Here is a 56,721-nt window from a genome sequence, read left to right as displayed (position 1 = left end):
GCCGGATTGAAGATTCTGGCTACGATGGGTGGACTGCACTTCGATAGCACCGCCAAAAAGTTTCATGTATTCCATCACCAAAGCGGTTCCCATACCGGAACCCTGCTCATGAGCCGTACCCGAGCGCGAAAAAAGGTGTGTCCCTTTGAAAAGATGGTTTAATTCTTCCTCGTGGATGCCGACACCTTCATCCTGCACCGTTAACACAAGGGCTCCTTGCCTTTCGGACATTGTCAGCGAAATACAGCCTCCTGATTCGCTGAACTTGATGCAGTTGGAAAGCAGATTGGAAAGAACCTGATTGATCAACGCCGCCCGATCTGCTCGCACATAAGCACCCGTCGGAACATCGACATGAACTGAAAGTTTCTTTTCCTCCATCTGCCAGGAGTAATGATTCAAAGCCTCCAAGCAGGCCGGACTCAGTTCCACAGTTTGTAGATTCAAATGAGCTCGATTCGTCTGAAAAATTTCTTCCTGACGGACTGAACGCAGAATGCCGTTCAGTTTTTGGATGGAGTTGGTGATACGACTTAAATGCTGCTGTTCCGCCTCACCGGCGCAGTATTCCTGCAGCATTTCCGAATGATACATCAATCCTGAGACGGTATTGGCGACATCATGGGATAGCACCCTCACCAGACGATGATAGCGTTCTTTGTCTTCGGCCGCCTGCTGAGCCCGCATCTTTTCTTCATTTAAAACTTTGATCTTATAGGCCAACCCCAAAGACAGGATCAGCATTTCCCCCAGATTTGCGAATAACAATGAATACTGTGTCCAGGCGTTATTGCGCACCAACCCGTGAAAAGAGGCCAGCCACACCGAGGTCCCCAGCAAAACCACCAGCCAACTGAACAAAAAGAATCGCGCCAAACGGTTGCCCTGGCGATACAGTGAATAAAAGCCGCAGTAGACAAAAAACACAATCCCCGTCGCAATGGATAGATCAATCCAATATCCGAAGAAGAACAAACCTCGCTGTTGAGGGGCAAAAAAACTTGCCACCATTGTCACTGCTGACAGGGCCTGGAACAGGCGAACACCCCAGTACCCCACAGCAAAGTCTTTTTTGATGTTCAAAAAACGCCCCACAAAAAGACTTGCGGCAAACAATGTTAATGACGAGAAGAACATCAGATAATTGGAAAAAATAAAGGGCGCCTCGGGCCAGATATAGGTATCCACCACCCCGTGCAAAACCAGTGCGGTGGCTCCGAAGCTGGCGGCAAAAAGTGAATAACTTAGATGATCCTTCTGGTGGGTCACCAAACCCATCAAAAGGTTATAAACCACCAAGGCAAAAATACCGCCCAGATAGAAATAGAAAATCATCTAGGCCTGCACTTCGTCGCGGGCTGCTTCCTGCGGATCTTTTAGAAAAACACGGGTATTCAGGGCATGGTGAGCGTCCCGCTGCACATAAAGTCGAACTTCCTGTTCAGGCTCAAGCTTTAGCAGATAGGCGCCCAAACGAAAGGGATAGTGTCGCTGGGACAAGGAATACCCAGGACCGGACAGAAGCGGAGATTCGTGCAACTGGCCTTCTTTGTACAATCGCAGTTTCCCGACCAACGGAGAATCAAAAAGCAGAAGCTTTTCCACGGCCTGACTTTCATCATTGCGCAGATTTATCTGCATCCACTGGTTCAGTGGAGTATAACCACGATTGATTTCACTCTGTCCGGATTGAACGTAATTGACCTGCAGAGGGTCCGTCATCGAAGAGGGCGCTTCTCCCCAAAGAACTTGCGAGGTGATGTCCGTAGCACTGGCATCATGCGAGAAAAACAGCAGACAGGCACTAATCAGAACATGCAAAAGGGCGCCAAGTTTTGTCATGCATCTAATTATCCGGTGGCCCACAAGCAACAGTCAAGATATGATCCAGACGAAGCCTGAGTCCACCTTCGTCACTTAGGAAGACGCATGCCTGTAAGTGCGATAGATCGGATACCAGTAGTTCTTCTCAATCGCACTCAGAAGCTCTTCATCCGTCGTTTTTAATGCCACATCATCGGATTGGGCCGCTTTACCAACCCTGAAGGCGATCAAGCGGGACACTTTCTCGATATCACCTAAGTCCGGCAACAAGGCACCCACCCCGTTCTGCGCCAGTGGAGAGCAATCCGCCAAGGCCGCACTGGCAGCCATCAGCATGGAATCCGTCACACGGCGAGCCCCCGAAGCTAAAACCCCCAGGCCAATTCCCGGGAAGATATAGGAGTTGTTACATTGAGCAATGGGGTACACTTTGTCACCATGCTGAACCGGAACAAAGGGACTGCCCGTGGCCACCAGGGCCGCCCCATCAGTCCATCTGAGGATGTCAGCTGGAACCGCCTCCACACGAGAGGTCGGATTTGAAAGCGGCATAATGATCGGATGCGGACAGTGCTGATGCATCGTACGAATGATTTCTTCAGTAAACAGTCCGGGCTGAGCCGAAACCCCGATCAGAACTGTGGGACGAGCATTGCGCACAGTTTCGAGCAAAGAAATCTCATCCCCTTGAGTTTCCCAATGGGCAATATCCTGATGTTTCTGTACCAGGGCCGACTGGAAATCCAAAAGGTTTGGCATTTTGTCAGTCAAAAGACCGTAGCGGTCCACCATGTAAATTCGCGCGCGGGCTTCGCTATCACTGAGTCCTTCCTGCTTCATCTGCAAGACAATTTGTTCCGCAATGCCACAGCCCGCAGACCCCGCACCGAGGAAGACCACACGTTGATCCCGCAGCTTACCACCCGCCGCACGACTGGCTGCAATCAGACTTCCCAACGTCACCGCAGCGGTTCCCTGGATATCATCATTGAAACAGCAGATTTCATCACGGTACTTGCGCAGAAGCGGCGACGCATTTTTCTGGGCAAAATCCTCAAACTGCAAAAGCACGTTCGGCCAACGACGCTTCACCGCCTGCACAAAGGCATCCACAAAATCCTCGTACTCTTGTCCTGTGATGCGTGGATGGCGCCAGCCCATGTACAACGGATCATTCAGCAACTGCTGATTGTTCGTGCCTACATCGAGCACCAAAGGCAAGGTGTAGGCCGGGCTGATACCACCACAAGCCGTGTACAAGGAGAGTTTCCCGATCGGGATACCCATGCCGCCAATCCCCTGATCCCCCAGACCCAAAATGCGCTCGCCATCGGTGACAACAATCACTTTGACCTTTTGTTTGGTCACGTTTCTGAGCATTTCATCAATGCGGTCTTTGTTTGGATAGGAAATAAATAGCCCACGGGACGCGCGGTAGATTTCAGAAAAATGCTCACAGGCCTCACCCACCACTGGCGTGTAGATGATGGGCATCATCTCGTTGAGGTGATTCACGACCAGATGATAAAACAGGGTTTCATTGGTGTCCTGAAGGTTGCGCAGATAAATATGCTTGTCGATATCAGCTTTCAGCAGACGGTACTGAGAATAAACGCGCTCAGCCTGCTCTTCTATAGTTTCAATCGTTTGTGGAACCAAGCCATGCAAATTCAGATGACTGCGCTCTTCATCAGAGAAAGCCGTTCCTTTATTTAAAAGTGACATCTCTAACAACACCGTTCCGGAGTAAGGAATATAGACCGGGCGATTGTATTTATTATCAGTTTCCACAAGACTTCCTTTGGGATGATGGCCTGAACCTACTCCTAGCTTTCATCTTAAGCAAGACAGAGCCCAGGGCGTCTTAGTTCTTGCCAAAGCGCAGGCCCAGGTCTATTGAAGTGGGGCATGAAAAAGTGTCTTTTTATCCTCATTTCAGCTCTGCTTTTCTCTGCTAATGGCTTTGCCGCCGTTTTGCACTTTTACAGCAACCCGAATGTTCCTCAGCCTCTGTTCCACGTCATCCTGGAATACAAAGGTTATGCTTACGAGGCCGATACACGTGCCGGTGGACGTCGCCTGCCCATCGCCCACCTTGGGGGCAACCTGGGGCATATCCAGATTGAAATTCCTGATTCCCTGGTCAATGAAGACGCGTTGATGTCACAGATGGGTCTGCCTTTTGATTATAAATTTGTCTGGAACAACAACAAAACCTACTGCTCAAAACTTGTCGGCATTGCCCTGAATATGGAGCCTCAGCCCATGACTTTTGCGGGCACGCACTATGTACAGTACTATCCGGATTGGATTTATCGCAATGATCCTGGCCTGTCTCCAGACCAGGTGTATGAGTTCGGCATGCAACACGCCATCCGTGTGATTCGCAAAAACCACTAAAATTTAATCTCGGTAAAACACGACTCCGCCAAACAGGGGTCGTGCTGTGCGGAAGAAACTTCCCCCCACTGCTTCCCACTGCCCGTCTTTCTCCTCGACTCTCGCACTGAGTGTCAGGACCCCCGAAGGCATTGAAATACGAATTTCATCTGAGTCCGTTGTGGCAAGATCCGCCACCAATGTGCCAGGAATTCGCGCCGCAACAGCGGCACATAAAGACACCGTCAACGGCAGTGCCTTGTGAGGCTGTCCCCCCGCAATCACCCGCATATTGAAGCTGGCAGTGCCATCCAGGGAAGGACTGACCAATCCCACATAGGGAACCGAGACCAAGTCTTTTGCTGCTTCCAGGTCCGAAGCAAGTCCCATAGCCACGGCCGCCTGCCGCCGAAGTTCATCAAGTCCGGCCAGAACCGATTTATGAGAGGCCAGTTCTTCCGGAGATTCAAAACCGGAAACACCGACGTCTGCCGCTCTGACAAAGACCACAGGATTGGCAGCATCCACCATAGAGGTCTCAACCTGTTGCCCCAGATAGGACAAGGGCTCTGACTTGTTCCCCGTCGGGAACAGCCGTCCGGTGGTGGCTCCTCCAGGGCGTTGAAACTCCAGGCGTATGGGGGCGCCACTTCCTGAAACACCGGGAATCTGCAGCTCCCCTTCATAAACCGGCTGCTTGTCTTTTACAGGAAAATAAGAATGAATGATTTTTTGGGTGTTGGCATTAAAGATGCGCACACACGCCTCTTCGCCGGAGGCCTGGCACCAGCCCTGGGAAAGAGCAAATGGCCCCACCACGGAACTGATATTGCCGCAGTTGCCTTTGTAATCCACTTTGCTTTCGTGCACAGACACCTGCGCGAAAGTATAATCGACATCGGCTTCGGGGCGCTGTGAAGGTGAAAGGATGCACACTTTGGACAAAGAGGAAATGCCCCCACCCATGCCATCAAGTTGTCGTCCGTAGGCATCCGGACTTCCCAGAGCGGACAAAAAAATCCCATCCCAAAGAGCTGGATCTGGCGGCAGGTCTTCTTTTTTAAAGACCAGAGCCCGACTGGTGCCGCCCCTCATATAGACGGCAGGCAAGGACTTAAGAGCCATGAGAGGGTCTCGTTTCAGACAAAGGCTTTAGCAGACGTCCAGCTTCCTCTGGATGTTTCTCAAACCAGCGATGCACATAAGGACAAGTCGGGATCACCTTCACACCTTCATCTTGGGCAAACTTCAAAGCTTCCAACACAAGTTTTTCAGCAATGTTCTGACCGCGAGCTTCCACCGGCACCTGAGTGGAGTACAAATCCAATGAGTTTTCAGGCCCACGACGATACAATAGGCGGGCCTCCCCTCCGGTCACTTGCACGGTGAATTTTTGATTAAGAATATTCTCGATTTTCATAGTTCCTCCGATGCCCTGATCGTAGCTTGAGTCAGTACATTTGATTAGTGCCATTATTGCAACAATATATTGCATTAATGTGCCCTTACGCAACAATCAAGAAAGTGACATCATAGACCCATAAACAACCACTTCCCAAGGAGGAATTTTATGGCTCAAACCACTTTCACTATCGATGCGGCTCACTCCAGCGTGAACTTTTCCATCAAACACATGATGATCGCCAAAGTCCATGGCGGGTTCGAAAAACTTTCTGGCACATTGCTACTGGACACCGCCGATGTGACCAAGTCATCCATCGAAGCTGTCATTGATGCCGCCAGCATCAACACCCGCGAAGCCCAACGCGACACACACTTAAAAAGTGCTGACTTCTTCAATGTCGAAAAATATCCGACCCTGAACTTTAAATCGACTCGCGTTGAAAAAGATGGTGAGGACCTGAAGGTCACCGGAGACTTGACCATTCATGGTGTCACCAAAGAAGTCGTACTGGCAGTGGAAGGCCCCTCTGCGGAAATGAAAGACCCCTATGGCAACATCAAAATTGGTTTTTCAGCGACGACAAAAATCAAACGCAAAGATTTCGGTTTAAGCTGGAATGCGGCCCTGGAAGCGGGAGGCGTGTTGGTCGGCGATGACGTCGCTATTTCATTGGATTTGCAGTTTGCTAAGAAAGTTTAACAGACAGGAACTGGCGGCGGAAAACCTTCGGGTGTTCCGCCGTCTTTCGCCTTAGGCCAAATTTCGCTTCAAAGCCCAGACGCTGATTTCAACGGCATTGGAAAGATTCAACTTTCTCATCACGTTGGTCTTGTGGGTCTTGATAGTGTGTTCAGAGCATCCCAAAACCAAAGCCACTTCTTTGTTGGTTTTCCCCTGAGCGATCATGCGGATGACTTCAATCTCTCTTGGCGTCAGCACCGAGGTCAGGCGTGGCTCTTCCAAAAGTTTTCTCATCGCCGGGCAGATATAAATGCGCTCGTTAAGCAGGCTTTGAATCGCCTCCTTTAAAACTTCACTGGCAGAGGTCTTTGCCATCATGACTCGCACACCCAGCTTCTGATACTGAGCCAGCACGCCCGCATCATCACATTGAGTTAACAAAGCAAAACGCACATGTGGCGCCTTCTGACGAAGCTCTGTCACCAAATCCAAGCCGGACTTCCCCGGCAAGGCGTGATCCAGAACCACTATGTCGGCACTGCCCGCTTCAAAAAATTTCAGAGCCTCTTCAGTGCTACCCGCTTCACCTCGACAAATCATTTCATCTGACATTGACTCCAGAGAAACGCGCAATCCATGCCGAGTAACAGGATGATCATCTACGATATAAAAGGAAACTTTCGTTTTTTCTGACATAAATAGAACATAACTCCCATTTAACTATTTCGTTCTGCGAGGTTACGGTCAAACAAATAAAGGAAACTTGACCGAAACACGAGTTCCCGCGGGAAGATGATTCTTCAACTCCATAATACCACCCATTTGGGCTACGAAATCCGTCGTAAATCGAAGTCCCAGACCAAAGCCCTCTCCCTGAGCGGTGATGGAGGCGGTCGGGTCCGACAACTGGCGCATCAACTCTTCTGAAATCCCCGGTCCCTGATCTTGAATGATCAGCTCCACATGGCGATCCATTTGCTCCCATTGAATGTCGATCTGCCCCCCCCACCGGACTGAACTTCACCGCATTAGACAGAATATTTCGAATAATGGCTTCGACCACTTTCCCCGATCCCGTCAATGCCACATCCTGCTCTGGCAAATCGATGTTCAAGGTGATATTTTTTTGCAGGACTTGCGGTGAAAGCTGAGCCACGGCGGTGTGAACTCTCTCTTTCAGCCCTACCTTGTGGAAGTTTTCTTCCTCGTAACTCCAGGCCAGCAGATTCTGCAATAACGCTAGCGAAGACTTATTGGCTTCACTGGCCCGGTTCAAAGCCTGCAGCATGTTTATGTTTTCCGTGCCCTGCATTTTCTGGATCACGCCGTTTAAAAGAATCTGCACCCCGGAAAGTGCACCACTGAGATCATGTGCCAGCACCGTCTGGACTTTTTTATTGAAGCGGGTCATTTGCAAGATGGCACCATTCAGGTCCCGCAGGGTCTTATTGCTTTCTTCAAGCTCACTCACATCATTGAGTACGAAAATCTGTGCCTGACTTTCGCCTCCGTGAAAATCCAGTGTGTGACGAATCACCTGATAACTACGATCCGCTATTTTATATTTTCCAACCGTATTTGCGATCGCATCCAGCACAGGAATCTTAGCGGCGGACCTGCCCCGCCAATCTTCCTGCAGCTTCAAAGATCTTTTCGCGGCAAGATTGGCATCCCAATATTCCCCCCGCGTATTCAGTGTCACCACGGGGCTGGGCAGATGTTCCAAGACCTTCTGCTGCGCCAAAGAGACAATCTCCAGCAAATCCACCCGGCTGGCCGCAAAGTGCATTCCCCATACGCAGGGCCACAAACCCAGCACCGTCAACTGAGCCCAAGGGATCGTCTCCGAAGGAACCATTCGAGCCCACGCCTCTAGAAAAGTCGGCCAGGTGCCCGCCAGCATCAGCACCAGCGCATACAGCCTGCGACGCCCCTGCAAAGTCACAAAGGCATAGAATGAAATTCCAAAAGCCGCAGCCACACAGAGTGTGTTGTAGGCAAAGGAAGTCTTTAGCAGAAGCCCTCGTTTGAAGTCGACCAAGCCACTCAAGCCCGGCACAAGTTGGAAGTCATAGAAAATCCACTTCTCAGCAAACGAAAACCCCAGCATCGCCAGAACATTCCCGGCAATCACGATCACTGGCAGCAGAAAAATCCAGTGCAGATGCCGTCGCATGCGATTTGAGAAGTCCGGAAAGAACAAAGCGAGAGTCAGCAGCGTCCAGGCAGGACAGATCAAAGGCAGCATCAACTGACGAGCATGAGTCATGAAGACCTTAAATGACATGGTCTCAATAGCAAACACGCTGATCAGCGAAAACGCCCACATGGCATAGGTGGCCTCGATCAAGAAAATCAACCCGTGAGAATAAGAGCGACGATAGGACCAAGAGCGAGTGGCATAGACCGTGCAAACAAGAAAGCTCAATGCTGTGGACAAGTAAATCAGGACCAAAGTCATTAGGAGATGATAGCTGTCCATACAAAGAGTGCAATTTCTTTCTGCTCAAATCTTCCTCCCGGGGTTCCGGCTCGACTTGGTCATGTTTGGGGAGCAAAGCGCCGATAAGATTCATCATGATTAAAGTCTTTTTTATCTTTGTCTTGTTTAGTTCTTTGAGCGCCCGCGCAGCTGATGATCTAAAGTCCTTTGCCACCAGCCTGGACTCCACCTTGCGCCACCTGAACGCGCAACAGTCAGTTCAGTGTGATTCTTCGAAACTGACTCAAATCCAATCTCGCACCACCAAACTGGAAAGCGATAATGTGTCTGTCCTGACGGAAAAAGAAGCACAGAAACTTTTTCAGGAACTTAAATCCAACGGCGATATCCCCTTCGAGTTTTCCATCGCGGGCTGCGAAGAGAGGGCCCATGAAATGTCACGCCTGATGTTACTTAAGGGTATCACACCTATAAAAGTTTTCGCTTCTGTTGATGAAAACGAATCACCACGCCTGCGCCGCCCGAATCCCACGAAAACCGGAACCACGGTCGAGTGGAAGTATCATGTGGCTCCAGCGGTTCTGGTAAAAAAGGATAACAAACTGATCCCATACATTCTGGATCCGTCGCTAGAAAAAAGCGCCGTCCCCGTCAGCGCATGGCAGGCTTCCATGACCAAGCACAATCCAAAAATGAAAGTGCAGTTGCGTTTCACCCCGGCCTCCCAGTTTGATGAACGAGGCCGCCTTCGCATCAACTTTAAAGATGACTCTTTCAATAAATCGATCAAAGACACTCTGCGCGAATACAAGGTTCGCAACAAAAGCGCCGATGGCGAAGACCAATACTGGTTTGAGCTTCAACGCAACGAAGAGCGCATGATGATGTTCGACGAAGGCGGATACTAAAAATTCGCCTCTGGCACGATCACAGCGCGACCACGTATTTTTCCTTCATCAAGCTTTCTGTAAACCTCAGGAGTTTCATCCAGTTTGAAGTGAGTGACCTCGGCGTGGATGCGGCCCGATTCAGCCAAAGCCAGAACCTCCATCAACTCTGCGCGAGACCCCCAGTAAGGAGTGCTGACCATGCAGCCAAACGGCACTGAGGCACCTCCATCCATGGTGAGCTTGCCTCCCCCCAGTCCCACGATTGTGAAATGACTGTTCATACCCACGATCTTGCTTCCCAAGGTCACCGTGGGTTGGACTCCCACACAATCCAGAACCAAGGCCGCCTTGCGGGGCCCGGTGAATTTAAGAATCTTTTCTGCGGCATCCTCGCTCTTCGTGTTTACCACCAGATCGGCCCCCATTTTTTTGGCCATCTCCAACTTGGCGTCGTCAACATCCCCAGCCACAATGCGGGCTCCAGAAAGACACTTGATCAGTTGCACAGCCATATGGCCCAATCCTCCAACCCCCAACACCACAGCTGTGGCCTCGGGGGTCAGAAGTGGTAACGCCCGCTTGATGGCATGATAAGGCGTCAGGGCCGCATCACTCAAAGGGGCTGCATCCTGAGGCTTCAATTTTCCCAGCGAAACTAACAAACGTTCTGACGGGACCAGCATGTATTCAGCCATTCCCCCATCTGCGCCCAAGCCACCGCCATAGGCCTGACCCGGCTTCCAATTTTCGCAATAGTTTTCATAAGACTGCATGCATGCGTGACAGTGGCCGCATCCCCAGGGCCCATAGATGGCAACGGCGTCACCCTCTTTCCAGTTACGGACTCCCGCACCGGTACCCGCCACCCATCCTGCATTTTCATGTCCCAGAGTAAAAGAATGTTCAATCCCAATCCCGCTGTGAAGAACGTGAAGGTCAGAGTGACACACACCCGCCCCACCGATTTTCACCAGCACCTCTCCCGCTTTGGGCTCTGGCTTTGGCAATTCAACAATTTGCGCAGGTTTTCCCACTCCGACAAAGCGGACCGCTTTCATAGATTCCTCCTGTGAAGATATTCAAAGAGGATTTTAAAGACCCCGCACCAGGCAAACAAGATCAAGTGTCGGGATACAGGGATTCAAGAGCTTTGAACACCCACTTGCACCAACTTCGGTTGCAGAACTCGAACCACTTCCTGCGGCTTCATGGAAACCAAAAAGCCTCTTTTGCCACCGTTGATATAGATGAGCTCCAGATCCAATATGGTTTTTTCCATATATACTGGCATTTTTCTTTTGGTCCCAAACGGGGAAGTCCCCCCCACTTGATACCCCGAATGACGATCTGCCACCTCAGGTTTGCAGGGAGAAATGGTTTTCACCCCCAGTTCTCGCGCCAACTGCTTCGTTGAAACTTGTCGATCCCCATGCATCAAAACCACCAGCGGCTCTTTGTTTTCATTTTCCATAATCAGCGTCTTGATCACACTGTGCTCGGGGATCCCGAGCTCTTTTGAGGAATGTGCGGTTCCACCTTTTTCCTGATACTGAAAAAGGTGTCCTTCATAGCTGACCTGATATTTTAAAAGTTCGCGAATTGCCAACGTGGTGGGAAACTTATCCTTGTCGTTCATGTCAAAACTCTACACCCGGCTGACCCGTCGATCATCACATTTTCTTCTGACAAAGAAAATTCATCAAGGCTCCATCGGGCGACAACCGTCTTTCACTGCCAAACAAAGAGGCCGCATGCTCCAGAGCCTCTTTATTTTTGGTCACCGGCCAGATCTCGGTGCCTTCACGATAAGTGGGGGTGTAGGCGGTTCCAAAAATCCGGGCTCGCCCCCCTTCTTTCACAAGCCCCAGATAAACCACCACACCGGTCTTTCGCGCCACCCCCGCCTGCCCGGCCACGAAGTTTCCCAAAGAATACGCAATCAAAGTTTCGCGACCATCCTTGGTGACATACTTTTCCCACGGTTGCAAAACGTGGGGATGCGATCCGATAATCGCCGTGGCTCCGGCCTCCAGATATTTTCGGGCGTAACTTTTTTGGCGGGAATCCGGAGCATGTTTATATTCCTGCCCCCAGTGCGGCAGTAGAATCAAAGCGTCCACATCCGAGCGTGAGGAAATGTCGCGAATCAGCTCCACCATTTTCTCGGGGGCCTTGTAACAGAACAGAAGCTGGTCTTTACTATCGCTGTGACCATTGCTCATCTCGGTGCATCCTAAGAAGGCCACACGTAAACCGCCGACAGAGACAACTTCATAAAACGGCGCATTTCGCTCCGAAGCTTTGCGAATCCCCACAGTCGGAAGTCCAATCGCCCGGGCCGCATCGATGGTCTTATCAATTCCCAGCGAAGCCCGGTCCAAAGAATGATTATTGGCCACGGTCAAAAGATCATATCCCGATCTTTGCAGATCCCTCAGAATACGCGGATGATAGTTAAAGGAAAAATTAGACCCCGAGTACACCACTTCGTCATAGATAAATCCCACATCCCCATGATCACGCCCCCGGCGATCCACACCCATCGCAGCAGGACCTTCCAGATTGCCCACTGAAAAATGGGCTTTGGTCATCAGGCTGTCCGTGTGTCTCCAAATCTGACTGAAGTTTTGAGTCCCCTTCACCACCGCCCGATAAAGAGCCTCATGCACCAGTATATCCCCCACAAAAGACAGGCTGATCCGTTCCTGCCCGGGTTCGCATTCCGTCATAAAACGAACATCATTCCCTGCAGCGTGTGCGCTCAGGACTTTCAATAGAAACCACGCCAGAAGTCCTAAAAAGATGATTTGTTTTTTCATAAGACCTTATTCTGACGGTTTTAGCGGCAGAAGCAAAAAAGCGCTTCGCACACTGAAGAAAAACAATAGACAGTTCTTGTAAAAAACGCCCACCCACTGGGACTTTCCAAAGCTATCTGTTAAAAGAAAGGGCATGAAATACACACTCTGGCAATTCCTGGCACTATTGGTTTTCAGCACAACACTTCCTGCAAAGGCGCAGATCAGCCTTGAACAATTTCAAGTTATCAGTCAGGCCTTCCAAGCAGAGTTTTCCACCGAACTGGCAGAGCAAAATGCCCGATTGAACATCAATCGTCCCCCCAATCCACAGCTACCCAACTTCTGGTGGGATTTAAACGACCGTCACGCATCTTACAGTGCTTACACGGACTCCCAGGGTCTGACTGAGCATTTTCTGTTTTTATTTGGTGGCTATGCCCGCATGCCCGGAATGACCCCGGATGGAGTGGCTATGACTCTTTGTCATGAACTGGGGCATGGCATTGGTGGCGCCCCTTACAAAAGAAAAACCGACAGCACTCGAGCTTCCACCGAAGGACAGTCCGACTATTTTGCCACCCGCTCCTGTATCAAGCGAGTTTTCAAATATATTCCTGAGTTCCAGCCTGTGCAGGCACCCAACGCCTATACAGAAAATCTGTGTCGCCAGAAGTTCTCCTCCCCGGAAGAACTGTACAATTGCTTCCGTGGATTTCAGGCTTTAGAGGTGGAACGCCTCTTCTTCCGCCAGCTTGCCAGCGGTGGCGGTGAAACCGACTATCACACACCGGATCTGACTGTGGTGGATAAAGTGGAGTTGCATGAAACCTTCTATCCCAGCGCCCAGTGCCGTTTGGACACGATGATTGCCGGGCTTCTGGAGCAGGAACGTCCACGCTGCTGGTATGCCCCTTAGGTTTTGACCAGTTTCTGAGCGTATTTAAAAAACAAGTTATCCGGACCCAGCTTTTTACGCAGGAACGATTCCGCTGAAGCCGCATCCAGTTCCTGCGATTCGAGCCACAGGTCTTCAAACAGATTTTGAGTTGCTGCCATATTCAACGACGGAAAGCTGGAGTCCTGCACTTCTCCATAGCCCACCAAAAAAAGATAATTCCACAGGGGTTTCATGGCCCGATTATAATGGCTTTCCATCATCTTCCCCTGCCAGCCCAGATTTTCTTTGATGATCTTGGTGCTTTGCGGGGAATCCTGCAGGAAGCTGTCCAGCGCCTCCTGACTGCTGCGAGGCAGATTCACGCGACCTTGCGAACTGCCCAGCCACGCCAGCAGGTGGACAAAGACTTCCTTTGAAAAGAAGGTCGCCCGGTTGCGAAACCATTTGGCGTAAACAACCTCTTCACTGCGCGACAGCTCCTCTCGCAACACCCACAATTCTGCCACTCGATTGTCACCGTCCTGATCCCACTCCCAACGCATCTTCGTGCGCGGATAGAGCTCACTCCAAAGACTGGCGGGCTCTTTGCGGTTTTCCAGAGGATACACCAGCAGGCATCCGCGTTCATTGATGGCGGCAATCATTTTGGCTTTTTTCTTGTTTGAGCTCATAAGGAAATCTTAGAACTCTGCCCAGGACCGGGCAAACCAATTTTAGGGAGCGTCCTCTTCGTCTGAATCAAACTTCAGATCCAGGAAATCCAACAAAGAGGCCTCGGCCGTCTTGGGGATCGCTGGCGCCACACGGTTCAAAATACGACGCTGACGACCGACAACATAATTAGAAGGACGATCGATACGGAAACGCCGTGGATTTGGCAGAACTGCCGCAATCAATGAAGCCTGATAGGAGTTCAGATTTTTAGCACTGCGTTTGAAGTACTTTTGTGAAGCCGCCTCCACTCCGTACACGCCCGGCCCCAGCTCTATCACATTCAGATACACTTCCATGATACGCTCTTTGGGCCAGGTGGTCTCAATCAAAACCGTAAAATAGGCCTCCAGACCTTTGCGAATCCAGTCCCGATTGGGCCAAAGAAACACATTCTTCGCCGTCTGCTGGGAAATGGTGCTGGCTCCTTTTTTTCTTTTATGGGTCTTGTTGTACTTGATGGCCTTTTCGATCGCATCAAAATCAAACCCGCTGTGTTCAAAGAAGCGATAATCCTCCGCCTTAAGAACCGCCTTTTGCACAGCCGGTGAAATCTCTTCCAGCGGAACCCAGTCTTTGTGGATGCCGATAAACTCATCCCCCCACACAGAACTGACAGAGCGAATGACCATCAACGGCGTCAACGGCACCGGAACAAATCGGTACAGCAAGACAAAGCCCAGACTGCTCACAAAAAAGAGCAGCAGCGCTTTGAGCATCCACTTTCTGAGAATCGGCCACCATTTGCGCATTAAAGAAGACCCGGTTGAACCACCTCAATCCAGTACTGATCCGGATCTTTGATGAAGGCGATGTTTTTCATTCCGCCTTCGCCCAGGCGTTTTTGGAAGTTCACACCCAAAGCTTCAAAACGCGCGCAGGCCTTCTGAATATCGGGAACAGAGATACAAATATGACCGAAGCCACGAGGCTCGGTGTTGCCATTATGGTAAGGTGTGGTTTCTGCTTCCTCCGTACCCCAGTTGTGCGTCAGTTCCAGCACGGCTTCACGTCCGAAGGCATATTTTGCATTGGCCTCATTATCGGCCGGAACTTGAGTGCTCTCTGGGACATAAGCCAGGAAGAACAAAGAAAACTTCCACTCCGCAAAGTCCAGCTTGCGAATCAACTTCATTCCCAGAACACGCGTATAAAAATCCAAAGACGCCTTGGGGTCTTTGATCCTTAGCATAGTGTGGTTGAAAGTATATGCTTGAGTTTCTTTGTCAGGCGTCTGACAAAGTCCGGGTATAGTCTGCATAAAGATCTCCTAACGAGGTCTATTCATAGCACAATTTTGACTACAGTACAAAAACGCATTTGTGCTTCCATCGAGAGATTTATTGTTTCCCCGCCTGAAGCCCGATAAACTTGATTTATGGAGAGACCCCTTCTGCGCTCATGGCTTGCTCAGGTTCTGCTGATTACCGCTGTCTATTTTATCACTGGCAAAGCAGGCCTGCTTTTGGCCCTGCCACCAGGGCACGCCTCCCTTATTTGGGCCCCATTAGGCCTTAGTATTGCCGCCCTGTTGCTTTTTGGAATCAATCGCTGGCCCGGAGTTGCGGCGGGCGCTTTTCTGATTAATATTCGCAACCTGGATTCTTTCTATGCCATACTGATCCCCTCCGGGGTGGCCCTGGGAAGCACGCTCGGCATTGTCACGGCGGCCTGGCTGATTCGCCGCTGGCTGCAGTTTCCAAAACGGTTTTATACAGAACGGGAAGTCCTGCTCTTTTTGTTGGTGGCAGGTCCACTGTCTTCACTGATCACTGCCACTTTGGGCGCAGGCACCCTTTATTTTGCCGGTGCCGTCGGCCCTAAGGGTCTTTTCCAGAACTGGTTGCATTGGTTTGTGGGGGATGCCACCGGAGGATTGATCTTTGCCCCGGTGGCCCTGATGTTTTCAATCCAGTCGCGCAAGTACTGGCTCAAATCAGTAACCAAGGTTCTGCTGCCAGTGTGTGTTTCTTTTGGCCTGATTCTTTCGGTATTACACTATCTGAACAAAACTGAACAAAGCAAATGGCTGGCTGAGTTCAGTAAAAAATCAGAATTCACCTATAATGTCCTGGAAAAGGATTTGAACTCCAATCTGGACATGCTCAGCTCCCTGCAAAGTTTTTACGAAAGCTCATCCGAAGTGACGGTGGCAGAGTTTAAAAAGTTTGCGGGCACCCTGCATGCCCGTCACCCCGAGGTTCAGGCACTTGCCTGGATTCCCGTGCGCCCGGAAAAACCCGGTCTTTTCGAAATCGAATTCATCGAACCTCTGAATAAGAATGAACCGATCAAAAACCTTAAGTTCAGCGATTATCCCGAGCACGAAGAGCTGTTCAGAAGATCTTTGAAATCTCAACGAATCACCTCCTCACTGCCCCTGCAGATAAATGAGATCGGCTCCAGCAGCTTCCTGTTTTTTGCCCTTGGACATCCCGGTGGAATTTTGCTGGAGGTTCTGAGACTGGATGATGTCCTCAAGGACCTCACCGCGGTTCTGAATGATCCCAGCTACGTCGTTACAATCCGGGACGTCACAACGACCCCGGCCATATTGGTTCTGCAATCGAAGTCGTTTCCCGAACAGGTCAATCCTTTCTTAGAGGACTTCCGCTGGACCAAGCCCATCGAGGTCGGTGATCGCATCTGGGAAGTCACTTTGGAACAAGATCCCTCGCAGTCTCTGGCTGCCATGTCCAACTCCAATCTGTTCCTGATGGCTTCCCTGACCTTTGTGTTTTTACTCTGCGCCCTGCTTCTCACCATCGCCAATCGCATCATGTCGGTGGAGGAAATCGTGGATGAGAAAACCCAGCACCTGATTGATTTAAATCTGCAACTGAAGAAAGCCTCCGAAACGAAATCTGAATTCCTGGCCAACATGAGCCACGAAATACGCACTCCCCTGAACGTCATCATCGGCATGTCTGATTTGCTGGAGGAATCCCCCTTAAATGAAGATCAGGCCCACTATGTGGAAATCTCCAAAAAAGCCGGGCAGAATCTTTTGAACATCGTCAATGACATCCTGGATATCTCAAAAATTGAATCCGGCCTGTTGATTCTGGAAAAAACCCAGGTCCATCTGCACGAGCTAGTCCGTGATGTCTACGACATGTTCGCTCTGAAAGCCCGCGAAAAGAATCTGCAACTGTCGCTTATTCTGAGTCCGGACACGAATCATATCTATCTGGGTGACCCTACGCGCATTCGGCAGATTCTGGCAAACCTGATTGGCAATTCTTTGAAGTTCACCATGCAAGGATCTATTGAGGTCCGCGTTTCTCGCAACAACCTCCCCCACCTGCACGGCAACTTATTGTTCCAGGTGAAGGACACCGGTATCGGCATTCCCGAGGAAAAAATCCCGTCCCTGTTTCAGCCATTTACTCAGGCCGATTCAACCATCACCAGAAAGTTCGGAGGCACCGGGCTGGGGCTGTCCATTTCCAAGCGACTGGTTCACCTGATGAGTGGTGAAATCACGGTTGAAAGCAAACCACATCAGGGAAGTGTTTTTTCTTTCACTTTGGATCTTCCCTGCCTGCAGGATCAGGAAACTCTGCAGACTCTGGAAAAAGAGCCCACCGCTCCCACACCGACAGACTCCCACGAAAAAATGGGCCGAGCTCTTTCCATTCTGGTCGTCGATGATACCGAAGACAATCGCACCTTGATCAAAGCCTACCTTAAGGGCTCTCTCCATCACATTGATGAAGCGGTCAACGGTCAGCAGGCTCTGGAGTTGGCCCGCGAAAATAACTATGATCTGATTTTGATGGATATGCAGATGCCGGTGATGGATGGATTTACGGCCACACAGAAAATCCGTCAGTGGGAAAAAGAACATCGCAAAACACCGGCCACCATCTGGGCATTGACGGCCTATGCTTTGAAAAATGAAATTGATCGCAGCCTTGAGGTGGGGTGCAATTTGCATCTGGTCAAACCCTTGCGTAAAACCGACTTGCTGCGCAACATAGAAGAACTCAGAGCCAAGATGCCACCATAAGAGGTGGCCCAACCCTTGCTATAGCTGTTTCCCAGGTGACGGTTGTCACCAGTTTCTGGGGGGAAACAAATATGTGGCGGGGAATCACTACATCTATATTAGGTCTTACTTTCTTAGCGGCGGCACCGGCCTTGGCACAAACTCCACCGGGTATCAGGATTCATAGTATTCAGGCTGTGGGAAGCGGCTGCCCCGCAGGAAGCTACAATGCCACCATTTCTCCAGACGCCCAGACCTTCTCTTTACTGCTGGACAATTTCATTGCTGAGTCTTCCATGCAAAAACCTATTGTGAGATTGAACTGCGAACTGCGTGTAAATTTCCAGGTTCCGGCAGGATGGACTTTCGCTGTCACGTCGGCGGACTATCGCGGTTTTGCTTATGCTGAAGTTGGCACTCTGGTAACTCACCAGGCTCTTTATTCTTTTGACGGCAGCAAACCCCGCAATGAAAGACCCGGATATGAAAACGGTGGCACCTACAACTTCCGCGCGCAGGAATTCCGCGGACCTTACAACGACACCTACTACATCCGTCACCAGGTCGATCCGCGTGTTGCTCCATGGGCGGCTTGTAATGCCAATTCGATTCAGTCGCTTTACATCACGACTTACTTGATGGCTCGCAATCTGAACTTGTCATCGCTGTTGACCGCGCAGATCACTCTGGACAGCATTGACGGTCAGGTGCAGTCACAGCGCTACCAACTGGCGTGGAAACAATGTCGCCCCTCGGGCGGCGGTTCAGTGACACCCCCGGGTCGCGATCCCGGACCAGGGCGTCCCAACCCAGCACCAGGAAGACCACCGCGTTTTCCATAAATAAAATCAATAACCAAATTTTTAAGTAAAACAAAAACACACATAATCCAAAGGGGGAATTATGAAAGGTACACTATTACTTGCGATCGTTGGTCTTATGTCCGCTGCGAGCATCACTGCTCATGCACAACAAATTCGTTTGGGTCAGCCTGCATACGGCGGTACTGGTTGCCCTGCGGGAAGCGCCAGTGTCACAGTCAGCCCGGATGCTTCAGCACTGAGTATCCTTTTTGACAACTACGTGGCGGAAGCCGGTAACGGACGCGCAATGGATCGTAAGTCCTGCAACATCTCGGTCCCAGTTTCTGTTCCAAGTGGTTACAGTGTGGCAGTCTTCCAGGTGGACTATCGTGGATTTAACTTTGTCCCACGCGGAGGCATGTCCCGCTTTGACGCTGAATACTTCTGGGCCGGCGCCCGCGGACCACGCATCAGCCGCACCTTCATGGGCCCTGTGAACGACAGCTACACGATCTCTGACGGCCTGATTGCCAGCACCATGGTCTGGACGCCGTGCGGAGCGGACGTAAACCTTCGCGTCAATACGTCCATGATGGCCAGATCCAACGGTCGTGGCGAGCAGACGTTGGCCACTGTGGATAGCGCCGATATCAGCTCCGGCCTGATCTATCACCTTCAGTGGAGACGCTGCCGCTAAGCTCTAAAAACCCCACGGGCTCCTGTTCTTAAAAGTAGATGTCAAGACTGTAAAAATACGCTAGCATCGGTTTTTTAAGAGCAACAGGAGCCCGACCCCATGACTCATTCACATCATCACGCCAATACTCTGAGAGTTCGCCATGCCCTCTGGGGCCTGCAAAAGGAAACTCTAACAGCCCTTAAAGCAGAGTTCGATCGCGAAAATGGTTACGAAACAACACCGACAGAATGGTTTCAGGCTTTGATGGGGGCTGAACGCTACGTGTGGTTGCGCGAATTCACATCCCTGATGGCTGACATCGACACCCTGACAGAACTTGAATTCATCACCGATCAACATGCCGCTGTGGCCCGCGCAGAAATTGAACGTCTGCTGTTTGAAGAGCCGCCGCACCAAAGTGAATTTGGTAAACAGTTCCGCCAGCTTTTAATGTCCGGATTAAATTTGCTTCCCCTGCACTCTCAATTAAAGGGTCACTTGCAATTGCTGCCCGAGATGACTATTTCCAAGGATCAAGGTCAGAGCGAACGACGCAACTGGCAGGAAGAACATCGCCACCAGGCTCGCAAAAAACGCAATTAATCCAAGACTCACTTTTCCCTCGAGTTCCCTGCCCCACAGGCGATTTGAGGGAAATTGATATTCAACAACTCTCTCCTCCATGCCCTGATTAGCTGTCAAGTTTGTGTTAAAACCAGGGTATGTTGCAGCTAAAATACTTTTTTCTATTCTGTCTGCTGCTGCTATCGCAGCCGGGCTTGTCACACGAGACCTCTTTAAGACTCGTGACCGAGCACTGGCCTCCTATGTATTTCGAAAAATCCGGAACTGCCCAAGGTATGGCCGTGGATCTGGCCCGAATGATTCAAAAGCATCTCTCCATGCACAACCAAGTCGAAGTCCAGCCTTGGACCCGAGCCTATAAAACCGCACTGACCCAACCCAATGTGTTGCTCTTCACCCTGGTGCGCACACCCGAGCGAGAGAAAATCTTTACCCTGCTGGGGCCGATCGCCGATGGCGACATATCGCTGTACATGTCAGCGCACGCAAAGAACCGAAAAACGATCACTCTGGATGAAATCAAACGCGGTCTGACTGTAGGCACTCATCGGGGCACAGCTTTTCACAACTTGCTGAAGCAGCAGGGATTTGAACATATCGTGCCTGTGAATTCATCCGAAAGTGCCGTGCGCATGCTTATGAGTGGCCGCGTGGAGGTTCTGTGTGATGACGATCTGGCGGTCGCCGAGCTTTTCCGACGAACTGGATACAAAGAAAAAGATTATGTCAAAGTGGCTTCACTGAAATCAAGCTCGCTGTACTTTGCTTTCTCCCAGGGCACAGATCCCCACCTGATCAGAAACTGGCATACAGCTTTGACTGAAATCAAACGCAGTGGTGAATTTGAAGACTTGTATCGAAAATGGTTTTCCCACCTGAAGGCGCCCAAAGAAGTGCTTCTTCTGACGCCTCCTGTGCAGGCCGGCTTTACACTTCCTGAAACGCCTGTAAAAACACCTCAAGTGGCTGAGCTCCTGAGATTCCGACCTCCCTATTTAAAATAAAGAACGGAACACCGGAAATACCAAAACTATAAACTTCGCCAATCAGCGCTTCAACGTCACGCGTGCCCTGATCACTGTTAAGAAACTCATAAATACTTTGAGCCTCATATCCCAGTCGAGCCATCACATCGGCCAGATTGGATTTCTTTGAAAGATCCAGACCCTCGACATAATAGGCCTTGTAAAGTTCATTGGTCACTGCCAACTGCTTTCCATCTTGCCCGGCCAGCCAGATCAGACGGTGACAATCCATGGTGTTGATTTGCGTCTGAATTTTATCGAAGTGCATTTCCGCACCGATATTGTTCGCGGCCTGAACCACACGACGTTCCGCCTCAGCGAAACGCTGCCCGTCGCCAAACTTCTTTGTCAAATATTCGGCTCGTGGAAGCCCCTCCACCGGGACATCGGGATCTAATTGAAAAGGAAGGATTCTCACATCAAATTCAATCTGATCCTTCAGCTGATCCATCGCTTTCAGAAGTGTTGTTTTGCCAACATAACACCAGGGGCAGACGATATCGACGACCACTTCCAGTTCAATTTTCTTTTTCATAATGACTCCTGCCAAGTAGTATAATGGACATCATGACCTTACGCCATCATATCGATGAACTTCTCAAAATAAACCCCGTCGCCTCGCCCTGGCCGCGCATGTTTGTTTGCGCCATCTCCACGACAATTCCTCTTATTATCGGGCTGCTGACGCAGCAAATAGGTGCCGCCATCTTTGGCTCACTGATGGGTTTTCTGCTGGTTCTGAATGACCATATGGGCACCTTGGGACATCGCCTTTGGACGATCACCCTGACGTGCATGATGATGCTGGGTGGACTGACCCTGGGAATACTAACCCATGGGGATCGATGGCTTCTGATGCCTTTGCTGTTCGGTCTGGTGTATTGGCTGGGCTTAATGGGTGGAGGAAAAGGCGCCGAGCTGGAGCGAGCGTTGCTTTTTGCAATCTTTCAGGTTCTGGCCGGAGCCTACGTTCAGGGACTGGAGCGCTATCTGGCCCCAGTCCTCTCCTATGCATTGCTCGGTTATCTGTGTGTGATTGTCTCTTTGACCCTGCTGGTGTTTTTACGTCGTCACACCCCCAATCCCTTTGCTGGTCTGCGTGCCTCACTTAAGAAGTCATTGACGACAGAACGATCGCACCATCTTTATGCCACTGGGTATGCCAGTGCGATCCTCCTAAGCCTCGTGATCGTGGATTACTTCAAAATAGATCACGGCTACTGGGCTGTGGGTACTGTTCTGATTATTATGCGGCCAGAGCTGAAACAAAGCATCTATCGCAGCATTCAGCGTTTCCTAGGCACTTTGCTTGGGGTCCTGGTCGCCGACATCATCATCTACAGCGTGCATTCACCTTGGCTGGCCATCATTATTCTGGGATTGATCAGCTTCTGGGGCCCCTGGTCCATTGTGCGCAGCTACTGGCTAGGGTCGGCCGTCCTGGTCATTATGCTGCTGATCATTCTGGATATGCCCAATCTGCAACGGGGTGATCTGCACACACCCATGGTTCGCCTGACCGCCACCGGGATCGGCTGCCTGCTGTCTCTGGTCGCGATCGTTCTGGTCAATCCCCAGGAAGTCTGGCGACGTCGTCCTCGTTAACAGACCCCTTCATAATTTTTAAATTCGCTCTTGATGAAATTCACAAAGGCCTTCACTTTCGGATTTCGAACCTTTTGCTTCAGATAAGTCAGATACAACCCCACACCCGGATAATGCCATTCAGGCAGCACCCTCTGGACTGCTCCAGAATCCAGCTCCTTCTGCACAAACATCGCGGGCAAAAAACCAATTCCATGGCCTTGCAAAACCGCACCTCGCACAACTTGCGGTTGATTGGACAGCATCACCGGATGGATGGGAACCTTGCGAACCTCGCCGCTTTTATAAGACGTCAGTGATAAAAGATCGGATACTTCATGCATGGAAACACAGGCAAAACGTGGCAGTTCATCCAGCTCTTTCGGCTGTCCGCGCTCTTGAATAAACAAAGCACTGGCGTAAAGCTGAATATCAATTTCCATCAGCTTCAAAGCCACCACCTGGGGCGGCATATCCGTGCCTCCGGCAAAGGCCACATCATAGTCATCGTTTGTCAGGTTCGGCCCTTTGGGTAACAAATCCAAATGCACCCGCAAAGCCGGATTGCGCCGACGGAACTCTCCGATCATCGCAACAAAACTTTCAGAGGCCATCGCCACCGGAGCAGCGATGCGGAACTCACCGCTTAACATAGAATGTGGCGACACCAGGTTGTCCAGTTCTGTGACGATAAAATCAAAGTGGGATTCCGTGCGATCAAAAAGCTTCTGACCTTCAGCCGTCAGTTCCAACTGCCGGGTTTTTCTTTTCACCAGGTTTACAGCCATCTTTTTTTCAAGACTGCTCAACTTCCGACTGAGCTTGGATTTGGGAATATTCAGCAGGCGCGATGCTGACGAAATACTTCCGGCCTGCATGATGCGAATAAAATAGTACACTTCATTGATATCAAGATGACGAAGGTTCATGGCCTCATCATGAACCTTCGCCCAAAAATCGCAAGAGCAAATCGATTCAAAAGTAATAACGTAAACCTACGGAGGCCGAAGCTATGTCCTGATATCCCAGAGCGGACTTCGTGTTGTACTGAGCGATGATGTCCGTATCCAGCAACACGTACTCTGCATAAACAGACCAGGTCTCATTTCTCCAGGCAATGCCCACAGGTATTCCAAAGCGAATGGCCGTAAAATCGTAATATTCGTCCTCGGGAAACTCATCTCCGCTTTGCACAAAAAAAGCTGTATCATCCGTGTACATCGCCTGCACACCAAAGTAAGGCAAAATCACTTCTCCGTATTTACCTGCTCCCCAGATCAAAGGCTGAAAACGGGCCTTCACATTGATCTGCCGGACAGATTTTCCATCGCTGTCCGAACTAAATCCCACACCCAAATCCATCCCAAACCAGCGGCTTTGATTTTCGAAACCTGCGGCCACCGAAGTTTCACCCATAAAGCCTGCATGCTGCAAAGACATCTGCCATTCAACCGCCTGCACAGACAGGGGGCTCAAAACCAGAAGACTAAGGAGCCACAGTCTGACAACTTCCCTTCTGACAATACCAAACATGAAGTTCTCCTTTTTTAAAATCCAAAATGTTGTACTGACGATCCTGGATGCGCGGAACCTGCAAGGACAGATAGTCCGTCATCGCACGCATCAGGAAGGTGTGTTGATGTCCGTTTAAAACCAGATTGACCTTGCTGTCTGAATACAACTTATCAAACTGCATCACCTGCGTAGTCGTAAAATAATTGGAGGAATCAGGGTCCACATGATGGGCGACAATCACCCGCTCAAAATCCTGGCTTTTGGAAACCTCATGAAACATCCAGTCGGCAGACCAGGAGTTGATGAAATCCAGGCGATTGTTGTTAGCTACAATGATCTTGGTGCCGTTGAAATCAAAGGCAAAGTCAGGATTGCCAAAAACGCGCTGATACATCTGAGGACCCTTGCCGATGCTGTCATGATTGCCAATCACCACCAGCGAGGGCTTGTTCAGATTTTGCATGATATCCACGAAAATATCGTATTCGAAATTGTAACCACGATCTGTGAAATCCCCCAGGTGAATCACAAAATCGATATCCCTGCGAGAGTTCAATTCCCTGATGACCGATCGCAGGTCATCATAATTTGAGTGTGTATCGGAAATCGTCGCGATCCTGAATGTATCACTAAGATTCAGGGCCCGAATCTTTTCAACATTACGGGCATTCCAATTGCGAGTGCTTGTCTTGAGCTCGTCCGTGAAAGGTGTTTTTTTAAACTCTGCGCATCCTGCGAAGGTCACCAGAGTCAGTAGCATCAAGAGGAGTTTCATCTTCAACCTGCCTTCAGGTATCAGACTACTCCCACGGGGTGGATTTGATTAGACGGTGAAATCGGAAAGGATCGTTCCGAATATGGAACGATCCACTAAAATTTACTTTTGGATCTTGCCTACATACTTCGGGTTCAAAAGATTTTCCAAAGAGAAAATCTCGTTGAGCTGTTCTTGCGTGACTACACCACGCTCCAGTGCCACCTCTGCAACACTGCGACCTGTTTGCGCGCAGATCTTACCAATACGATCACCTTCATCATGTCCAATGATCGGATCAAGATAAGTCACAATGCCAATACTGTTCATCACATAGTCACGGCAGCGTTCCACATTGGCCGTGATACCGTGAACACATTTGTGTTCCAGAGTTTCACACGCATTCTTCAACAGATCCAGGGATTCAAACAAACTGGAGGCAATGACCGGCTCCATCACATTGAGTTGCAACTGCCCAGCTTCGGCCGCCAATGTAATTGCCAGATCATTACCCATGATCTTAAAGCTGACCTGATTCACCACTTCAGGAATCACAGGATTTACTTTGGCTGGCATGATGCTGGAACCTGCCTGCATTTCTGGAAGATTGATTTCCTTCAGCCCCGCACGCGGCCCAGAGCTTAACAGACGCAGGTCATTGCAGATCTTGGAAAGCTTCACTGCCGTTCTTTTCAACGCACCGGAAATGATAATATAAGCGCCGCAATCACTGGTGGCCTCGATATAGTCCTCTGATTGCACGTAAGGGTGTCCCGTGACTTCAGCTAGCTTCTTCACTGCCAGCTCCGCGTATCCCGGAGGCGTATTGATGCCGGTGCCGATGGCCGTGGCCCCCAGGTTCACTTCCAGCATGAACTTTTGCACAGTCCGAATCAGACGACCATCTTCCTTCAACAGCGTGGCAAACGCATTAAACTCCTGCCCCAAAGACATCGGCACGGCGTCTTGGAGCTGGGTGCGCCCCATTTTCAAAACGTTGTGAAATTCCTTCCCCTTCTTTTCAAAGGCCACAGCCAAAGAATCCAGGGCCTGCAAGGTGCCGTTTATGTGTTCAAACAGCGCCACACGGAAAGCCGTCGGATAGGCGTCGTTGGTGGACTGGCATTTGTTGACGTGATCATTCGGATTGATGACTGAATAAGTTCCTTTGGCCAAACCGCGTTTTTCCAGTGCGATGTTGGCAATCACTTCGTTGGCATTCATGTTGATGGAGGTGCCTGCTCCCCCTTGATAAACGTCGGAAGGGAACTGCTGACCCCACTTCTTCGGATCACGCAAAACTTCGTCACAGGCTTCCACCAAAGATCTGGAAACGTCTGCGGGAATGGTGCCAAGCTCTCCGTTTGCCAGAGCACAGGCTTTTTTCACCAGCGCCAAGCCGCGCACGAAACTTTGGTTGGTGCCGACTGTCTGGCCGGAAATTTTAAAGTTCTCAACCGCGCGCACTGTGTGAATCCCATAGTAAGCTTCGGCAGGAACCTGCTTTTCGCCCAATAAATCTTTTTCTACGCGGAACTTATCCATACATCTCTCCAAGAATAACTATTTTTTTACTTCTATTTTCAGGATCTCGCCATGTTTCATGACGTGAAACGCTCCGTCTTCAAGGCCGGCCTTTTTACGGGCCCTGCCCAGCTCGACGGGAGGCTCGGCCATAGGTTCATCACTTAAACGGAAGGTGCCCCAGTGCACGCCAATAGAATGCTTTGAACGCAAATCCTGATGGATCTGAACAGCTCCGTCAGGATCCACATGCTGTAGTCCCATGAACCAACGGGGTTCATAGGCGCCCACGGGGATCATCGCCAGATCTACATCCCCACGACGGGCATGAATGTCAGCAAAGTCCTTGGAATAACCTGTGTCGCCCGTGTAAACGAAATGGAAACCGTCCGTCTTAATGGACCAACCACCCCACAAACTTTGATTGCGCTGGAACAACCAACGCTGAGTCCAATGCTGGGCAGGAGTAAAGACAAACGACAGGTTCTGCACTTTCACTTCATCCCACCAGTCCAACTCCTGAACATGAGGGATTCCTTCGGACTGCAAAAGCTCTGCATCTCCCAACGGCACCAGGAAAAGAACCTCGGGGTCTTTCTTACCCAGCTCACGCAAAGACGGCAGATCCAGATGGTCATAGTGGCTGTGAGAAACCACGACCACATCAATTTTGGGAAGATCTTTGATAGTGAACGGCAATCCCACCAGACGCTTCGGCCCCATAAAGCTGACCGGAGAAACTCGTTCAGAAAAAACCGGATCAATCAGAATATTCAAACCCCGAAGCTGCAACAAAGCTGTGGAATGCCCCACCCAAGTCAATGTGATGTCCTGGCTGTTCTGCTGAAGATAACCAAGATCTGTTTTAATGATCTCGGGTTCAAAGGGGGGCTCTGCCGGTTTTGAGCTTGTCCAGCGCTCCAGCTGCCACTTCCAGAAACTGGCCTTGGGGGAATTGTCATAGTTATTATAGAACTGAGTCTTCCCACGATAGGGCTTTTGCGGGTCATAATAGCGGAAGCTCTGACATCCCATCAGCACAAATAAACCGATAAAAAGAACCATGGACAATTTCATGCCCCGCAGAGTCTCACTGAGCGACCTGGGAGGCAAGAAAGCTTCAATTTACACCGTTTGTCATGCGGGGATGTGTTGCCAGCAACGCCCCAAGATATTACGACAGAGCATTGACACAACAACCTGATTTCGACCGTGAGGACGTGGCCGTGATTCGTGACTTCTGGAAGCAGCAAACTCTCTCTCAAAAAGTAGTCATCCTGTTTATTTTGACGCTCTTTTTCCGAGCTTTTTTCTCGCTGAATATCGGCCTGATTGACGATGAAGCTTACCACTGGTCCTGGGCGAAATGGTTGCAGCTTTCTTACTTCGACCATCCGGGCATGATCGCGTGGCTGGAAGCCATCACCACCCGTCTTTTTGGTGACACCTATCTGGGGGTCCGCCTGCCGGGGTTCCTGTGTTTTGTTGGAACCGTGGTTTTACTTTATAAACTGACTCGGGATCTGTTCGATGACTGGGCTGCGATTTTTGTCGGCGTTGTTTTGCTGTGGTCCCCTTTCTGGGGCTTTGGCGGTTACGTGGCGTCTCCAGAACCTCCGTTCATGCTCTGCTGGGTGGCAGCTTCTTACGTCTTCTGGCAAGGGGTGCGCGAAGACGACAAAGCCTGGAGTGTGAAAAAAACCTGGCTGTGGCTGGGGGTTCTGATGGGCTTGGGGCTGAACTCCAAATTCATCATCGCCTTGCTGGCTCCGGGCTTTGGTATCTATCTGCTGGCGACACCATCTCGCCGCAAAGATTTCCTGACTCCGTGGCCGTGGGTGGGCTTCCTGATCGCTACTGCTTTGGCAACGCCGATCTTCCTTTGGAATCACATCCATGAATGGCCGGGCTTCAAATATCAATTCCATGATCGTCACACGGGCGAATCTTTCAACTTGAATCGCTGGTTCGTGTTCTTCAGTGCGCAGCTGTTGTTTGCAACTCCGTTCCTGTATGTGCTGATCGCTTTGGCTTTCATCACATCCTTCGTAAAGCGCCAGGAGGCGCGCTGGAGATTCTTGCTGTGCCTGACCCTGCCATCCATCGCAATCTTCTATCCGCAGCCGTTGTTCGCCGATTATAAACCGCACTGGAGCGGGGCTGCTTACACCCTGCTTTTGATGGGGGCTGGTGCGATCTGGTCCCAGGGACTTGTCTGGGGCCGTCGTCAGATCGTCAAAGCGCGCAGTAAAGTCTTCACCTGGGGTATTGCGGGATTCTTTATCGTTCTGGGTCTGATCAGCTACACTCCGTTTGCGTATCCGTGGATTCCCAAAGCTTTCCATCTATTCAATCCCAATGGAGAATGGAAAACCACTTACGATTTCAGTAATGAATTCACGGGCTGGGAAGAGCTGGGCAAATACGTAAACCGCCGTCAGCGTGAAATCCACGCCGAAAGCGGCAGCAAGCCGTTCATCGCGGCTCACCGTTATGAAAATACCGCACAGGTCACTTGGGGCACCAAGCAGAAGGTGTACATGCTAAGCTCCACGGTCAGCAACTACACGGTGATGCAATCCCCGGAGGAGATGAACAACTTGAAAGGTCAAAATGCGATCTTTGTGAGTTCAGAAAAGTATCCGGCCAACCCCATTGAGTGGGCCAAGTGGGATTCCTGTGAAAAGGAAGAACTCAAAACCTTCCGTCACGGCATCCACGCCCGAACGTTCTTCATCTATTTCTGCAAGAACTTCCAGGGCATCACGAAATAGTTGATTTAAATGAAGTCACAAACAAAAACGCCGCTCGTTCAGAAGCGGCGTTTTTTTAATTCAAGACATACTCAATGGGGACTGTGATAACCCAGGAGGTCTTTTGGATTTCCTGTGGGAAGGGCTTCATGCCGTGGATGCCTTTGACCAGATCCAAAGCGGCCTGATTCAAAGTATCGTACGGAGCTTTTTCTAAAACTTCGCTAGCTAACAACGAGCCATCCTGAGCCAGAGTAAAGCGCATGGTGACTTTACCGGTCTGACCCATTTTTCTAGCCAGCACGGGATAGCGTTTACGACGCTCCAGCAGTTTTTTGATTTCATAAAGATAGCGTTGCTCGGGAGAAACTTCGATCCCATTGGCACCCCCCTCACGACCTTCCAAAGCGCCTTTATCAGAAGTGCCCGCCAAGGAGCCCGCCGTTTTGCCAGTTGGTGATTGTTCTTGAGGAGCGGCTTCCGCGACCTTTTCCGTCTTAATCGCCGGGCCGTCGGAATTATCCACCACTACTGGGGCCTTCACCTTCGGAGCTTTGATAATTTCTTCCTGCTTGGGAGCCTGAACTGTTCCGCCATCGCCATACATCAGTTCCACACCCACCGGCAAAGGCACCACACTTGGCGCCGCCATCCCTAAAGCCAACGCGAACAGCCCCCCGTGCAACAGGACGGAAAGGATCAGGGAAACATTCATGTTCGGAGCGAGCTTGGATATTTTCATAGGATTTGCTTGCCCCTTTTATAAGTTCTTGGCCCCAAAAACTCAACCAGACGACCCTAAAATGGCCTCAAATGTAATTAATTTAGCTTTCAGACCCGCCCAATGAAAACGAAATGAAAAAATGGACAAGTTTCCCCAAGGCTTTTACAACTGCAGGACCCTATGAGCTCAATAAACCCCCATTTTACCTTTCACTACACCCAGCCGGAGGAATACCGTTTTTCCCACGATTCCGTGTTTTTAGCCCGTCAGGTGTTTGAACTGGTTTCTGGCGACTTAAGCTCGTGGCGCGGATTGGATCTGTGTTCAGGCTGTGGGATCGTGGGTTTGGACTTTCTGTTTCACCTAAAAAAGGCCCAGTTCACAATGCCTGCGCACTTTGATTTTCTGGAAGTGCAGAAGGTGTATCAACCCTACTTTGAAGAAAACCTGAAAAACTTTGGTGACGGTTTGCCTTCAGTCCGTTTCCTCAATCAAAACTATGAATCCCTGAAGTCGATACCTGATTCAGAAAAGTATGATTTGATTCTGAGCAACCCACCCTATTTTCGACTGAACCAGGGCAAGATGTCGCCCTCGGAATTCAAAAATCGCTGCCGCTTTTTTATCGATTCAGATTTTAAAACTTTGATTGAAGCCATCGACCAGGCCCTGAATCCTCAGGGCCGCGCTTACATTCTGCTTCGTGATCTACAAGACCATGGCTGGAGTCCGCTGAATGAGGCTCGTAAAATGCTGGCAGGTCGACGGGATATCAAACAGGTGGCCGATATTCGTGGCACACCCTTGGTGATGATCTCTTAACGACAGAAAAGATGACCGATGGTCTGCGCTGGCAGGGGGAACATCTGCTCCCGTTGGATCTGGCCGATCACATGCCCGCTGAACCCGTATTCAAGACGAACACTGACCTTGCCATCCCCTGCACGATTTTCCGTGCAGACATACATCACCACACGATCCTTAGAGGACGACCCGGTGGAATTTCGGCAAGTCAAACTGACTGCCTGATCCGCCTCAGACTGCAAAAGCCCTTGCGCAAGACCGACCACCGCCATTTCGCGCACAGTGAAGGTCACAGCAGTTCCATCATAGAGCTTTCCCTGGCAAGTCGCATAGGTTTCCGGAACCGGGCGAGCTTGCGCCGTCCAACCCATCAATAGAGAGACCAGAGCAAAAAACAGTGTTTTCATGAAAGTCCTTTCGGTTCGAGGCAAACAGCGAGCCCTGTCTAACAAAGTTTCCTCACGCCCGCCACAGCTTTTCCCGAAGCCTTCGGAATCTTCATAAAAGTCGGCGAAAAGGTGTTCCGCCGAAAACCGCCGGCTGCTTCAGCTTGCGCACCTCCGGTGCTCCAGCTCTGCCGGCTGGAGCCGAGCTACAGCTCTGCTGGCGGAAGCCGGGCAAAAAAAAAGCCCCCATCCGTGAGGACAGGGGCTTTGGTGTTTTTTTATCTTATTTAAAATCTTAGACGTAAGATCCGCGTTTGATTTTCTCAAGGATCAGTTTTTCTGTCTTGATTGGATCGTTCGGGTCGACAGAGAAGAAGGATTGCTGTTCGCAACGGATTTTCTCTTTGATCAACCAGCGCAGAATGTCTGCCAGATTTTTGTTCTTTTTATCCAGGAAGAACGGATCGTTTTCCAAAGCGTCTTTGGCTTTTTTCAAAGCGCGCGCTTCGGCTGGATCGGATTCTTTCACTTTGTAGTGAGGCAGATCGTATTTTTTCACGTCTTCTGGCAACACGCCCAGGAATTTTACATTCGGAGCGGAGAAGTCAGCATTACGGATCAAAGACGCCGCAGAACCGGCTTTCAAAGTACGGAAGATGTTTTGCAATGTGTACGCATCGAGATCCCCGAAGAAGTACATTGGCACATCCAATTCATCCTGAATCAACTTAGACCAGCCACGTACACCGTTGGATGGAACCCCTTGAGCACCCATCACGATACAGTTGTTACGTTTGGTGAAGCCCATGGTCACCAGCGTATTCGCCGTACCTTCGGATTCCACGATCAGGCAGAAGTCGATTTTCTTCTTTGCCTTGAGTTTCAAAGACTGCGGTTTGTTCTTTGGCTGGAACGGAGATGTTCCCAGAGTGGAAAGATCCACCACGGCTTTATCGCCATCGGCCAAAGTTTCAGTCACGATCAACTGCTGGGAGTACGTCTGACCACCACGATCATTGGCAAAACAGTTCAGTTCCTCACGGTAAACTTCCAGCATGTCACCGATGAAGTCGATGATGGCATCAGATTCCGGTTGGTCATCAAAGTCCAAAGGCTTCAAACGAGGATTGCCTTTGATCAGACCTTTACACATGTAATAAAGCTCACGCTTGGTGTTGACTGCGCCTTTTTCCAGGTTGTTCAACAGGATTTCCAAAACGAAAACAACACGTGCCAGTTTTTGTACAGAGGACACATTCAGTTCGGTGCGAACAACCTTGTCCCCCGGAGTCAGATAACCCACTTTGGAGTTGTACAAGGAGTTGTCCAGAGAGGTTTTCACCGCCTCCAGAACCGGACGTTTGGAAGACTCCAGATCCCTCAACATTTTATCTGCCAGGATGCGGGCTTCTTTAGGAATATCAATTTTCAGGTCACGAATGCTGAGTAGTTTGCCCATTAGCTTTTCTTCCCAGTGGTTTTCTTAGTGGTTACAGTCTTTTTTGTGGTGGTTTTCTTGGTCCCTTGCGGTTCCTCAGAAGCTTCCTCCACCAGATCACTTGAAGAAATCACATCGAAATCTTCGTCACCGTGATCAATACCTTTTTTCTTTTCGCGTTTCTTCTGCTCAAGAAGCTTGGATTCCGCGGCTTCCAGATCAGCCATCGCCTCTTCAGAATCACGGCCCAAAAGTTTCTTCAAACCTTCTTCGGCTTTCTTCTTGCGGGACTCTGGTGCCTTGATGATTCTTGCCAAACCTTCCACCAGGATCGGACCGAACTGCTCGATATGAGCAAGCTTTCTTTCCAGATCTGCTTCCTTCACTTCTTTTTTGATGTGACGGGACAGCTTTTGACCGGCTTGAATCAAGGCCAGACGGATTTCCGCTACCAGTTCCTCGGAAGCATCAATCGTTTCCTTGGAGGCATTTTTAAACTTAATAAACGGAGACACGATGGAAACCGCAAAGATGTAAGGCCCTAGTGGCAAAGAGTCTTTAGGCTGACCCAAACCATAGGATTTCCAGTTCACAGATTCAATCGCCCAGGTGATCGCACAACCGGATTTATCGAATTGCAGCGGAACGCGGTTGGCAAAACGAAGCAACGTCACCGGAGAATCGTTTTGCTGATTGCGGTCTTTGAAACGCGCCAAAGCCACTTCCACCACAACAGGTTTGAAGTCACAGATGGTCGGTTTACGAGTCACAACCGCGAAGAAATCGATTTCCCCCAGACGCGTGATGGATTTGGACAACGCCTCCTCACCCACGGTCAGAACGGACTTCGTGCTTGGAGCCATCAAGTCTGTGTTCTGCACAGCTTGGAAGACTTTTTTGAAGTCTTCTTCACTCAAAGAGGTCAAAGGCTTCTCAAGAAGACCTTTTGGCAGACCTTTTTTTACGAAATCAGAAATAGCCTGATCAGAAATACGGGAAAAGCCCGTTTTCAAGAATTTGGACAAAGTCGTTTTACCGAACAAAGTGGCGTGCGTAATGAACTCACCCAGTTTGAACGTATGAGGATGCGGCAAAGACGCTTCCGGAACTTTTGGAACATCGGTGCTTACGCGGGTCACGGTCACAAAGTCCGCGTCCGTCAACTTGTAGGTGATGGTCATATGAGGATTCACCAGGATGGTGCCCTCGATGTAAGTCAAAAGACCACCGTCACCGTTCAATTGAATACGGCCATCCAGCACGAATTCAACGCGGGTGCCGTGTTCACGGTCCCAATCCAGAGTTTCTTTGTTTTTCAGAACACCGGTATTGGATTTGATATCGACATCCACTTGCGCCGAGATCGCTTTACGCATTTTTTTAGTCTTGGAAATAACACTCACACCACGGGCATTGGTCATTTGCGCCCAAGTTGTTGCTGCAGAAATACCGATACCCTGCTGACCACGGGAACACTGACCGCGACCGAACTTGGAAGACGCCAGATATTCACCGTAAACTTTGGCCAGATCCTCGGCCTCAATACCCGGGCCGTTATCTTCGACAACGATGCGAATTAAATCAGTATTTTTGGTTGAGCCCGCTCCCACTTTGGAGATTTCAACCAGGAGATCAGGCAAGATGCCAGCGGATTCACACGCATCCAATGAGTTGTCCACGGCTTCTTTCAAGGTCGTCAAAACGGCCTTCAAAGGAGATGAAAAACCCACCTGCTGGAGGTTCTTAGCAAAATATTCAGCTGTGCTACTTTTGGTAATTTTGCTCACAGTCGCTTAATCCTTACACGATGTTAACGAATTTTAATGAATGACTTTCATAGGTTAAGCCGAACGCAGGGGGTCAAAGCAAGACTTAAGGCTCGGTGATGCTTGGCGTAAATTTAAATGCGAGGAACTGAAGAGCTTCAAAAACAGGGTCTGGAAGGGTCTAAAACCCCCCTTTTTTCATAGCTATCGATAGGCTTTTCCGCGCCCATTAGACCATATTTTCAGACTGGAAGGCGCATTGACGCTTTGACTTGCCGTCGAAGAGTAGCTCAACACACGATTGTTGATGTCTGTGTCACTCACCACATTTGAAAGATAAACTCCGGAAATATCATTCCAAACACAGCCGGCAATCTGACTGCCGCCTCCGGGAATGATCTCGATTGCGATATCTGCGGGAACCGACACGGAAGCTGGAACCTCTATCGCCGCTCCACCATTTCCACCGTTATATCCGTTGGTGTCCGTATTGACGTTGCCACCATCACCTAAATCGGCCAGGCCTCCAGAACCACCGCCGCCACCAAAGTGACCACCGCCTCCGCCACCACCATAGGTCGTTGAGCAGGCCCCAGCACCGCCTCCAAATCCCGCACCAAAACCGCCGCGTCCAAAGTAGGCCTCACCGGGATTGTTACCCAATCCCGAACCAATCAAACAACTGCTGCCACCTTGTCCGGCGGATCCGTGAGTTTAACAAATTGAAGCTTGAACCGTAGATACTAGATTACTCACTTTTATATTGGATGGCTTAGGTTTTTCATCAAAGAACCGATAAGACATTGATGCTTATTGGACGTGCTTGTTTGGCATTTAAATGTCTCATTTTTGGATTCCCCTTCCTGCTGGTCGGCTGTAATCTTACAGCCAACCTGGAGGATATCAGCATTCCTTCTGTCGCCATGGAAGTGGGCAGCAAAATTAAGGGTGGCGAAGACTTCCCTATCCAGCTGCAAGTTTCCGGCAACAATTATTCAAAAGCCAAAATCTATTACACATTGGACGGAAGTACCTGGAGTCTTCTGACTGAACTGCCTCGCGGAGTTTACAACTACACCTGGTCCGTCCCCGCCGGAGACTATCCTCAGGCAGGCCTGCGTGCTGTTCTGGAGAACGAATCCGGCAGCTCACTGCAGGTGGAAAACAATCTCGAGATTGACTCCACTCCTCCTGCCATTCCCGGGATCACGGACCACACTTCAGCGTTAACTCGCAACACGATGGCCCTTTTCACTATCGCCGACTGCAGTGATGTGCGCTTTGTGAAAATCACAGAGTCCGCCACGGTTCCGGCTTTTGACAGGTCCTGGGTTACTTGTTCAACGGCAACAGAAGCTTTGGCCGCCGCAATGGATACAGACAAAGTCTACCCATTCCATCTGTGGTTCGCAGATGAAGTCGGAAACATCAATCCGACGGTCACAACCTACAACAAGACACGGGACCGCACAGGTCCCGCGCTCGCACTGACCAGTTTTCTTTCATCTTTGAATATTAACGGTGGCAGCACGCAGAATATTTCCTGGACATACACTGACGCTCATCCTCATGCAAATCCGGTGGCTCTTTCCTATTCGCTGGACGATGGGGTTTCTTGGGTGAGCATCGCGAACAATCAAAACACGTCGCCCTATTCTTGGACCACCGGGGCTTTGAATTCAAATCAACTGCGCATCCGGATCGTGGCTCAAGATATACTTGGCAACTCATCCGAGGTGATTTCGCCGGTTTCTCATCTGATTGACAGCTTGGACCCATTGATCAGTCTGACTTTAAGCTCTCCGAACACGGACACCCTGAAAGGCGGCGACGTCCTAACCCTCAGTTGGCTGGCAACTGACGCCAATCTTGGCACAGATCCCGTCACAGCATTTTACCGTGTCGATGGCGGAGCCTGGACAGCCTTGAATGGCACTGCCAACCATCCCTCCACGGGATCTTTGAACTGGTCGGTTCCAGCGAACATAAATTCCTCAAATGTTGAATTCGCAGTCAGCGCACTGGATATCGTGGGCCGGTCCAAAACCGCCATCAGTCTTCCCTACACCATCGACAACGGGGCCCCGGCCTTAACCTGGACCAGCCCGGCCGATGGCAGTAACGGAATCAACGGTCTGACTCTGAGTGGAGCCTGTGGAGCCGCCAGCGGAGACATGGCCACCCTGACCATCACCGGCGATGTCACAGGCTCTCCCTCCGCAACCTGCAGCGCCGGGAACTGGTCTGCAAATGTGACGTTCAGTGCCGGATTTGGCAACAAAACGATCACTGTCAGTCAAAGTGATGACGCGGGCAATGTCACGACTTTGACTCGAACCTTCACCCGCAATCAGCTTGCGGCAAAAACCTATGACTTCAGCTTCATTGATCCGGCTTATCGTCGCGATCTTGACAGCATCAACTTCAATTTCAATTCCTTGGCGCTGGATAGCGAAGTGGCTTCCTGGGAACTTCTTTTTGTGAACGACTCTGATTCCAGCACATCGGTTCAAAGCTTTACTTCTGCCACGCCAAACTACATCTATAACTTTAGTGGCGGATCTCAACGCCAGGCCAAAATGCGGGTTCGCATCACGGATGTGCAGGGCAATGTTTCCACCGTCACTTCCCCTGCCTTCCAGATCTTGACAGAAGTCACGACCGTGATCGGCACTTCTCCAACGATTGGAGTAACGGATGGAATCGGAACTGCCGCCCGCTTCTGGGGCCCGAATTCATTGACCAAGGTTGGGAACACCCTTTATGTGGCAGATCGTGCTTATCTGCGCGCCGTGGATATCAGTGCTCCGGCGCTGCCAACGGTGACAACTTTGGTGGGATCTTCCTATACAACGGCCTATCAGGGAATTGGCCGAAATGTATCGCTGGGACTTTCTTCCAGCGTGACCACCGATGGCACCTATGTCTATGCTTCGGATTATTCGCGCCACTGTATTTTGCGATACAACCCAAGCCCTCTTTCAAAAGAAGTAGAAGTTTTTCTGGGAGCCTGTGGCACCCTGGGAACACCCGCAGCCAATGCTGATCAGACCAAGGCGGGCTCACGTTTCCGTAACCCGACGGATCTAAAGTATCACAACGGCTATCTTTACATTTCCGATACTAGCAATTACTGCGTCCGCCGCTTTGATATGAACGACACGGTTTCCACCGTGGCCGGATACTGCGGATCTTCCGGGAATATCGCGGGGGACCTTGGCACCAATCGCATCAACAACGTGGGTATCGATATCGACAGCCAGGAAAATCTGTGGATTGCTCAACACACCAACGGTGTTCTAAGTTACACCTCGCTGACGCCACCGTTTAACTTAAAAACATTCTCTGGAACCTCAGCCGTGCGTGACACCAACTCGGTAGGGCCTGCACCAAACACCATGTTCCGTGCCGCCTACAGTGTGCGCGCCCTGAATGCGGGACCTCGCAACAGTCTTTTTGTGACGGATGAGTATTCGCACATCATCGTCGAAATCCCCTATGACCCCACCAATCCTCTGGCCTATGTCGGAAGTTCGGCAGTGGTGGCAGGACAAGCAGGTGTGGCCGGCAGCAAAATGGGTTTACCCGCCGTCAGCATGCTTTACTCCCCCACCTTCACACTGATTGACGGAAACGACATGTTCGTCACCAGTCCTTTTGCCAATCAGATTATGAAATTGAATCTGACAACTTACGAGCTGTCTGAGTATCTGGGAGCCCCTCCAGCGCTGACAGAGCATAAGGTCGGCAATCACGCCAAAATATCGACACCGCGTTTTCTTACCACAGACGGGACCCACATTTATGTCGCTGCCAACAATGCCGTCAAAAAAATCGATCTGACGGCCAAAACACTTTCCACCGTCAGCGGTCATAGTGCCTTTGGCGGTCACGTGGACGGCAACGGCGGCAATGCCCGACATACAAATGTCTGGGGTTTGGAGCGAGTTACCGGAGGCATTTACAGTATCGACCGGGCAAGCCACGTGATTCGCTTTACCGACAACTCAGGCAACACCCGCACAGTCGCCGGCGATCCGATGGTTCCCGGATACTTGGAAGCCACCAATCCGGGGGACGTAGCCCGCTTCAATGGCATGACCGGCCTTTGTTCCATCGGAAATTCGCTTTACGTCGTGGATAACGATAACGTCCGTATACGCCGCCTGGACGTGGGAGACATCAATAACCCCGTCACCAATCCGGCCACGGTCTTTATCGCCGGTTCCAGCTCCGGTTATCAGGACGGCAGTGGCGCGGGAGCAAAATTCACCGAACCTTTGGGCATTGCCTGCATCGCCAATGGCGCACATCAAGGTCTTTATCTAAACGACACCCGAGCTGTACGCAAAATTACCCTGGCGGGAGATGTCACCACCCTTGCGGGAAGCCTGGCTGCAACAGGCAACACCGATGGTATCGGCACTGCTGCCCGCTTTGACTCCTTGTATGGAATCAAAGCAGTCGGCAACATCCTGTATGTTGCCGAGTCCGCAGGACGTTTGCGCAAGATTGATCTGGATAATTCGGCCGAAGTCACGTCCATCATTAACAAAGACATGGCCCCTACGACTCCGGCCAAACGCAGATCTTTATATGCACTTTCTGCTCCCTTGGCCGATGTCGCCATCATCGGGGACAATGCCTACGTCACAATGCAAAATCAGCATTCTATCGCCCGGGTCAGTCTGATCTCAGAAGAGGTGGAGTTTATCGTGGGTCAAGGACTGGTCCGCGAGATCGTTCGTTCCGACTCTGATGGCTCAATTGAGCGCACACCCTCCGCAATTCGCGGCACGAATCAGGTGAAAGTGGGTGATGACTTGTACGTGGTATCTTTCTATGACACCGCCATCTACAAGGTCGACAAGGATGGAGTTGTCAGTCTGTATGCCGGAAAAACCGGCGTCCCGGGCTATATTGACGGTCCACGCTTAAGCGCTCGATTCTTCTCCTCTCACTTTATCAGCCACTATAATGGGGCGCTCTATGTGGCTGACTATGACATTCATATCATTCGTAAAATTGATATGACGACGGGACAAGTAACAACTGTCGCCGGGGTCGCAGGAGAATCCGGAACCAACGACGGCCCTTTGGCAACCGCCCGCATGAATCAACCTTATGGCCTGGTCCACAAGGACCATTACCTGTTCTTTGTACAAAGAACCACGGGCCTAGTGCGGGCCCTGGATCTTAATACTGAGGAAATTTTCACAGTGATGGGGGTTGCAGGCGACAACACTGTTGTCGACGGCGACAAAACCACAGGTCGTATGGGTTGGCCCTATGCTTTAACAGCCGTGGGAGATGATCTCTATGTCACCGACACCGATAGAGGCGTCTTAAGAAAAATCGACATTACTGATCCACGCAACGCCTCTGTTACGACGGTCGCTGGAACGGATGGTCTTGTCGGGTACGCCGATGGCATTGGTGCCGCTGCCAGGATGCACACTTCCACGGGACTCACAACCGATGGTAAATACGTTTACTTCACAGAACGGGGAACAAACTCCATACGTCGCTACAATCCAGCCAACAATGAAGTGACCACCTGGTTGGGAAATCCCCTTTTCATCGGACACGGCGATGGACCACTCAATGACGTCTTGTTCTACAAACCTATTCAGCCGATCTTTACTCCAGAAGGTTTCTATATTTCCGACGGCGATCACTACAATGTGCGTTGGGTGAAATAGGGCTCATTCAAGAAGAATTCAATTTACCGAACAGATCCTGCGAAATTTCCGCATGTAACTTGGCAAACGGTACTTCGTAGTGCATAAGAAACTATGGAATCAGCTTTAAGCCTGAGTCGGCAGGCGCGATTTAAAATTTTTAGCGAAAATATCAGCCAGGCCATCGAAGACGAGGGCCTGGTAGTGCGCCCCTACACCCACCCGACACTGCCTTATTTCAATCTTCTATCCACCGAAGAACAAGAACAGGTCCTTAAAGATCTGCTGATCTACTATCAAATCTGCATGGATATGAAGCATCAGGGCGACTCCCTCAAGGACACCCGTAAGTTCACCGAACGTGCGATATCCCGCCTGAATAAAAGAGCCGATCCAAAGGTGATGGATCTTTTACGCCCAGATCATCTGGTCGAAATCTACAACACAAATCACACCCAGATCTTTCGAAGCCTTCCTTACTTTGAAGTGTGCACTTATTCCCTCGAAGACATTTACTGCCGCAAATGGTATCACCTGTACGAACGCAGCCCTGAAGATCAAGAGCAACTGGATAAAGACCTGGGACTTTTTTATGCACACTCCCCTTTGCGCACCATCGAAGTGCATGCTCCCGAACACATCATTCGCGAAACCGGATCTTTGGAGCGCATGGAAATTTTGACCAAGATCTGGTGGCTAAGCCCCCTGTTTTCCACCAATAAAGAAGACACCTATATTATGGCCGTTGAGACCAGCCGTCTGCCGGAGATGGCAGTGCGCTGATCCCATAGCAAAAAAACCCGGGGACTGATCTGTACCCCATTTTTGGGACAGATTAATAAAAAGCCGGCTTGTAGAAATGCCTCCGATACTCTGTCGGGGGCATTTTATTTAGACCTAGCTGGGGTCGCTCCTTGTTATAGTAGTCGATCACTCTCGTCACTTCCTTTTCTACATCTTGAATTGTTTTGCAGTCCTTTAGCTCTAAATGATCTTTTAAAAGGCCGAAAAAGCTTTCAACGGGGGCATTATCTAAACAGTTTCCCTTGCGGCTCATCGACTGTGTTACGCCATTTTGCTCAAGAAGCCCTCTAAAACTGAAATGTGTGAAGTGGAATCCTTGATCCGAATGAACCATCAATCTTTCTTGCTGCTTGGGATGCAGCCTGGATAATGCCTTTTGCATCGCCGTATTAGTTAGACCCACGTCAATGCGAGACGACACCGACTTGCCAACGATTTCCTTAGTCCCTAAGTCTTTTACGACTGCCACATAGGCCTTCTTTCCATGGTGATTTATAGTCGTAATATCAGTGACATATACTTGATCTGCATCTAATCCTTGAAAGTTCCTATCCAAAAGGTTTGCGCAAGTCTCATGCTCCATTTTCTTTTTGGCAAATTGGCGATATTTATTCTTCCGACGTATTTTAGTTATAAGGCCATGCTTCCTCTTCAAGCGGGCTATCTTCTTCCTATTCATGATCAGCCCCTCGGACCTCTCAAGAATCATCTTCAGCTGCCTGATTCCGACCTTGCCCTTATTTTTGTGGAAGTGCTTTTTAAGCAAAGCCACTTCCTCTGCTTTCTCTGGCGATGATAGTCCTTCCCTATAAAAAGAACTTCTTCCTAGCCCCAGCTCGCGGCACATAACATGGATTCTTAATTCCTTGTCGTGGTCTTTTGCCTTAGTCAAATGATGCTTTATCGCTTCTTTTTTGCTAAGGCTCTCTTCTTTACCAGATCGTCAATGACCCCTTTTTGGATTTCAACAAGAGCTTTGAGCTCTTCATAGGTGAGTTCATCGAGGTTTTCCGATCTAGGACGTCCTGGACTTCCCAGACCCCTCTTGTCTTCTTTCAGAGCATCAGACCCACCTGATTTATATTTATCAGCCCAACGCTTTAGACAGGAACGACAGTAATCATTCTTAAAAAGTTCAGGTGGAATGCCGGCCTCTCTAAAAATCTGATCAGGATTAGCGCCCCCAAGATAGCTTTTGGTGGCCTTAATCTTAAAAGAAGGGGTGTAAACGACTGAGCCGTCAGTGATTTTTTGAACGTTGGGATTAGTCAGCAGTTCAGCCTGCTGGGTTGTAGTCAACTTGTGCATCTCTGTACTCCATAAAACAAAGCCCTATCTTATCACAGATAGGGCTTTTTATTTTGTGTCCCATTTTTGGGGTACAGATCAGACACCGGGTTTTTTGTTATTCATCCTCTGGGGTTTCTTCAGCGGGTGCCTGGGAACTTTTGAGTTCTTCCAGCGCCATTTCTGCGCGGGTTTTATAACCTTTTTTACTGTTGCAATCCTTGCAGGACGGCACGCAGTTGTTCTTATTGGATTTTCCACCACGGGCAATGGGGATTAAGTGGTCCATTGTGAGATCGGCTGGCTTAAAGCGCTCACCGCAATGATAGCACAGACCTTTTCCCAGCTCCTGCTTCCACCACTGACTTTGACGAAGCTCGCGGGCCTTGGCTTTTTCGCGTTTTTGATGCTCGGGTGGAGCGGCTGAAAAGAAATAATCCATAGAGTCGTTATAGCTTAAGTCCAGCCCCCCCGCAAGACCCGGAAAACTGGACGAGGCCGTGCCCTGGAAGAGCTCAAATTCAGGCCTCTTTTAGCCGATAAAACCCTGTGACTATTGAAGGAGTGGGATTCTATGTCAGTAAAAACCTTTAAAAAAGGCGAAGTGATCTATAAAGACGGTGATAAAATTACAGCCGTTTATTTGATCCAATCCGGTGGTGCAAACCAGTGCCTGATCCGCGGAAAGAAAACCATCGACCTTTTTCAACTTGGATCGTCCCACATTCTGGGCGAACAGGTGATTCTGGGGCAAAGCACACATCCCACCGCCGCCGTTGCCACCACTGAAACCAAAGTTCTGGAAATCCCGGTTGAAACTTTGAAACAACATTATGAAAGTGCGCCTCCAACCCTGAAAATGATCATCAAATCCCTGACAGACCGTCTGCGCCTGGCGGTGAATGATGTTCGCTCCAACAAACTTGAAAAAGACTCCTCCCCCTGCCCGGAAGATCAAGTGGCCAAGGTTTACGGTTCTGTCTTCCACACAGCCAACCACAAAGGGGATCGATCTCAACCCGGTCGCGTGATTGTCGACTGGAACATGATGAAGCAGTATTCCCAGCGTGTGATGGGCGAATCCCCGAAACGTCTGGAGCAGGCTATCAATATCCTGGTGAAACTGAAGCTTGCTTTGTATGAAATGGGCAAAGATCCCACCAATCCCGATGGACCGGATGAAATTCAGAAAGTTCACTTCCTGGATCTATCTTTGGTGGAAAGCTTCTTTGAATTCTATCAATACTATTATTTCAAAGGCGGCCGTTCGGATCTGTTGAAAGTGGACGAACTGTGCATGCAAATGCTGACCGCCATCCTGAAAATGTCAGAAAACGAACAGCCGGATCGCTTCGGCATTGTCGGCGTGGACTTTGCCAAATTCAGCGAATACTGCAAAGAGGAAATCGGAATTAATCTGAACAACGACCACTTCAACCGTCTTGAAGGCAAAGGTGTCTTCATGAAACGCAAAAACGGCGGCACCGGAGTTCAGCTACAGTTCGAAACCAAAGAGTTCCGCTCGATCCTGCAGAGCTGGAAGATGCTGCGTGAAATTGAAAAGTGGAACGAAAAAGGCTTCGTCGACATGGACGAAAAAGAAGAAAAACCCAAGAAAAAATCCAGCGGACCTTCCTGCCCTGCATGCAGCGCGGACGTTCAGGCTGGCGCCAAGTTCTGCCACGAATGCGGCCACAAGATGACAGCGGCGGCCTAAAATGAGCGAAGCATTGGTCATTTTCAAAGCTATTAACAACGAATCCAGAAAGCACGAGCTTTTACAGCAGCTCTTGAATTCTCAGGAGCTGATCAGCCTGCGCGACAAGTATGACCGCATCATCGTGCTAAAACCGATGGGCACCAACGATAAACTGCAAATCAAGTGTCATCCCCCGGAATCCACAGCGATGAACACCGACGAATCGGTGACCTTCACAGCGAGCTTCTCGCTTAAAGGTGAAAAGTACCTGTTCGAAACCCATCCGGTGGTGAATGAACATAACATCACTTTGACCGTGCTGAATCTGTTTCATTTACAAAGGCGCAAAAACTATCGCTATATGATCCCTTCAGACTATTCGGCAGAGTTCGTGATCACCTATTTGAATCAGGTCGTTTGTTCCCACGCCTGTCGACTGCTGGATCTTTCCACGGAAGGCTGCGCGATTGAAATATCTCAGACGGCGGCCAGCTTGAATCTTGAAGACATGGTTCAGGCCGAAATCTTCCTGGGGGATCGAGAGCCCATACTTGTTCAGGGACTTATTAAAAACATTCGCATCAAAGATGACGAATTCCTGACGCTGGGAGTGGAGTTCAACCACCTGGCCAACGCCAGCGAAGACCATATCGTCAGTTCTTTGACAGATTTACAGCGCGAGCTTTACTTCCGCAAAGCGGCTTAAGCCACACCCAGATAAGCCCAAAGGGAAATCCCGGTGCCAATAAAACCAAGTACACACATGCCTGTAAAGAACACCTGTTGCAGGTTTTCTTTTTTCAGCACCAAACTCATCGCACCCAGGACAAGACACAGTTGAAAGAACAAACTGGACATATCAAAGCGATCCCCTGCGGTAGCCAGAACCGCCAGTTGCTGTTCCATCTGCTGAGCACCAACAATCTGCCCTAACTTTCCATCCAGATCCTGCACCCAGTTTTCCGGCCCGACCACCTCGGAGCCCTTGAGAATTTCATTCTTTTCTTTTTTGTAGCGCAGGATGCGTTTCTGCAAATTGGCAATATGCCCATTCACAGCCACCTCGGCCTTGGGTTGAATGGCCCCAGCCTGCTTCAAACTTTCAAGCAGGGACTTTTCCCCTTCCACCAAAGTTTCCTTGATACTTTTGGATTGATACCACATGTAGGCGGCAGCCTTTTCATTGGTCCCGATGATCTCATCATCACCGTATTTGCCGGCCACCAGGTCACTCACGGCCATGATCGCGGCAAAAATAGCAATCACGACACCACAACGAACTTCAAAGCTGGAATTTCTATCTTCTGACATGACACAGATTTTATAATCATTCTGTTTTTGTCAGTCAACTGTGTGTCTGTTTCTCTGCTTCGGAAAAATACAAAGATATTATTTTTCGAAAGTCTTTATCCTATTCACACCAACAAAGGAGTTTTCCATGAAAGTCAGAGAGGTCATGCATAAGCACGCCGACGTCATCAACCTAAACCATACTGTTCGCGAAGCTGCGCAAATGATGGCGCGTGGCGACTACGGATGTCTACCTGTTGAAGACAAAGATAAAATGGTCGGAATGATCACCGATCGTGATATCGCCCTGAGAGTTGTTGCCAAAGGACTCGATCCCAACAACACCAAGGTCAGTGAGTGCATGAGTCCGGGCATCAATTTCTGCTTTGAAGACGATGATCTGGATTCCGTCGGAACTCAGATGGGTTCAAAAAAGATCCGTCGCATGCCGGTAATCAACCAACAGAAACGACTGGTCGGGATGCTGAGCCTGGGGGATATCGCCAACAAAAGCCATGACCAGAAGCTGTCCCACAATATTCTTTCGCACGTATCACACTAAAAAAAGGCCCGGTAACGGGCCTCTCTTACGAAAAACTATCTTGATGGATAATAAAGCTTATTGTCCCACATGCCTTCGTTGAAGTACTGAATCGTGGCCTTCAGTCTTTGTACCAACAGATCCCGACGGGGGGCCTCGGTCAGAGAGGCTGACAGATCCTTTTCATGGGCCCGGTCGGTAATGGCAAACATCTGAGGCTCGCCATGCCCTGGGGACCAGGTCACTGAATAGTCCCTGGCAAACAGGATGTAACGTCCATCAATAAAGTTCACGGCTACTTTGTCCCCTGGAACAAAAACAGAGCTTCCCAGATAGTTCTGATCCTTATCCGAAATCCCCAGGAAGTCCAAAACCGTCGGCAGAATATCAATCTGCTGCACCACCATCTGCGTATCCACTTGGGGGAACTTAAAGGACGGATGATATAACATCAACGGAATGCGGTAGTTCCCCTGCTCGTTCTGATATTCAGGGCGATAGTGCATGGATGTATGGTCCGCCGTGATGATGAACAGTGTATCCTTAAACCACGGTTTCTTGGCTGCCTCCTCAAAGAATCTTTGCAGGGCGTAGTCCGTATATTCCACAGCCTTCAGAATAGGCAACGGACCTTCCACAAAGCGCTCTGAATACTGTGCCGGAACTTTGAAGGGCTGATGGGAACTCAAAGTAAAGACCGAGGTCATAAACGGCTGAGGCATTTCATCCACCTGGGTCAACATCCATTGCAGGAATGGCTCATCCCAAATCCCCCACACGCCGTCATCGTCTGCGGTGTTGCCGTATTCACGGGCACCAAAATACTTTTCCACCCCGGCACTTTGCATGAAGCTATCAAAATACATGGTTCCGTTATGCCCGCCATGGAAGAAGCTCGAAGAAAACTTATGCGGGGTCAATAAAGTTCCCAGACCCAGGAAATAGTTGGCGGTAAAATGCGATGAGATAAAAGGCTCATTCATCAATGCCGGAATACCGCCCATGATGGCTCCGACTCCTTCGATGGAACGGCGCCCGTTGGCATAGGCGTTTTCAAAGCTCAAAGATTTAGTTTTCAATGAATCCAAAAAAGGTGTGTAGGACTTCCCACCGTCGACCGGCCCCAGGTATTCTTCCCCGAAGCTTTCCAGGATAATCACAACGATATTCTGAGGTTTTTGTGCCCGCCGTCCCTCCAACAGGGAGCCACGCAAAGAACCATTTAATAACGACAGCATTTGGTTTTTGTCGTTGAAGTACTTCTGTTTGCTCAGGCCTTCAGCGCCGTAACTTTTTATGAAGGTGAAAGTCGAGTTCAAAACCAGATTGTTCAAGAGCGGAGCGGTGAAGACATTGGCATTTACAAAGTTAATGGGCTTGGCCTGCAAACCGCCGCGGATGCCGATCACGCTCAGCACCAGAGCCACAAAACTTAAAAATACGTGAGCCCCCCAAAGCTTAAGCTTTCCCGAGCTTTTGGGTGCCGTCCAAACGACTGGGGATTCCGCCAGAGCCACCCGTCGCACCACCAGTACAAACAACACCACCAGCAATGTGTTCACCAGAAACAGCAGCCAATAACTGCTGACAAAGTTCCACAACTTTCCGGAAAGCTCATTCATCAAAAAAAGGCTGTCATAAGTGAAACGACGCCCAACAAAATTGATAAATTCCGTATCCACCAAATTAAGGATCAGGAGCGGCACCTGCAAAGCACTAAAAGAGATCCAAGTAAAATGCTGCCACAGACGATTCCAGCTTTGCGGCCATGGAATCAGAGACAGCAGCACCAGAGGGGCCGCCAAAGTCAGCGTGGCCACCACATCAAAGCGCAACCCCACGATGAAAGACCACAACAGATCCTGCCCCGGTTTGTTTTTAAATAGACTCCAGTTCCAGATCAGGAACTCGACCCGTGCCAGGAAATAGAACAGCACGGCCACTAAAACCAGAGAGAAGATCTTAATAATTCGATGGGACGGTCCAAACATGGGGATATACTACACTGACGGATTGCATCATTCAATCTATCAGCACCTCCCCCTTTACCGAGAGGGCCTGCTCTGCTAGTTTCCCCATCTATGACAGCAGAACAAATGAAAGAACGTTTAGAGAAGCATTATCCAGGTGCCATCATCGAAGTTTTCGATCTGACGGGCACTCAGGATCACTGGGAAGTATTTGTGGAAAGCACTGTGTTTGCGGGGATGACTCGCATCCAGCAGCACCAAAACGTGATGGCTTGCTTTGGTCCAGAATTGAAGACCGGCGAGGTTCACGCCCTGTCAATCAAGACTAAGATTAAATCATAAAAAGGACCCGTAAAAATGGCTACAACTCACGAAAGAATCGATCAGATTGTTAAAGGTAATAAAATCGTATTGTTCATGAAAGGAACTCAGCAGTTCCCTATGTGCGGCTTTTCCGCTCGTGCTTGCGCGATCCTTCAGGACATGGGTGTGCAGTTCCACGATGTGAACGTGTTGGATGACGATGAAATCCGTCAGGGCATCAAGGAATACGGCAACTGGCCGACAATTCCACAGCTTTACATCAACTCTCAATTGGTTGGTGGCAGCGACATCATGATGGAAATGTACCAGTCCGGCGAACTTCAGGAACTTTTGAAGTAATATGAGATGCAACGTCGCCCTGTGGGACCGCATTCTTAGGTTTTTATTCGGCGTGGGTTTGACTGCCTACGCCGTGGCCGGCGGTCCTTTCTGGGCGTACATCGGGGTCTATGGCCTCATCACAGCAGCTTGGGGCTTGTGTCCCGTCTATGCTTTCTTTAGAATCAGAACTCTGAAAGATTATCACCGACCGATCAACGAAGAATAGGATGTTGTCATCATGTCCACCAGCGCTCTCCTCGAACTTGAAAGCCTCTTGAAGAAAGACCAAATCAAAACCGACGAAGAGAGTCTGAAGTACTGGGGCAAGGACTGGACAACCTATTTCGATATCAAATCTTCTGCCATCGTTTTTCCACATTCCACCGAAGATATCGTTAAACTGGTTCACTGGGCCCGTAAAAACAAAATGGCACTGATCCCTTCGGGAGGTCGCACCGGACTTTCCGGCGCAGCGGTGGCCACGCAAGGTGAAGTCGTTGTGTCCTTTGATCAAATGAATAAAATCAAGGAATTCAATCCCGTCGATCAGACCGTGGTGATTGATCCGGGTGTTGTCACAGAAGCTTTGCAGGAGTTCGCACTCTCTAAAAATCTTTTCTATCCCGTGGACTTTGCAGCCCGTGGATCTTCACAGATGGGTGGTAATATCGCCACTAACGCCGGCGGCATCAAGGTCGTTCGCTACGGCCTGACTCGCGACTGGGTGGTGGGCCTGAAAGTGGTCACGGGCACAGGTGATGTGCTGGATCTGAACAATGCTCTTGTGAAAAATGCGACCGGCTATGATCTGCGCCATCTGTTCATTGGCTCGGAAGGAACCTTGGGCTTCATCACTGAAGCCACCATCAAGCTGGCTGCGGCGCCTCCGCCCATGAAAGTTCTGGTGATGGGTGTCAGTGGTTTGGATGCCGTGATGAAGATCTTTGCGGAATTCAAAACCAAAACATCCCTGGTGGCGTTTGAGATGTTTTCAGACAAAGCCCTTCGCAAAGTTTTGGAAGGCACAGGGCTTAGCGCTCCGCTGGCGACCGAATGTCCGTTCTATGTTCTGGCCGAAGTTGAAACTCGCAATGAAGCCGATGAAGAACAGGCGCTGAGCGTGTTTGAAAAGTCTTTGGAAGAGGGCTGGGTATTGGATGGCGTGATTTCCCAATCCGACGTTCAAGCCAAAACTTTCTGGAGATATCGCGAAGACATTTCCGAATGTCTGGCCAAGTACTCCCCTTACAAGAACGACATTGCCGTGGCGATCTCTAAAGTGCCGCCGTTCATGGAAGACCTGGACCAGGTCCTGTCCGCGGCGTACCCGACCTGGGAAGTGGTCTGGTTCGGCCACATTGGCGACGGCAATCTGCACATCAATATCCTGCGCCCTGAAGGCATGAGCAAAGAAGAGTTCGTGAAAGAGTGCCGCAAAGTCGATGTTCTGGTCTTCGAGGCGGTTAAAAAGTACAAGGGCTCGATCTCCGCCGAACACGGCGTGGGTCTGACCAAAAGATCCTTCCTGAATTATACGCGCTCTGAAGCGGAAATTGAGCTTATGCGCGGGATTAAGAAAGTCTTTGATCCCGACAATATCATCAACCCGGGTAAAGTGATCTAGACCTCACCTAAGACCTGCGACCATTGCCGCTTTCCAGTCTTCTGTTAGACTGGAAAGTACAGTGCGTATATTCATTCTATTTCTATTTTTATTGTGTGTTTCCTGTACTAAACCTTTAGGCGATCAAAACCCGCTGGAGCAGCCTTCGACAGAAGCGCCCGGGGAATTCGATCTGGCCTCTCTTCAGCGTGTGGATCAAAGGCTTTTGGTCTCCTGGACAACCTCCAAGGGCGCTAATTCCTATGAAGTGAAATACGGGACCACGTCGAACACCTACACCAACAGCCTCACGGTTTCCAAGTCCCCAGCCATCATCGAAGGCTTGACGCCCAAGACCACCTACTACTTCCGAGTCACTGCTGTAAACCCTCTGGGCAGCGTGGATTCCTCTTCCGAAAAAAGTTTTCCGTTCATGGGAGCCCCCGGAGACTTTACCCTGCTTACGGCCGTCGCCGGTGACAGCCAGGTTCTGCTAAGCTGGGAAGCCAGCCCTGAGGCCTCCAGTTACACGGTTGCTTACGGTACCAGCCCCGGAAACTTCACCACATCTGCAGGCACGGCCCTGACCATCAATAAGCTGATTTCCTCGCTGAGCAACAACACCACTTACTACTTCTCTGTGACTGCTAAAAACTCCGTCGGCTCGACGGTGGCAACAAACTCTTTAAGCGCCACCCCCAGTCCGCCACCCAGCGCCCCACAAAATCTTGTGGCCACGCCCGGCACCGGAGAGTGCAACCTGACATGGCAAGCTCCGGCCACAGGCACCGCTCCTTTCTTGTACACCGTTCGCAGAACCACTGGGGGCAATCCAAGCGTTGTGGCCTGCTCTAACGTGCCGACTTTGACTTGTCTGGACACCGGTATTTCAAATGCAATCCACACTTACACCGTTGAAGCCACCAACACTTCAGGCACAAGTCCTTTGAGCAGCAGTGTGTCCTGCGCCGTCGGAACACCCGGCGATTTCCAACTGCTGACGGCAACCCCTGGCAACGGTCAGGTCACACTCACCTGGGAAAACAGCTCTTTGGCCACGGCTTACACGGTAAAATATGGCACCAGTCCGGGCAACTTCACCTCCACGGCCTCCACGAGTGCCAATTCACCTCATGTCGTCGGAGCTTTGACGAACACTGTACCTTATTACTTCTCTGTGATTGCCACGAATGCGGTGGGAAGCAAAACAGCTTCCAACTCATTGAGCGCGACCCCGGACGTTCCCCCCTCAGTCCCTTTGAGTCCAACAGTGGTGGTGAACGAAATTGGCAAGTGCACACTGAACTGGATGCCTCCGGCCAGCGGGGCTCCGCCTATAACGTACACTGTTCGTCGCGTGGTCAACCCCACCACCAACGTTGTGATCTGCGAGAATATCTCTGCACGCACCTGTTCGGAAGAGGGTCTTTCCAGCTCCACTTACAACTACACCATCGAAGCCATCAATGCTGTTGGCACCGGACCGAAAACAAGTAATATCGCCTGCACACTCGGCGCTCCTAGTGCGCCGACCTCTGTCGCCGCTTCCGCCGGAAACAAAAAGGCCACACTGACCTGGTCAGGCGGCAGTGGTGCCTCTTCTTTCACCGTGAAATACGGGACCACGACAACACCCACGACCGTCGCCTCCACAACTGCAACGTCCCCCTTTGTGGTGGAAGGACTGACCAACGGAACGCTGTACTACTTCCGTGTCGAAGCCGTGAACGCCTATAGCAGCACCGCCGCGGCCAACGTCAGCACAACACCCACCAGCAATCAACCCAACATCACCATGCAAGGTCCGGCACTGGCTGTGAATACGGCGGTGAACGCCGTGACGTTCGGCGATACATACACCAGAAAATTCACTATTGCCGATCCGGACCCCGAAGACACCATTGATTGCAGTGGCAACTCTGCCACCAGTTCCAACACCGGAGTCATTCCCAACAGCAGTCTGACACTGGGCGGTTCGGGGCTGAATTGTTCCATCGCAATCGCCTCCACTCCCGGAGTTTATGGACAAACTGGCATTTCACTGAACGCCACCGACGGTCAGGCCATCCGCACCGTGAACATCAGTCTGCAGGCCTTGCCGACGCCACGACGGATTTATTCATGGCGCAAACATGGCAGCTATTCCGGCCCGGCCCTGACAGTGCGCCGTACTTCTGACAACAGCACGACTGATATTTATTTTGATACCAATGGAATGGTGGATTCTTACCTGACAACCTTTGCTGGTACGACCGGGCGCTTGGTCACCTGGTACGACCAGGGTGCAGAAGGGAAACACGGCTATCAGCCCGACCCGAACCGCCAGCCAACGGTCCGCTTGTCCGGGGGCATTTTGCGTATTACTGCAGATGGAATTGATGATGCCATGATCCTGCCCGATTTCCCGGCACTCACCGCCATGACCGTTTACACCCACTTTACCTTCACCGCACAAAGCACTGCGGCGGCTCTGCTTTCATTTGGCAAAAAAGATCCGTCGAACTTGGAAGGATTTGAAATCGGTCGCACGGCCGGAAGCGTGTGGTCCGTGACATCGGCGTCGACCTCTTCCACTTTGGAAACCACGACGGGGCCGGCCTTAAAAACAAGCGTCCCGGGACAAGCCCTGATTCTGAACACGGTGGGTGCACCGAAAAGAGATCTGATCACTTCCTCGACAGCGACGCCGGCAACGGTTGCCGGGTCCTTGACAGGATATGTACCCTCCACAAATACAGAGGCCTATCTGTTCTCAGGTGGTTCAGCGGGAACAACCCTGCCGATCAAGGGTTATCTCAAAGAGCTCCTGATCTTTGACCAAGAGCTCAGTGGCGCGGAGATCAAGGCACTGACTTCTCAGAACTAGTAAACCACCCGCGTGCGGATGCATCGAGACAACTTTTCGATCTCCGCCGCCAGCGTGTGTGCATGGGATGAATGCACGTCCATCACAAGATAGCCGATCTTTTCATCCGTCGACAGGTACTGTCCTTCGATGTTGGCCCCTGCCTTGGAGATCAATCCGTTGATTTCCCCCAGGACCCCTGGCTCATTCTTATGCACATTCAAAATACGCGAAGTCCCCTGCTTTACTGGCAAATCCACATTCGGAAAATTCACAGCCCCCGGAGAAGACCCGACTTTCAAATAACGACGGAAACTTTCCGCCACTTCCAAACCGATGGCGTACTGTGCCTCTTCCGTACTTCCCGCAATATGCGGAGTCAGTATCACGTTGGGCATTCCCTGTAATGGTGACTTGAATTTTTCTTTATTAGAGGAAGGTTCTTCCGGGAACACGTCAATCGCGCAGCCCGCAAGATGTTTGTCTTTAAGAGCCTTCACCAGATCGTCGATCACCACCACCGTTCCGCGGCTGGCATTAATCAGGAAGCTCCCCTTTTTCATCATCGACAACTCGCGTGCGCCGATCATGTCCTTGGTTTCAGGAGTTTCCGGGACATGCAGGGTCACGAAATCAGAAGAGCGCAAAAGCTCATCCATAGAGGACATCATGGTGGCATTTCCCAGAGGAAGCTTTTTTAGAACATCATAGAACAAAACCTTCAGCCCCATGGCTTCGGCCAAAATGCTGACCTGACTTCCAATATGCCCGTAACCCACGATGCCCAGGGTTTTACCCCGCACTTCGTGAGACCCCACAGCCGACTTCACCCACTCACCCATGTGAGCCTGAGTATTGCGATCGCCCAGTTGACGGGACAGAGATATCATTTCGGCAATCACCAGTTCTGCCACAGAACGTGTGTTTGAATGAGGAGCATTGAAAACCGGCACACCCTTTTCACGCGCGGTCAGAAGATCCACCTGGTTTGTGCCAATACAGAAACAACCAATCGTCACCAGATGCTTGTTCGCCTCAAGGACTTTGGCCGTCAATTCCGTCTTGGATCGGATGCCCACAACCTCGTAGTTGGGAAGCAACTGCATCAGCTCTTCCTCAGAAGGTGAATGCGTGATCAGGTCGACCTTGTAACCTTCCTCTTCAAGTCTTTGTTTCGCCACCGCATGAATATTTTCAACCAACAAAATTCTTTGAGCGCTCATCGGGCCTCCGTACCAATGATGCTACTCCCATTCACGATCTTCGTCACTATTCGCAGTGACGAGGCGTGCTAATGATGGTCAAATTAGACGTCTCGGGTATGCTGGAGTCTATGACATCAACTCGAGTATTTTCTCTACTTATCGTGGATGACGATCCATTGATTCATCAGTCCCTGAAGCTGGCCCTTCCGAATCACTGGAAGGTGTTTTCCGCCCAGACTTTAGAGGCCATTCAATACGAACGTTTCTATCATGCTGCCTTTGTGGATATGCATCTGGTACCAGGCTCTACCAAAGCCGTGGGACCGTCGGTGATTGAAAAACTGGTAAAGCACAACAACCAACTGGAAGTTGTGGCTATGTCAGGTGACCTCAGCCGACCGCTGATGGAAAGCTGTCTTAAAGCCGGCGCCCAGCGCTTTCTGGCCAAGCCTCTGATGCCGGAAGAAATTCTTCTGGTACTGGAAAAAATCGAAGCCCTCTGGGACCTGCGCAGTGTGGACCCGGCAGCCAACCGCAAAAGCACACGCTGGGTGGGAACATCTGCGGCCTCATTGAAAATAAAAAAGCGCATTGCAGATCTTCGTGGCGAAACCAGTCCGGTTCTGATCGAAGGTGAAACCGGGTGTGGAAAGGAAGTTGTTTCAAGACTTCTGCACGAACAAGAGGGCGATCGTCCTTTCATCGCAGTTAACGTCGCCAGCATTCCGGAAAATTTATTTGAATCTGAAATGTTTGGCCATATGAAGGGGGCCTTCACGGGAGCGGATCAAAACAAGATCGGCCTGACCGAAGCCGCCCACGGTGGAGATTTGTTTTTGGATGAAATCGAAGCCCTGCCACTGACCCAGCAGGCAAAACTTCTGCGCTTTCTGGAAACCGGTGAAGTTCGTCGAGTCGGAGCCAAAGAAAGCACGCAAGTTAAAACCCGCGTGATTGTTGCCAGCAACAAGTCCCTTGAAAAAATGGTCGCTGCCGGAGAATTCCGCGAAGACCTTTTGTACCGCCTGGCTTCTCAGCGCATCGAACTGCCACCATTGCGTGAACGCCTGGAAGACATCACTGAGCTTGCAAAACACTTCCTGGATGCAGAACGCCCGCGCCGTAACAAGTCCTTCACTGACGACGGCATTGAGGCCCTAAAAAAATATAACTGGCCCGGAAACGTGCGCGAACTTAAACGCGTGTGCGAACAGCTGAGCCTGACGTCCCCCCTGCCCTTCATTCGTGCCGAAGATGTTACGGCATGGCTGAAGCCTGCGGCTACTCCGGTGGGAGCACCATCTTATACTGTGATTGATTTCAACAAGGGCCTCAACACCCTGGTTGAGGAATTTGAAGCGCATGTGATTCGCACTTGCATCAAGCAAACCAGCGACATCGAAGACGCCGCGCGAGTTTTGAAAGTCTCTCGCTCAAATCTATACAAAAAAATCAAAGACTACAAAATTGAAGAGGAACCTTCTTAATGGATTTTTTTGATCTTGATCTTCCCATCCGCATCGCCATGCCGACGGCCTGGGAAAGCCACATCTATCGTCAGACCGTACTGATTGTCCTGTCCATCATCTTTGCCTCGGCCTTTATCATTTTCTGGTTCCGTAAAAAGAATTACTATTTCGTTCAATCCTGGGCCAGCATCAAATCCTGGCTGATCGCAGCTCCACTGATGTTCCTGGCGATGGGGATGCCCGAGCCCTGGCCGTTGGTGGCTCTGACCGCACTGGCTATCTTAGGCGCAAAGATCTTCTTCCAAATCATGGGGATGTTCCATCGCAGTTACTTTGTTTTGATTTGTTATGCGGGAATTATCGGCCTGGGGGTCTGTGCCTGGTATGATCGCCTGGATATTTACAATGCCATGCCAATGATGGTTCTGGGTGTGACCTGCCTGGTGCCTTTGGTGCGCAACTCGTACAAACGCATGATTCAATACATCTCGTTGACCTTGCTGGCCTTTATCTTCCTTGGCTGGTCGTTTATGCACCTGGGACTGATCATGAAGTTCCCGAACGGGGTCTTCCAGGTGATGTACCTGATCATCCTGACAGAGTTCTGCGATAACACCAACTTGGCGGTCAGCCGTTACATTGGTGGCTGGAAGCTGTTCCCGGGCATCAATCCACGCCGTACCGTGGGCAGTACCGTGGTGTCCATGCTTTTGACTTTGTTCCTGGCAGGTTCCATGCGCTTCCTTTTGCCGGATGGGTCTGACAAGTACTGGCTTGCTTCCGGTCTTGTGGCCTCCATGGGCGGCTTTATCGGGGATCTGGTGATGACGGTGGTTCGCCGTGATGCCGGCATGAAAACCGTGGGCCCGTTCATCATCGGCCGCGGGGACTTCCTGCACCGTATGGACCGCTTGATCTTTGTTGCTCCTATTTACTATTACGTCATGACGGTCATTTTATGAAGGATTGGAACTACGAAAACGAACAGTGGACCAAGCTTCCCACTTACCTGAAGCACTTGCCGCTTTTCACCCGCCACATTGATCTTTTCAGTGTGTGCATGCGTTTTTTGTGGTCGCTGATCCTTAAAAATATTCTGTACAAGTTTTACATCCGACTGGAAGTCAAAGGCACCCCCTTTTCCGAAATCTATAAAACGCAGCCGAAGCTGATCATCATCAGCAACCACGCCAGTCACCTGGATGCGGTGTCCATTGCCGCCTCCATCCCGCGCCGTTACTGGCTGAATCTTTACATCGCTGCCGCGAAGGATTACTTCTTCAGCAATCCGCTGTTTATGTTTTTCTCTCAACACTGCC

At 50.4% G+C, this 56,721-nt stretch carries 55 protein-coding genes (2 of these 55 only partly in view); 25 read left to right on the top strand and 30 right to left on the bottom strand.

All coding sequences use genetic code 11. From position 1 onward, the window contains the following. The 3 genes from ACZ5ZV_RS05195 to ACZ5ZV_RS05185 form a co-directional block, all read right to left on the bottom strand. Nucleotides 1-1,335, bottom strand: partial view of a sensor histidine kinase gene (locus tag ACZ5ZV_RS05195; protein WP_464120367.1) — the 5' portion only. The gene continues 36 nt to the left of window position 1, outside the view; the window shows 1,335 of its 1,371 coding nt (coding positions 1-1,335); it begins with the start codon at nt 1,333-1,335; its stop codon lies off the left edge, out of view. Next, on the bottom strand, nt 1,336-1,842 hold the full coding sequence (locus ACZ5ZV_RS05190; protein WP_464120365.1) for a 7TMR-DISMED2 domain-containing protein: 507 nt from the start codon (nt 1,840-1,842) through the stop codon (nt 1,336-1,338). A gap of 75 nt (nt 1,843-1,917) precedes the next feature. Beyond that, on the bottom strand, nt 1,918-3,615 hold the full coding sequence (locus ACZ5ZV_RS05185; RefSeq protein ID WP_464120364.1) for an NAD-dependent malic enzyme: 1,698 nt from the start codon (nt 3,613-3,615) through the stop codon (nt 1,918-1,920). A gap of 117 nt (nt 3,616-3,732) precedes the next feature. On the opposite strand from ACZ5ZV_RS05185, the gene ACZ5ZV_RS05180 reads away from it, so the two are divergent. Then, a complete protein-coding gene (locus ACZ5ZV_RS05180; RefSeq protein WP_464120363.1) occupies nt 3,733-4,224 on the top strand; it encodes a hypothetical protein in 492 nt (163 codons plus the stop codon). A gap of 3 nt (nt 4,225-4,227) precedes the next feature. Here ACZ5ZV_RS05180 and ACZ5ZV_RS05175 read toward each other — a convergent pair whose 3' ends face one another. Both ACZ5ZV_RS05175 and ACZ5ZV_RS05170 read right to left on the bottom strand, forming a co-directional pair. Further along, the gene (locus ACZ5ZV_RS05175) at nt 4,228-5,328 is read right to left on the bottom strand and encodes a PrpF domain-containing protein (RefSeq protein ID WP_464120361.1); all 1,101 of its coding nucleotides are present in this window, start codon (nt 5,326-5,328) and stop codon (nt 4,228-4,230) included. Further along, nucleotides 5,318-5,623 (bottom strand): GNAT family N-acetyltransferase, encoded by a 306-nt coding sequence (locus ACZ5ZV_RS05170; protein WP_464120360.1) that lies wholly within the window; start codon nt 5,621-5,623, stop codon nt 5,318-5,320. Before ACZ5ZV_RS05170 ends, ACZ5ZV_RS05175 begins: the two co-directional genes overlap by 11 nt. Before the next feature lie 150 nt (nt 5,624-5,773). Here ACZ5ZV_RS05170 and ACZ5ZV_RS05165 point away from each other — a divergent pair, with 150 nt between their 5' ends. Then, on the top strand, nt 5,774-6,307 hold the full coding sequence (locus ACZ5ZV_RS05165) for a YceI family protein (protein WP_464120359.1): 534 nt from the start codon (nt 5,774-5,776) through the stop codon (nt 6,305-6,307). A gap of 51 nt (nt 6,308-6,358) precedes the next feature. Here the strand turns inward: ACZ5ZV_RS05165 and ACZ5ZV_RS05160 are convergent, their stop codons facing one another. Further along, on the bottom strand, nt 6,359-6,901 hold the full coding sequence (locus ACZ5ZV_RS05160; RefSeq protein ID WP_464120357.1) for a LuxR C-terminal-related transcriptional regulator: 543 nt from the start codon (nt 6,899-6,901) through the stop codon (nt 6,359-6,361). A gap of 43 nt (nt 6,902-6,944) precedes the next feature. After that, complete coding sequence (locus tag ACZ5ZV_RS05155) at nt 6,945-8,771, bottom strand: sensor histidine kinase (RefSeq protein ID WP_464120356.1); 1,827 nt, start codon at nt 8,769-8,771, stop codon at nt 6,945-6,947. 95 nt (nt 8,772-8,866) lie between these two features. Between ACZ5ZV_RS05155 and ACZ5ZV_RS05150 the strand changes: the two genes are divergently transcribed. Beyond that, the gene (locus tag ACZ5ZV_RS05150; protein WP_464120355.1) at nt 8,867-9,640 is read left to right on the top strand and encodes a protein-glutamine glutaminase family protein; all 774 of its coding nucleotides are present in this window, start codon (nt 8,867-8,869) and stop codon (nt 9,638-9,640) included. On the opposite strand, the gene ACZ5ZV_RS05145 is transcribed toward ACZ5ZV_RS05150, so the two are convergent. From ACZ5ZV_RS05145 to ACZ5ZV_RS05135, 3 genes are all read right to left on the bottom strand, one after another. Further along, nucleotides 9,637-10,680 (bottom strand): NAD(P)-dependent alcohol dehydrogenase, encoded by a 1,044-nt coding sequence (locus ACZ5ZV_RS05145; protein ID WP_464120354.1) that lies wholly within the window; start codon nt 10,678-10,680, stop codon nt 9,637-9,639. The genes ACZ5ZV_RS05150 and ACZ5ZV_RS05145 overlap by 4 nt on opposite strands. An 83-nt stretch (nt 10,681-10,763) precedes the next feature. After that, the gene (ybaK, locus tag ACZ5ZV_RS05140; protein ID WP_464120352.1) at nt 10,764-11,258 is read right to left on the bottom strand and encodes a Cys-tRNA(Pro) deacylase; all 495 of its coding nucleotides are present in this window, start codon (nt 11,256-11,258) and stop codon (nt 10,764-10,766) included. Between the two features lie 34 nt (nt 11,259-11,292). Further along, entirely contained in the window at nt 11,293-12,441 is a 1,149-nt protein-coding gene (locus ACZ5ZV_RS05135) for a CapA family protein (RefSeq protein WP_464120351.1), read from the bottom strand. A 133-nt stretch (nt 12,442-12,574) separates the two neighbouring features. On the opposite strand from ACZ5ZV_RS05135, the gene ACZ5ZV_RS05130 reads away from it, so the two are divergent. After that, the gene (locus tag ACZ5ZV_RS05130; protein WP_464120350.1) at nt 12,575-13,339 is read left to right on the top strand and encodes a hypothetical protein; all 765 of its coding nucleotides are present in this window, start codon (nt 12,575-12,577) and stop codon (nt 13,337-13,339) included. Here the strand turns inward: ACZ5ZV_RS05130 and ACZ5ZV_RS05125 are convergent. Genes ACZ5ZV_RS05125 through gloA form a run of 3 tightly spaced genes read right to left on the bottom strand, consistent with a single transcriptional unit; the run spans nt 13,336 to nt 15,293 of the window. Next, complete coding sequence (locus tag ACZ5ZV_RS05125; RefSeq protein ID WP_464120349.1) at nt 13,336-13,992, bottom strand: AlkZ-related protein; 657 nt, start codon at nt 13,990-13,992, stop codon at nt 13,336-13,338. The genes ACZ5ZV_RS05130 and ACZ5ZV_RS05125 overlap by 4 nt on opposite strands. A gap of 42 nt (nt 13,993-14,034) precedes the next feature. Next, complete coding sequence (mtgA, locus tag ACZ5ZV_RS05120) at nt 14,035-14,784, bottom strand: monofunctional biosynthetic peptidoglycan transglycosylase (RefSeq protein ID WP_464120348.1); 750 nt, start codon at nt 14,782-14,784, stop codon at nt 14,035-14,037. Continuing rightward, on the bottom strand, nt 14,784-15,293 hold the full coding sequence (gene gloA, locus ACZ5ZV_RS05115) for a lactoylglutathione lyase (RefSeq protein ID WP_464120347.1): 510 nt from the start codon (nt 15,291-15,293) through the stop codon (nt 14,784-14,786). The genes mtgA and gloA overlap by 1 nt, the downstream gene beginning before the upstream one ends. Before the next feature lie 117 nt (nt 15,294-15,410). On the opposite strand from gloA, the gene ACZ5ZV_RS05110 reads away from it, so the two are divergent. The 5 genes from ACZ5ZV_RS05110 to ACZ5ZV_RS05090 all read left to right on the top strand — a co-directional run bounded on the left by ACZ5ZV_RS05110 (nt 15,411) and on the right by ACZ5ZV_RS05090 (nt 21,094). Further along, a complete protein-coding gene (locus ACZ5ZV_RS05110) occupies nt 15,411-18,044 on the top strand; it encodes an ATP-binding protein (RefSeq protein ID WP_464120346.1) in 2,634 nt (877 codons plus the stop codon). 131 nt (nt 18,045-18,175) lie between these two features. Then, a complete protein-coding gene (locus tag ACZ5ZV_RS05105) occupies nt 18,176-18,865 on the top strand; it encodes a DUF4360 domain-containing protein (RefSeq protein WP_464120345.1) in 690 nt (229 codons plus the stop codon). A gap of 61 nt (nt 18,866-18,926) precedes the next feature. Then, a complete protein-coding gene (locus ACZ5ZV_RS05100; protein WP_464120343.1) occupies nt 18,927-19,523 on the top strand; it encodes a DUF4360 domain-containing protein in 597 nt (198 codons plus the stop codon). A 99-nt stretch (nt 19,524-19,622) separates the two neighbouring features. After that, complete coding sequence (locus ACZ5ZV_RS05095) at nt 19,623-20,108, top strand: hypothetical protein (protein ID WP_464120342.1); 486 nt, start codon at nt 19,623-19,625, stop codon at nt 20,106-20,108. 119 nt (nt 20,109-20,227) lie between these two features. Next, nucleotides 20,228-21,094 (top strand): substrate-binding periplasmic protein, encoded by an 867-nt coding sequence (locus tag ACZ5ZV_RS05090; protein WP_464120341.1) that lies wholly within the window; start codon nt 20,228-20,230, stop codon nt 21,092-21,094. Here the strand turns inward: ACZ5ZV_RS05090 and ACZ5ZV_RS05085 are convergent. After that, the gene (locus ACZ5ZV_RS05085; RefSeq protein ID WP_464120340.1) at nt 21,018-21,650 is read right to left on the bottom strand and encodes a DsbA family oxidoreductase; all 633 of its coding nucleotides are present in this window, start codon (nt 21,648-21,650) and stop codon (nt 21,018-21,020) included. The genes ACZ5ZV_RS05090 and ACZ5ZV_RS05085 overlap by 77 nt on opposite strands. A gap of 23 nt (nt 21,651-21,673) precedes the next feature. Between ACZ5ZV_RS05085 and ACZ5ZV_RS05080 the strand changes: the two genes are divergently transcribed. Continuing rightward, nucleotides 21,674-22,720 carry an FUSC family protein gene (locus tag ACZ5ZV_RS05080; protein ID WP_464120339.1) on the top strand — a complete coding sequence of 349 codons (1,047 nt, stop codon included), beginning with the start codon at nt 21,674-21,676 and terminating at the stop codon, nt 22,718-22,720. Here the strand turns inward: ACZ5ZV_RS05080 and ACZ5ZV_RS05075 are convergent. From ACZ5ZV_RS05075 to ACZ5ZV_RS05055, 5 genes are all read right to left on the bottom strand, one after another. Further along, a complete protein-coding gene (locus ACZ5ZV_RS05075; protein WP_464120337.1) occupies nt 22,717-23,628 on the bottom strand; it encodes a LysR family transcriptional regulator in 912 nt (303 codons plus the stop codon). The genes ACZ5ZV_RS05080 and ACZ5ZV_RS05075 overlap by 4 nt on opposite strands. A 46-nt stretch (nt 23,629-23,674) precedes the next feature. Then, nucleotides 23,675-24,232 (bottom strand): hypothetical protein, encoded by a 558-nt coding sequence (locus ACZ5ZV_RS05070; RefSeq protein WP_464120336.1) that lies wholly within the window; start codon nt 24,230-24,232, stop codon nt 23,675-23,677. Beyond that, nucleotides 24,186-24,989: a metallophosphoesterase family protein gene (locus tag ACZ5ZV_RS05065; RefSeq protein WP_464120335.1), complete on the bottom strand. Its 804-nt coding sequence runs from the start codon at nt 24,987-24,989 to the stop codon at nt 24,186-24,188. The genes ACZ5ZV_RS05070 and ACZ5ZV_RS05065 overlap by 47 nt, the downstream gene beginning before the upstream one ends. 102 nt (nt 24,990-25,091) lie before the next feature. Next, complete coding sequence (gene aspA / locus ACZ5ZV_RS05060) at nt 25,092-26,513, bottom strand: aspartate ammonia-lyase (RefSeq protein WP_464120333.1); 1,422 nt, start codon at nt 26,511-26,513, stop codon at nt 25,092-25,094. An 18-nt stretch (nt 26,514-26,531) separates the two neighbouring features. Beyond that, the gene (locus tag ACZ5ZV_RS05055) at nt 26,532-27,569 is read right to left on the bottom strand and encodes an MBL fold metallo-hydrolase (protein WP_464120331.1); all 1,038 of its coding nucleotides are present in this window, start codon (nt 27,567-27,569) and stop codon (nt 26,532-26,534) included. A gap of 110 nt (nt 27,570-27,679) precedes the next feature. On the opposite strand from ACZ5ZV_RS05055, the gene ACZ5ZV_RS05050 reads away from it, so the two are divergent. Then, entirely contained in the window at nt 27,680-29,266 is a 1,587-nt protein-coding gene (locus tag ACZ5ZV_RS05050; RefSeq protein WP_464120329.1) for an ArnT family glycosyltransferase, read from the top strand. A 55-nt stretch (nt 29,267-29,321) separates the two neighbouring features. Here the strand turns inward: ACZ5ZV_RS05050 and ACZ5ZV_RS05045 are convergent, their stop codons facing one another. After that, nucleotides 29,322-29,987: an energy transducer TonB gene (locus ACZ5ZV_RS05045; protein ID WP_464120327.1), complete on the bottom strand. Its 666-nt coding sequence runs from the start codon at nt 29,985-29,987 to the stop codon at nt 29,322-29,324. 162 nt (nt 29,988-30,149) lie between these two features. Between ACZ5ZV_RS05045 and ACZ5ZV_RS05040 the strand changes: the two genes are divergently transcribed. Then, nucleotides 30,150-30,791 (top strand): methyltransferase, encoded by a 642-nt coding sequence (locus ACZ5ZV_RS05040; RefSeq protein WP_464120326.1) that lies wholly within the window; start codon nt 30,150-30,152, stop codon nt 30,789-30,791. Here the strand turns inward: ACZ5ZV_RS05040 and ACZ5ZV_RS05035 are convergent. From ACZ5ZV_RS05035 to ACZ5ZV_RS05020, 4 genes are all read right to left on the bottom strand, one after another. Further along, complete coding sequence (locus ACZ5ZV_RS05035; RefSeq protein ID WP_464120324.1) at nt 30,788-31,180, bottom strand: hypothetical protein; 393 nt, start codon at nt 31,178-31,180, stop codon at nt 30,788-30,790. The genes ACZ5ZV_RS05040 and ACZ5ZV_RS05035 overlap by 4 nt on opposite strands. Nucleotides 31,181-31,454: 274 nt before the next feature. Further along, a complete protein-coding gene (locus ACZ5ZV_RS05030; protein ID WP_464120323.1) occupies nt 31,455-32,618 on the bottom strand; it encodes a DNA topoisomerase VI in 1,164 nt (387 codons plus the stop codon). After that, complete coding sequence (locus tag ACZ5ZV_RS05025; RefSeq protein WP_464120321.1) at nt 32,618-34,384, bottom strand: DNA topoisomerase VI subunit B; 1,767 nt, start codon at nt 34,382-34,384, stop codon at nt 32,618-32,620. Before ACZ5ZV_RS05025 ends, ACZ5ZV_RS05030 begins: the two co-directional genes overlap by 1 nt. Before the next feature lie 183 nt (nt 34,385-34,567). Beyond that, nucleotides 34,568-35,041, bottom strand: a complete 474-nt coding sequence (locus ACZ5ZV_RS05020; protein WP_464120320.1) for a hypothetical protein — start codon at nt 35,039-35,041, stop codon at nt 34,568-34,570. 128 nt (nt 35,042-35,169) lie between these two features. On the opposite strand from ACZ5ZV_RS05020, the gene ACZ5ZV_RS05015 reads away from it, so the two are divergent. Then, a complete protein-coding gene (locus ACZ5ZV_RS05015; RefSeq protein ID WP_464120318.1) occupies nt 35,170-40,065 on the top strand; it encodes a hypothetical protein in 4,896 nt (1,631 codons plus the stop codon). 93 nt (nt 40,066-40,158) lie between these two features. Beyond that, the gene (locus ACZ5ZV_RS05010; RefSeq protein WP_464120317.1) at nt 40,159-40,827 is read left to right on the top strand and encodes a hypothetical protein; all 669 of its coding nucleotides are present in this window, start codon (nt 40,159-40,161) and stop codon (nt 40,825-40,827) included. A gap of 52 nt (nt 40,828-40,879) precedes the next feature. Here the strand turns inward: ACZ5ZV_RS05010 and ACZ5ZV_RS05005 are convergent, their stop codons facing one another. From ACZ5ZV_RS05005 to ACZ5ZV_RS04995, 3 genes are all read right to left on the bottom strand, one after another. Beyond that, nucleotides 40,880-41,740: an IS3 family transposase gene (locus tag ACZ5ZV_RS05005; protein WP_464120316.1), complete on the bottom strand. Its 861-nt coding sequence runs from the start codon at nt 41,738-41,740 to the stop codon at nt 40,880-40,882. A gap of 8 nt (nt 41,741-41,748) precedes the next feature. After that, a complete protein-coding gene (locus ACZ5ZV_RS05000) occupies nt 41,749-42,156 on the bottom strand; it encodes a helix-turn-helix domain-containing protein (protein ID WP_464120315.1) in 408 nt (135 codons plus the stop codon). Nucleotides 42,157-42,253: 97 nt separating this feature from the next. Then, nucleotides 42,254-42,577 carry an HNH endonuclease gene (locus tag ACZ5ZV_RS04995; RefSeq protein WP_464120314.1) on the bottom strand — a complete coding sequence of 108 codons (324 nt, stop codon included), beginning with the start codon at nt 42,575-42,577 and terminating at the stop codon, nt 42,254-42,256. A 132-nt stretch (nt 42,578-42,709) separates the two neighbouring features. On the opposite strand from ACZ5ZV_RS04995, the gene ACZ5ZV_RS04990 reads away from it, so the two are divergent. Together ACZ5ZV_RS04990 and ACZ5ZV_RS04985 are read left to right on the top strand one after the other, a co-directional pair. After that, nucleotides 42,710-43,852, top strand: coding sequence for a cyclic nucleotide-binding domain-containing protein (locus tag ACZ5ZV_RS04990; RefSeq protein WP_464120313.1), 1,143 nt, complete (start codon nt 42,710-42,712; stop codon nt 43,850-43,852). 1 nt (nt 43,853) lies between these two features. Next, nucleotides 43,854-44,540, top strand: coding sequence for a PilZ domain-containing protein (locus tag ACZ5ZV_RS04985; RefSeq protein WP_464120312.1), 687 nt, complete (start codon nt 43,854-43,856; stop codon nt 44,538-44,540). Here the strand turns inward: ACZ5ZV_RS04985 and ACZ5ZV_RS04980 are convergent. Then, the gene (locus ACZ5ZV_RS04980; RefSeq protein ID WP_464120311.1) at nt 44,537-45,145 is read right to left on the bottom strand and encodes a DUF4337 domain-containing protein; all 609 of its coding nucleotides are present in this window, start codon (nt 45,143-45,145) and stop codon (nt 44,537-44,539) included. The two genes, ACZ5ZV_RS04985 and ACZ5ZV_RS04980, sit on opposite strands and share 4 nt — an antisense overlap. Nucleotides 45,146-45,272: 127 nt before the next feature. Between ACZ5ZV_RS04980 and ACZ5ZV_RS04975 the strand changes: the two genes are divergently transcribed. Then, a complete protein-coding gene (locus tag ACZ5ZV_RS04975; RefSeq protein ID WP_464120310.1) occupies nt 45,273-45,686 on the top strand; it encodes a CBS domain-containing protein in 414 nt (137 codons plus the stop codon). A gap of 35 nt (nt 45,687-45,721) precedes the next feature. Here ACZ5ZV_RS04975 and ACZ5ZV_RS04970 read toward each other — a convergent pair whose 3' ends face one another. Further along, nucleotides 45,722-47,656, bottom strand: coding sequence for an LTA synthase family protein (locus ACZ5ZV_RS04970; protein WP_464120309.1), 1,935 nt, complete (start codon nt 47,654-47,656; stop codon nt 45,722-45,724). Nucleotides 47,657-47,761: 105 nt separating this feature from the next. Here ACZ5ZV_RS04970 and ACZ5ZV_RS04965 point away from each other — a divergent pair, with 105 nt between their 5' ends. From ACZ5ZV_RS04965 to ACZ5ZV_RS04945, 5 genes are all read left to right on the top strand, one after another. Beyond that, entirely contained in the window at nt 47,762-47,977 is a 216-nt protein-coding gene (locus tag ACZ5ZV_RS04965; RefSeq protein ID WP_464120308.1) for a BolA/IbaG family iron-sulfur metabolism protein, read from the top strand. A 15-nt stretch (nt 47,978-47,992) separates the two neighbouring features. Further along, the gene (gene grxD, locus ACZ5ZV_RS04960) at nt 47,993-48,298 is read left to right on the top strand and encodes a Grx4 family monothiol glutaredoxin (protein ID WP_464120307.1); all 306 of its coding nucleotides are present in this window, start codon (nt 47,993-47,995) and stop codon (nt 48,296-48,298) included. A 1-nt stretch (nt 48,299) separates the two neighbouring features. Then, nucleotides 48,300-48,506 (top strand): YgaP family membrane protein, encoded by a 207-nt coding sequence (locus ACZ5ZV_RS04955; protein WP_011165270.1) that lies wholly within the window; start codon nt 48,300-48,302, stop codon nt 48,504-48,506. A gap of 12 nt (nt 48,507-48,518) precedes the next feature. Next, nucleotides 48,519-49,904, top strand: coding sequence for an FAD-binding oxidoreductase (locus tag ACZ5ZV_RS04950; RefSeq protein ID WP_464120306.1), 1,386 nt, complete (start codon nt 48,519-48,521; stop codon nt 49,902-49,904). Nucleotides 49,905-49,965: 61 nt separating this feature from the next. Continuing rightward, the gene (locus tag ACZ5ZV_RS04945; RefSeq protein ID WP_464120305.1) at nt 49,966-52,749 is read left to right on the top strand and encodes a fibronectin type III domain-containing protein; all 2,784 of its coding nucleotides are present in this window, start codon (nt 49,966-49,968) and stop codon (nt 52,747-52,749) included. Here the strand turns inward: ACZ5ZV_RS04945 and serA are convergent. Next, nucleotides 52,746-53,951: a phosphoglycerate dehydrogenase gene (gene serA, locus ACZ5ZV_RS04940; protein WP_464120304.1), complete on the bottom strand. Its 1,206-nt coding sequence runs from the start codon at nt 53,949-53,951 to the stop codon at nt 52,746-52,748. The genes ACZ5ZV_RS04945 and serA overlap by 4 nt on opposite strands. 71 nt (nt 53,952-54,022) lie before the next feature. Here serA and ACZ5ZV_RS04935 point away from each other — a divergent pair, with 71 nt between their 5' ends. The 3 genes in view from ACZ5ZV_RS04935 to ACZ5ZV_RS04925 are tightly spaced (each overlapping or abutting the next) and all read left to right on the top strand, a layout consistent with a single transcriptional unit that may run on beyond the window. Beyond that, nucleotides 54,023-55,420, top strand: coding sequence for a sigma-54-dependent transcriptional regulator (locus ACZ5ZV_RS04935; protein ID WP_464120303.1), 1,398 nt, complete (start codon nt 54,023-54,025; stop codon nt 55,418-55,420). Further along, nucleotides 55,420-56,364 (top strand): phosphatidate cytidylyltransferase, encoded by a 945-nt coding sequence (locus tag ACZ5ZV_RS04930; RefSeq protein ID WP_464120302.1) that lies wholly within the window; start codon nt 55,420-55,422, stop codon nt 56,362-56,364. The genes ACZ5ZV_RS04935 and ACZ5ZV_RS04930 overlap by 1 nt, the downstream gene beginning before the upstream one ends. After that, on the top strand, nt 56,361-56,721 hold the 5' portion of the coding sequence (locus ACZ5ZV_RS04925) for a lysophospholipid acyltransferase family protein (RefSeq protein WP_464120301.1). 389 nt of this gene lie beyond the right edge of the window; 361 of the gene's 750 nt are visible here — the first part of the coding sequence; the start codon lies at nt 56,361-56,363; its stop codon lies beyond the right edge, outside the window. The genes ACZ5ZV_RS04930 and ACZ5ZV_RS04925 overlap by 4 nt, the downstream gene beginning before the upstream one ends.

The organism is Bdellovibrio sp. HAGR004, assembly GCF_055397015.1.
This window is presented reverse-complemented; position numbering and strand designations above follow the sequence as displayed.

Bases quoted from the DNA above. Each gene is read 5' to 3' on its own strand.
- ACZ5ZV_RS04965 (WP_464120308.1), top strand. From the start codon at position 47,762: ATGAAAGAACGTTTAGAGAAGCATTATCCAGGTGCCATCATCGAAGTT.
- ACZ5ZV_RS05015 (WP_464120318.1), top strand. From the start codon at position 35,170: ATGCTTATTGGACGTGCTTGTTTGGCATTTAAATGTCTCATTTTTGGA.
- ACZ5ZV_RS05080 (WP_464120339.1), top strand. From the start codon at position 21,674: ATGGACATCATGACCTTACGCCATCATATCGATGAACTTCTCAAAATA.
- ACZ5ZV_RS04930 (WP_464120302.1), top strand. From the start codon at position 55,420: ATGGATTTTTTTGATCTTGATCTTCCCATCCGCATCGCCATGCCGACG.
- ACZ5ZV_RS05065 (WP_464120335.1), bottom strand. From the start codon at position 24,989: ATGAAACTCCTCTTGATGCTACTGACTCTGGTGACCTTCGCAGGATGC.
- grxD (WP_464120307.1), top strand. From the start codon at position 47,993: ATGGCTACAACTCACGAAAGAATCGATCAGATTGTTAAAGGTAATAAA.
- ACZ5ZV_RS05035 (WP_464120324.1), bottom strand. From the start codon at position 31,180: ATGAAAACACTGTTTTTTGCTCTGGTCTCTCTATTGATGGGTTGGACG.
- ACZ5ZV_RS04950 (WP_464120306.1), top strand. From the start codon at position 48,519: ATGTCCACCAGCGCTCTCCTCGAACTTGAAAGCCTCTTGAAGAAAGAC.
- ybaK (WP_464120352.1), bottom strand. From the start codon at position 11,258: ATGAACGACAAGGATAAGTTTCCCACCACGTTGGCAATTCGCGAACTT.
- ACZ5ZV_RS05125 (WP_464120349.1), bottom strand. From the start codon at position 13,992: ATGAGCTCAAACAAGAAAAAAGCCAAAATGATTGCCGCCATCAATGAA.
- ACZ5ZV_RS05085 (WP_464120340.1), bottom strand. From the start codon at position 21,650: ATGAAAAAGAAAATTGAACTGGAAGTGGTCGTCGATATCGTCTGCCCC.
- ACZ5ZV_RS05170 (WP_464120360.1), bottom strand. From the start codon at position 5,623: ATGAAAATCGAGAATATTCTTAATCAAAAATTCACCGTGCAAGTGACC.
- gloA (WP_464120347.1), bottom strand. From the start codon at position 15,293: ATGCAGACTATACCCGGACTTTGTCAGACGCCTGACAAAGAAACTCAA.
- ACZ5ZV_RS05135 (WP_464120351.1), bottom strand. From the start codon at position 12,441: ATGAAAAAACAAATCATCTTTTTAGGACTTCTGGCGTGGTTTCTATTG.
- serA (WP_464120304.1), bottom strand. From the start codon at position 53,951: ATGAGCGCTCAAAGAATTTTGTTGGTTGAAAATATTCATGCGGTGGCG.
- ACZ5ZV_RS05070 (WP_464120336.1), bottom strand. From the start codon at position 24,232: ATGTTTGGTATTGTCAGAAGGGAAGTTGTCAGACTGTGGCTCCTTAGT.
- ACZ5ZV_RS05165 (WP_464120359.1), top strand. From the start codon at position 5,774: ATGGCTCAAACCACTTTCACTATCGATGCGGCTCACTCCAGCGTGAAC.
- ACZ5ZV_RS05110 (WP_464120346.1), top strand. From the start codon at position 15,411: ATGGAGAGACCCCTTCTGCGCTCATGGCTTGCTCAGGTTCTGCTGATT.
- ACZ5ZV_RS05100 (WP_464120343.1), top strand. From the start codon at position 18,927: ATGAAAGGTACACTATTACTTGCGATCGTTGGTCTTATGTCCGCTGCG.
- ACZ5ZV_RS05090 (WP_464120341.1), top strand. From the start codon at position 20,228: ATGTTGCAGCTAAAATACTTTTTTCTATTCTGTCTGCTGCTGCTATCG.
- mtgA (WP_464120348.1), bottom strand. From the start codon at position 14,784: ATGCGCAAATGGTGGCCGATTCTCAGAAAGTGGATGCTCAAAGCGCTG.
- ACZ5ZV_RS05145 (WP_464120354.1), bottom strand. From the start codon at position 10,680: ATGAAAGCGGTCCGCTTTGTCGGAGTGGGAAAACCTGCGCAAATTGTT.
- ACZ5ZV_RS04980 (WP_464120311.1), bottom strand. From the start codon at position 45,145: ATGTCAGAAGATAGAAATTCCAGCTTTGAAGTTCGTTGTGGTGTCGTG.
- ACZ5ZV_RS05095 (WP_464120342.1), top strand. From the start codon at position 19,623: ATGACTCATTCACATCATCACGCCAATACTCTGAGAGTTCGCCATGCC.
- ACZ5ZV_RS05175 (WP_464120361.1), bottom strand. From the start codon at position 5,328: ATGGCTCTTAAGTCCTTGCCTGCCGTCTATATGAGGGGCGGCACCAGT.
- ACZ5ZV_RS05130 (WP_464120350.1), top strand. From the start codon at position 12,575: ATGAAATACACACTCTGGCAATTCCTGGCACTATTGGTTTTCAGCACA.
- ACZ5ZV_RS05055 (WP_464120331.1), bottom strand. From the start codon at position 27,569: ATGAAATTGTCCATGGTTCTTTTTATCGGTTTATTTGTGCTGATGGGA.
- ACZ5ZV_RS05075 (WP_464120337.1), bottom strand. From the start codon at position 23,628: ATGAACCTTCGTCATCTTGATATCAATGAAGTGTACTATTTTATTCGC.
- ACZ5ZV_RS04935 (WP_464120303.1), top strand. From the start codon at position 54,023: ATGATGGTCAAATTAGACGTCTCGGGTATGCTGGAGTCTATGACATCA.
- ACZ5ZV_RS04995 (WP_464120314.1), bottom strand. From the start codon at position 42,577: ATGGATTATTTCTTTTCAGCCGCTCCACCCGAGCATCAAAAACGCGAA.
- ACZ5ZV_RS05155 (WP_464120356.1), bottom strand. From the start codon at position 8,771: ATGGACAGCTATCATCTCCTAATGACTTTGGTCCTGATTTACTTGTCC.
- aspA (WP_464120333.1), bottom strand. From the start codon at position 26,513: ATGGATAAGTTCCGCGTAGAAAAAGATTTATTGGGCGAAAAGCAGGTT.
- ACZ5ZV_RS05000 (WP_464120315.1), bottom strand. From the start codon at position 42,156: ATGCACAAGTTGACTACAACCCAGCAGGCTGAACTGCTGACTAATCCC.
- ACZ5ZV_RS05045 (WP_464120327.1), bottom strand. From the start codon at position 29,987: ATGAAAATATCCAAGCTCGCTCCGAACATGAATGTTTCCCTGATCCTT.
- ACZ5ZV_RS05150 (WP_464120355.1), top strand. From the start codon at position 8,867: ATGATTAAAGTCTTTTTTATCTTTGTCTTGTTTAGTTCTTTGAGCGCC.
- ACZ5ZV_RS04985 (WP_464120312.1), top strand. From the start codon at position 43,854: ATGAGCGAAGCATTGGTCATTTTCAAAGCTATTAACAACGAATCCAGA.
- ACZ5ZV_RS05010 (WP_464120317.1), top strand. From the start codon at position 40,159: ATGGAATCAGCTTTAAGCCTGAGTCGGCAGGCGCGATTTAAAATTTTT.
- ACZ5ZV_RS04975 (WP_464120310.1), top strand. From the start codon at position 45,273: ATGAAAGTCAGAGAGGTCATGCATAAGCACGCCGACGTCATCAACCTA.
- ACZ5ZV_RS05030 (WP_464120323.1), bottom strand. From the start codon at position 32,618: ATGGGCAAACTACTCAGCATTCGTGACCTGAAAATTGATATTCCTAAA.
- ACZ5ZV_RS04955 (WP_011165270.1), top strand. From the start codon at position 48,300: ATGAGATGCAACGTCGCCCTGTGGGACCGCATTCTTAGGTTTTTATTC.
- ACZ5ZV_RS05190 (WP_464120365.1), bottom strand. From the start codon at position 1,842: ATGACAAAACTTGGCGCCCTTTTGCATGTTCTGATTAGTGCCTGTCTG.
- ACZ5ZV_RS05160 (WP_464120357.1), bottom strand. From the start codon at position 6,901: ATGTCAGATGAAATGATTTGTCGAGGTGAAGCGGGTAGCACTGAAGAG.
- ACZ5ZV_RS04990 (WP_464120313.1), top strand. From the start codon at position 42,710: ATGTCAGTAAAAACCTTTAAAAAAGGCGAAGTGATCTATAAAGACGGT.
- ACZ5ZV_RS05040 (WP_464120326.1), top strand. From the start codon at position 30,150: ATGAGCTCAATAAACCCCCATTTTACCTTTCACTACACCCAGCCGGAG.
- ACZ5ZV_RS04970 (WP_464120309.1), bottom strand. From the start codon at position 47,656: ATGTTTGGACCGTCCCATCGAATTATTAAGATCTTCTCTCTGGTTTTA.
- ACZ5ZV_RS05180 (WP_464120363.1), top strand. From the start codon at position 3,733: ATGAAAAAGTGTCTTTTTATCCTCATTTCAGCTCTGCTTTTCTCTGCT.